Raw genomic sequence first — 57,671 nt, 5'->3', positions numbered from 1 at the left:
GGCGCCTGATCGTGTTGGACGACATTGCGCCTGTGCTTGCAAACGCGCGCAACCTGGCCGTCACTGCCGCGCTGGGGGCCTTAGTCCTGTTGCTGCTGGCAACGACGCTGGTGCAACGCCAGCGCGCGCTGCGTCACCGGCTCGACGGGCAGGCCGCCCTGCAGGCCGCGCATGACAGCCTCGAATCCAAAGTTGCGGAACGCACGGCCGAGTTGCGCAGCGCAGTGACCCAGCTCGGCGACGAGGTGGAAGTGCGCAAGGCCATCGAGGCGGATCTGCGGGTCACGCAAACCGAACTGGTTCATGCCGGCAAAATGGCGGCACTGGGACAGATGTCGGCCGGTATGGTCCACGAACTCAATCAGCCGCTGGCTGCCTTGCGGACCTTGTCCGATAACGCGTGTGTCCTTCTGGAGAAGACGCGTCTGGACGACGTGCGCAACAATCTGCAGCGCATTGCGCACCTGGTGGATCGCCTTGGCCGCCTGACCTATCAACTCAAGGCCTTTGCCCACAAAAGCAGCCCGACCCGGGTGCCCGTACCGGTCAACAAGATCATCGGCGGCGCGCAGTCCCTGGTGGCGCAACGCCTTCTGGACAATAACGTGGAGCTGGAAGTGCGAGTCCGTCCAGCTACACTGCGCGCGCTGGCCGAAGAGGCGCGGCTGGAGCAGGTGCTGGTCAATCTGCTCGGCAATGCGATCGATGCCATGGCGGCCTCGCCGCGACGGCACCTGCATGTCGAAGCGGGGGTGGCTGACGCGACGGGAACACGCTGTGTGATCGAGGTGAGTGACACCGGCCCCGGCATACGTGCCGACATTCTGCCGCGACTATTTGAGCCCTTTACGACCAGCAAGATGGCCGGCGCTGGCCTGGGCCTGGGCCTGATGATCTCGGCGCACATTGTGCGCGAGCTGGGCGGCAGCCTGCTTGGCCGGAATATCGACGGCGGGGGCGCATGTTTCACAATCGAATTGCCGCTTGCGGCAACAACGGAGACAAACGTCGATGAGTGACAAACAGGCCATTCGGGTGATCTTCGTGGAGGATGAGCCCGATGTGCGCATGGGTAGCCAGCAGGCTCTGGAGTTGGCGGGCTTCGAGGTCGATGCTTTTGCGAGTGTCGAGGAGGCCCGTTCGCACGTTCGAGCCGGCGTGCCGGCCGTTGTGCTATGTGACGTCAAGCTGCCCGGCATGCCGGGCACCGAATGGTTGAACGAGATCCGGAGCATCGACGCGGAGCTCCCGGTGATTCTTGTTTCGGGCCACGGCGACATTGCGATGGCGGTGCAGGCGATGCGGCAGGGCGCCTACGACTTCATCGAGAAGCCTTTCCCTTCGGATCACCTGGTCGCGGTCGTTCGGCGTGCCGCTGAAAAACGTCATCTGACACTGCAGGTGCAGGCGTTGCGCGATCAACTGGAGAGCTCACATGGTATCCAGGCGGTGATGCTCGGGCGTTCGGCGCAGATGCAGCACGTGCGCGCGACGGTTCTGACCTTGGCGAGTACGTCCGCCGATGTGGTCATCTACGGCGAGACGGGTACCGGCAAGGATCTGGTCGCGCGGTGCCTCCACGATCACAGTGACCGGCGCCGCGCCAACTATGTGCCGCTGAACTGTGGCGGCATGTCTGAGGCGCTGGCCGAGAGCGAGCTGTTTGGCCACGAAGTGGGCTCATTCACTGGAGCGACGCACAGCCGCATTGGTAAGTTCGAGCATGCGCAAGGCGGCACGCTCTTTCTTGACGAGGTCGAGAGCATGCCGATGGCCGTGCAGATCAAGTTCTTGCGCGCGCTGCAGGAACGCAGCATCGAACGTATCGGCTCTAACAAGTCCATTCCCGTCGATTGCCGCGTGATCGCTGCTGCGAAAGATGACCTGAGGGCTTTGAGCGATCAGCAGAAATTCCGTTCGGACCTGTACTATCGCATCGGTGTGGCGTTCATTGAATTGCCGCCTTTGCGTGAGAGACGCGAGGATATTCCGCTGCTGTTCGAGCACTTCACGTTGCTTGCGGCGAGTCGCTACGGACGCACGGCGCCGGTGGTCGGCAGTTCGCAGCTAAGCGAGCTGATGGCCTACGCCTGGCCCGGCAATGTGCGCGAACTACGAAACGTAGCCGACCGGTTCGTACTGGGCTTGCTCGGGGATCGTCTGACCTCGACAACCGACGTTCGCGAAATGCTCTGCGGCTTGCCGCAACAGGTCGAGCATTTCGAGCGCGCCATGATCACCGAGGCGTTGAGACGCAATCATGGTGACGTGACGCTTGCTTCCAAGGCGCTTGGTTTGCCCAAGCCGACCTTGTACGACAAGCTTCGCAGGCTTCGGATTCTGACGGACGAGTTCAAACAGGAGAACTGACGCTGGCTCCGCGAATGTGGATACACGAAATCCAGCTTGTGTCAGGCGCCTGTCTGTCCCCGCAGACGACGCGCCTGATGTCCAGGCGAGCGCGGTCCATCAGGTCACGATGAACGGTTCGAAAGACCATTGACGCACCTGAGTCACGCCACGTTCTCGCTTAGCCACATGGCGAACGCCGACACCAGTGGAGTATCGGACAACTCTTGCCGGGACACCAGGTAATACGCGTGTCTCGACGGCACCGTGATGCTGAACGGCCGGATCAGCGTGCCGTCCACAAGGTCGTCCCGCACCGAGAAACTGTCGCCGAGCGCCACACCCTGACCGTGAACCGCCGCTTCGATGCCGATATGCGCGTTGCCGATCTCCAGAATCCTGATGCCTTCGAGCTTGTCGGCCGACGCATGCGCGAGCCATCGCATCCATGATCCCGAGTGCTCGCAAAACAGCGCTTTTCCCGCGAGGTCCTCGACCTCGCGGATCGCGTTGGGTCCGTTCATCAAAGCGGGACTGACGACCGGAAACAGCGCGGGATGCGTAATCAGCGTGACGTGACGATCGCGCCAGCGGCCCTCTCCGTAGCGTACGCATACGTCGACATCGGGCGAATACACCTCGCGGTCGTCGTTGGAGGGGATCACTTTCAGATTGATCGCCGGGTACTGGTCGAGAAACTCGCCGATGTGCCGGGCCATCCAGCGCGACGTGAACAGCAACGGCGTGGACACGACGAGATCGCCGGCCATCTCGGGTGAGTCCAGTTTGACCACGGCGTTAGCGATCATGTCGAAGGCGCTTTTGACGGGCTGCAGCAGAGCTTCGCCTTCGCGCGTCAGCTTCACGCGCGCCTTTGATCGGACGAAAAGCGTCACGCCAAGTGCTTCTTCGAGAATGCGGATCTGATGACTGACCGCGCTGGCGGTGACGTGCAATTCCAGCGCGGCGCCGGCCACGCTCGAGCGCCGCGCGGCGGCCTCGAATGCACGGAGCGGGTTGAGTGGTGGCAGACGGTTTCGCATGCGGGAAGAGATGCTGAGAAAAATTTCATTTGAACGGAATTTAATTCTCGCTACAAGAAGAAAAACTGGATACGTACAGTGGAGCCAACTTAACTGAGGGCTGGCAGCGATGAATATTTCTGAACCGACCGAGCGGTTGTGGGGCGGGCGTTTCAAGTCGGGGCCGTCGGCGGCGCTCAAGGCGCTGTCGCGTTCGGACCCGAGCTTCTTCCGGCTCGCGCCTTACGATCTGGCCGGTTCCCGCGCGCATGCGCAGGAACTGCGCCGCGCACAGATCCTGACCGAGGAAGAACTGCAGCAACTGCTGGGCGAAATGGACCGGCTGCAAGCACAGTACCTTGCAGGCGAAATCGGACCTTCGCAGGATGACGAGGACCTGCACACGTTTCTCGAACGCGAATTGACGCAACGTTTGGGCGCCACCGGCGGCAAGCTGCGCGCGGGCCGCTCGCGCAACGACCAGGCGGCCAACGACCTGCGTCTTTTCCTGCGCGACAAGGCTCGCACCCTGGCGCACGCGGTGATCGATTTGCAGAATGCATTGATCGAACAGGCCAATGCGCACACTCGCAGCGTGACGGCGGGCTTTACCCATCTGCAGCCGGCGCAGCCGGTCGTGTTCGCGCATCACCTGCTGGCGCACGCGCAGTCGATTTACCGCGACGTCGATCGTCTGGTGGACTGGGACCGGCGCAGCGCGCGCTCGCCGCTGGGCGCGGCGGCGTTGGCGGGCTCGGCGATCTGTGTGCGCCCAGAGCTGTCGGCAGCGGAGCTGGGCTATGACGCGCCGTGCGAGAACTCGATCGACGCGGTCGCCTCGCGCGATCACGTGGCGGAGTTCGTGTTCATTGCGAGCATGCTGTCGGTGAACCTGTCGCGGCTGTCGGAGGAAGTGATCCTGTGGACGACGCGGCAGTTCGGCTGGGTCGTGCTGGACGATGGCTACGCGACGGGCAGCTCGATCATGCCGCAGAAGAAGAACTCGGATATCGCGGAGCTTACGCGCGGCAAGGCAGGGCGATTGATCGGCAATCTGGGCGGCTTGCTGGCGACGTTGAAGTCGTTGCCGCTCGCGTACAACCGTGATCTCGCGGAAGACAAGATCGCCGCGTTCGACAGCATCGACACGCTGGAACTGGTGTTGCCGGCCATGGCGGGCATGATCCGCACGATGCAGGTGAACGTGGGCGAGATGCGCCGCCAGGCGCCGCTGGGTTTTACGCTCGCCACGGAGGTGGCCGACTGGCTCGCGCTGCGCGGTATTCCGTTCAGCGAAGCGCACGAGATCACGGGCGCCCTGGTGAGGGCGTGTGAAGAGCAGGGCATCGAGCTGGGAGAGGTGTCGGTGGCGACGTTGGCGCAGGTGGATGCGCGGCTGGAGGCGTCGGTGCTCGAGCACGTGACGCTCGAAGCGGCAGTGGCCGCGCGCAGCGGCTACGGCGGCACCGCGCCGGCTCGCGTTGAAGAGCAGATTACGCGGCTGCGTGCGGCGATCGACCGGCAGAGCGCGTGGGCGGCAGACTACAGGGGGCCAACATGGTAAGCGTTTCCAACGATCAGGCGGGACTGCCCGCCGAGGCTCATAAACAGGTGGCCGCGATGAGCGACGACATCAGCGACATTTCGCATCTGGAGCATGTGCGGCGCCGCTACTGGGGCCGTTATGTGGCCTCGGCGGCGATCATCGCGCTGATTGGGTATGTGGTGCTGGCGTTCGCGCACGGCCAGATCGAATGGCGTTACGTAGCGCGGTTCCTGACGGCGCGTTCGATCCTGACGGGCCTCGTCAACACGATCGTGATGACGCTGCTGGCAATGGCGCTGGGTGTGCTGCTCGGCGTGATCACTGCGATCATGCGACTGTCGCCCAACCCGGTGCTGCAGGCGGTCGCGCAAGGCTATGTGTGGCTGTTTCGCGGCACGCCGGTGATCCTGCAACTGCTGCTGTGGTTCAACCTGGCACTGGTGTTTCCGTCGACGGGGATCCCGGGGCTGTTCGAATTCCGCACGGTCGACGTGATGACGCCTTTCCTCGCGGCGTTGTTGGGTCTGGGGATCAACCAGGGAGCATACACATCGGAAGTAGTGCGTGCGGGGCTGCTGTCGGTGGATACGGGCCAGTATGAAGCGGCCAAGTCGATCGGCATGCCGCGGCTGCAGGCGCTGCGCCGGGTGATTCTGCCGCAGGCGATGCGGGTGATCGTGCCGCCCATCGGCAACGAGCTGGTCGGGATGGTGAAGCTGACGTCGCTGGCGAGCGTGATCCAGTACGCGGAGATGCTGCACAACGCGGAGAACATCTACTACGCGAATGCACGGGTGATCGAGCTGCTGATGGTGGCCGGGGTCTGGTATCTGGTAGTGGTGACGGTGTTGTCGTTCGCGCAGTCACGGGTGGAGCGGCATTACGCCCGCGGTGCGGGACGTGCATCGGGTCGGCAATGAAGGCGCCGGTGACGACAGGACAAGGAGCCGAAATGAATTCAATCGTTCGCGCGGTCGACGTGCGCAAGTCATATGGCGAGTTCAAGGCGCTGCAGGGCATCACGCTGGATGTGGCCAAAGGCGAGGTGCTATGCGTAATCGGGCCGTCGGGCTCGGGTAAGAGCACGTTCCTGCGGTGTATCAATCAGTTGGAGAAGATCAACGACGGAGCACTGTGGGTGAACGGCGAACTGGCGGGCTACCGGCGCGTGGGCAACCGCTTGCACGAACTCTCGGAGCGGCAAGTGGCGCGTCAGCGTCTGGCAACGAGCATGGTGTTCCAGAAATTCAATCTGTTCCCGCACAAGACGGCACTGGAGAACGTGATCGAAGGCCCGGTGCAGGTTCTCAAGCGGCGGCGCGCGGAGGCGGAACAAGAGGCTCGTGCGTTGCTGAAGCGGGTAGGGCTCGGTCACAAGTGCGATGCGTTCCCGGTGGAACTGTCCGGTGGACAGCAGCAACGGGTGGCGATTGCACGTGCACTGGCGATGCATCCGCAACTGATGCTGTTCGACGAGCCGACCTCGGCGCTGGATCCTGAACTCGTGGGCGAGGTGCTGGCCGTGATGCGGGACCTGGCGCAAAGCGGCATGACGATGATCGTGGTGACGCATGAACTCGGTTTTGCACGCGAGGTGGCCAACCGGGTGGTCTTCATGGATCAGGGGCAGGTGGTGGAAACCGGCACGCCCGATCAGGTGCTCGGGCAGCCAAAGCATAAACGCACGCAGGATTTCATCTCGGCCGTGCTCTCCTGATCACAACCGCGGGTCGCTGTGCGGACCCGCTCTCCAGATTCTTCTAACAAGCGAGTTTCTATGAACGCGTCCCTTCGTGTGCGTGAGTGGTGCACCCTGGTCGTTGGCGTTGTTGCATTGCATGCGCCGCTTTCTCATGCGCAATCTGCTGCGCCGCCCATCCCGTCCATTGGCAAGAGCACGCTCGTCGCGGCGATCGTGCCGAACTATCCGCCGTTCGAATACAAGGACCCGGCCACCGACAAGCTGATGGGCTTCGACGTCGATCTCGGTGAAGCGCTCGCCGCGAAGCTCGGCGTCAAGCTTGAATGGCAGGAAACCAGCTTCGACCAGATGATGAGCGCACTGACCACGAAGCGTGTCGACGTGATCCTGTCGGGCATGACCGATCTGCCGGCACGCCGCGAGTCGGTGAACTTCCTCGATTACATCACTACCGGCCCGCAGTTCTACACGGTGAAAGCCCGCGCCGGCGAGTTCGCCTCGACGGACGCGCTGTGTGGCAAGGTGGTCGGCACGAGCCGGCGTACCTCGTTCCCGAACGACATCGCGAACTGGAGCGGTGAGCACTGCGTGAAGGCAGGCAAGCCGGCAATCAAGGTGGTGGGCACGGACGGCTCGTCCGATGCGCGGATGCAATTGCGGCAGAACCGCATCGATGCGGCAGTGCAGGGCGGAGAAACCTTGCCGTACCAGAACTCGGTGGAGCAGAACGCGTATGCGCCGATCGGCCAGCCGTTCCTGTCGCAGTACACGGCAATCGGCATGTCGAAAGACAATGCGGCGCTGACCACCGCGCTGACCGCCGCATTCAATCAGTTGGTCGCCGACGGAACGTACCAGAAGATCCTCGCGAAATGGGGTTTGCAGCAACACGCAGTACCGAAGGCGCTCGTCAACGCGGGGAAGTAAACCGCAGTCATGCAGTAACGCTATGGCGGACCAATATTGGGCTATTTCACACGTGAACTAGCGATTGATATTGTCTTTATGTGGCTGCGCGAATCGTGTGGAATTTTTCCGGTGGGCGTTCGCGCAGCAGTAACCGACTCCATTGCCGGCTGTGACGGCAAGCCTGCGGAAGTCACGCCGTACAAAGTTGGCTCGATGACCATCTACCGGCTCGATCGCGCATGGCGGGCGAACCAATGAGACCGCGGGATAGCACGCAGAGAAAAAACGCGCAACGGTGTTCAATTGTTCGTCATCGTAGTCGGGCATCATGGGATGGTCCCGCTTGTCGGGCACTCGGCGAGGCATTACGATTTCCTTCGAATTTGTCTCCGCGATTTTTCACCGGCGAGTCTGCGACGGCCCAGCGCGGTCTCGTTCTTCCGAGGCAGATTTCATCGCGTTTTGGTTTCGCGATCTGGGTTGCATGCTGTGCGTGCTACGAAGCCTATCTGCAATCGCTGATCGCGTGCGACTCGCAAACGATCGAAGCATTCCGGCTCGCACTCGACCAATTGCGCCAGACCGGATTTCTCGCGCCGCTGTCCACACTGCTGTGCCGTTTTGCCTCCGAAATCTGGTATTTTTCGCTTTCAACCCAGCTGGCTTCATGACAAAGGATCTGCACAGATGAGCTTCATTCACTTTATCGGCGGTGAGAAGGGCGGCGTCGGAAAATCGCTGGTCGCCCGCGTTTTGGCCCAGCATTTTATCGACAAGGGCATTCCGTTTGTCGGCTTTGACACCGACAAATCGCATGGTGCCTTGTTGCGCTTCTATGCCGATTTTGCAGCTCCGGCAGTACTCGATCAACACGACAGCCTCGATCCCATTATCGAACATGCAGTCGAAGATCCCCAGCGGCGTGTTCTGGTCGACCTTGCCGCCCAAACGCAGCAGACTATCGGACAATGGCTGGACGACACGGACGTCATCGGTCTTGCCGAAGAGCACGGTCTAACGCTGACCTGGTGGCACGTCATGGACGCAGGACGCGATTCGGTCGATCTTCTGCGACAGTGGCTTGACCAGTTTGGTGGACGACTCAAGCTCGTGGTCGTATTGAACGAAATTCGCGGTGACCGGTTCGAGATTCTGGACGCATCCGGTGAACGCGCGCGTGCTGAAGCGCTCGGCGCGAGCGTGATCACCCTGCGCCGGCTGCCCGACACGACGATGCAGAAGGTCGATCGACAAAGCGCAAGCTTCTGGGCAGCGATCAATCATCACGACCGCGCCGCCGTTGGCTTGGGCCTGCTGGAGCGGCAACGCGTCAAGGTGTGGCTACATCGCACTTATGGTGAATTGGCTAAGGTCGCCTTGTAGCGCCGCACCCCGGTCGGTTTCAGAAATGCGCAATGCTTTGGCGCATGTCGGCTGGGGTGAACTGATGTTGAGTTGGGTTCAGAGAGGCGCGGGCAGTTGGCGATGAGCGTTTCGCACTTGCCGGGTTTTGAGGCGACCCGCTTCGCGACTCACGCCGCAGTCAGGATGTCCGGTAACTGATGCATCCGCGGCTCGATCAACTGGAAGTCCGGCTGGTTGCGAGTACGGCCGCTCCGTCGCCGGAATCGCTCCACACGAGCAGGAAGCGCGTGCATTGATCATTGTCACGCACCTGCAATTGCCGCCGCGGGGGTGAACCGAAAGCGCGGGTGTCTTCCATATGACATTCCTGACGGATGGGATGTTCCCTTCATGTTTTTACGCCAAAACGCGGCGGCGACGACAGGTATGCGTCGCCGCCGCGCGCGATCAGACCGTAGCAGCCAGATGACTTGGCAGCAGCGTGGTGACGTCTTCCGGCGCCTTGCAGTCTGACACCCATGCTTTCATCGCTGCGATATCGTCAGCGAAAAAGCGGTCCTTTTCATAAAAGGCCACGCTCTCGCGAATGTTCCCGATCACACGTTCGAGCGCCGCACTCGAACGCAGGGGGCGATGAAACTCGATGCCTTGCGCCGCGGCCATCGCTTCGATGCCGACCACAACGGCGGTGTTTTCCGCCATGTCTCCGAGGCGCCGCGCGGCGAACGTCGCCATCGACACGTGATCTTCCTGATTGGCGGAGGTTGGCAGGCTGTCGACGCTGGCAGGATGGGCGAGTGATTTGTTTTCCGATGCAAGCGCCGCGGCCGTGACCTGCGCAATCATGAACCCCGAGTGAAGGCCCCCGTCACTGACCAGGAACGGCGGCAAGCCCGATAGATTTGAATCGAGCAGCAAGGCGAGGCGTCGTTCGGACAGCGCGCCGATTTCGGCGATTGCAATCGCGATGTCGTCTGCTGCGATCGCGACCGGCTCGGCGTGGAAATTTCCACCCGACAGCACGTCGCCTTCGTCTGCAAAGACCAGGGGATTGTCCGAGGCCGCATTCGCTTCGATGCGCAAGACTTCGGCGGCGTGGCGTAACTGATCCAGACATGCGCCCATGACCTGGGGCTGGCAGCGAATCGAATAGGGATCCTGCACGCGCCCGCAGTCGCGATGTGACGACACGATCGGGCTGTCCTGAAGAACCGCCCGGTAAGCCGCTGCCACGTCGATCTGGCCAGGTTGTCCGCGCGCCGCGTGAATGCGGCTATCGAACGGCACGAGTGAGCCCTTGATCGCTTCAAGAGACATCGCCCCGGCCAGTACGGCGGACGCGAACACGTCTTCCGCGGCGAACAGGCCCACTAGTGCCAGCGCGGTTGAGACCTGTGTGCCATTGAGAAAGGCCAGCCCTTCCTTCGGGCCGAGTTGCAGCGGTTCCAATCCGGCGTGGCGCAAGCCTTCGAGCGCGCTGACGCGTTCGCCACCGACGCGTGCGTCGCCGACGCCGATCAACATCGAAGTCATATGCGCGAGCGGCGCCAGATCGCCCGACGCGCCGACCGACCCCTTCGCCGGAATGCAGGGATAGACACCGGCGTTGATCAGTCGCACGAGCGCGCGAATCGCTTCCGGGCGCACGCCGGAATGACCGCGAGCCAGACTGATCGCCTTCAATGTCATCACGAGGCGCACCGTGCTGTCGGCGAGGAGGGCGCCGGTGCCGACGCTATGCGACAGCACAAGATTCCTTTGCAACTCGGCGAGTTTGTCCGGTGGGATCACGGTTTGCGCCATCTTGCCGAAGCCGGTGTTGATTCCATAGACCACCTGGCCGCGGGCGATCACATCATCGACCACTGCGTGGCTGCGTTCGACTGATGGAAACGCACTAGCGTCGATTTCAATTGGTGTGGTGTCGCGCAGCACGCTGCGCAACTGATCGAGCCGGACCTTGCCAGGCACGAGGGTAATAAGGTTGTCGATCTGTTTCATGACTGTCCGATATGAGCAAGTGAAGAAAACACGGCAGCGCTAGCCTTGTCGCTGGGCGAGATCGGGCGTAAAGCGGCAACCAAGCCGATAGCGCGACCCCGGATGGACGAAGCGGGCGAAAGTGACCGCGACACCTCCTGTCCACGTACGCCGCACCAGCGTGAGGCAGGGTTCCCCATTGGAAATTTCCAGCAGTTGCGCCTCAGTTGCGGTCACAAGACCCGCATCGACGACGTGTTCGATTTCATCCAGCGGCACGGTGCTGTACAGATACGCGGACGGGCGTGCGTTGTTGAAGTCCTGGTCGAGAAACGCCGGCGCCACCGCAGGATTGACATATCGATCTTCCAACTGGACCGGCAGACCATTTTCCCGGTGCACGCAGATCACGTGGAACACCGAGGCGCCCGGTTCAAGTCCCAGCGCATTCGACACGACGGCCGACGCGGTTTCCCGTCTTTGCAACAATGTCCTGAAGCTGTATTCATGACCACGCGAGCGGATTTCGTCGCCAATATGGGCGATCATCAGCAGGGTGGATTGCGGTTTGCTCTCAGCGACGAACGTGCCGACACCCGATAACCGGGTGAGCAGGCCTTCGTCGCTCAACTCACGCAAGGCACGATTCACGGTCATGCGCGACACGCCGAGTGTTTCAACCAGACTTAACTCGGATGGAATGCGATCGCCCGATCGCCATGTGCCCGCGTCGATGGTGGTCCGGATATAGGTCTTGACGCGCTCATAACGGGCGATGGCCGGCCCTTCGGCCGTGACCGCAGGTGCGGTGACGCGCTGGACCGCGCGTCTGCCTCCGTGTTGGCCCCCGCGTTTGTCCCCGCGTTGGCCCCCGGCACCGGCCTGGTTTGCTACGTCATTCATGGAGGAGCGTGGGTTACGTTCAGTGGATTTCAATTTGTGTTCCTCTGCTCTCTACTGCGCCCAGACGGGTAAGCGCCCCGATAAACAGATCGTTGTCGTCGCGGCTGCCGATCGAAACGCGCAGGCAGTTCGCGTAGCCTTTTTCTCGCCAGGGTTTGACGATCACACCTTCATGTAATAGTCGCTGCGACAGCGCGACCGCGTCCTCATAGGCGTCGAAAAACAGAAAATTCGCACGGGACCGCGCCGGGCTATAGCCGAGCGCGAGCAAGGATGCGCGCATCCCCTCGCGTTCACACGTCACGTGCGCAACGCTGGCGGCAACGTGCTCCGGGTCGGAGAGGGCTGCAACCGCGGCACACTGAGCGAGATGATTGATATTGAATGGCGTACGCACCCGGTTCATCAGATCAGCGAGCCGCGAGTCCGATGCGATGCCATACCCGATCCGTAATCCGGCAAGCCCATACGCTTTGGAAAACGTCCGCAGCACGAGCCACGGCAACCCGGATTCCGCCAGCAACGCCAGGCAGTCCGCATAACCCGGCGTGGCGACGGCATACTCGTAATACGCTTCGTCCCAGACGACCAGCGTGCCGGGCGACACACAGGACAGCAGGCGCCTGATCTGCGCGCCGTCCATCGCGCAGCCGACAGGATTGGACGGGTTGCTCACCAGCAGCATCCGGGTGCGGGGCGTGAGCGCAGCGCAGAGTGCGTCGACGTCAAATTCGAGGCCACGCATCGGAACGGTCGTCACGGTAGCGCCAACGCTTTGCGGGCAGATGACGTGCAGTCCGAACGACGGCACGACGGTGACCACCTCGTCGCCGGGTGCGAGAAACGTGTGCGCCGCCACGGACAGGAGTTCCTCGGAGCCGTTGCCGAACACCAGTTGTCCGGCATCGACGGGAAGACGGGCCGCCAGTGCGGCCCGCAACCCACCACAGGTCGGGTCGGGATAAACAGCGACGCCGTCGGCCAGCGCCTGCGCCAGCGCATCGGCCACGCGTGCGCTGGCACCGTACGGATTTTCGTTGCTGGCGAGTTTGGCGATGCGTGTCACGCCGAACTGCTCGCGCACATGTCCCGCGGACAACCCCGCGTTATAGGTGGGCAATGCGCGCACTTCGGGACGAAGGGCGTCAATGAGCGCATCGGTAGGGGTCATGCTGGCTCCGTATCGTTGCTTCGCGTCCAGAACGCGTTGCGATCAAAGTAGTTTTGCAGGAACTGCCGCAGGCGCGGCTGGGCTGCATCATGAAAGACCTCGTGCGGTGACCCCTGGACGGCGATGCGTCCCTGGTCGATGAATACGACCTTATCGGCGACCTGGGCGGCGAAGCCCATTTCATGGGTGACCACCATCATCGTCATACCGTCGCGCGCGAGCTGTTTCATGACCTGCAACACCTCGCCGACCAGTTCGGGATCGAGCGCCGAAGTGGGCTCGTCGAAGAGCATGATGTGCGGTTCCATCGCCAGCGCGCGTGCGATGGCGACGCGTTGCTGCTGGCCACCCGAGAGTTTGGCCGGGTAAGCGTCGGCCTTGTGTGCAAGACCCACGGTCTCCAGCATCGCCATGCCGCGCCGCTTCGCTTCATCGCGCGACTGGCCGCGCACGCGCTGCAGGGCTTCGATGACGTTGCCGAGCGCGCTCATGTGCGGCCACAGGTTGAATTGCTGGAACACCATGCCGACGTTGCGCCGCACCCGGTTGATCTCGCCCTGCGAGGCCCGCGTGCGGCGACCGTTGCGTTCGACATAGCCGAGCAGTTCGCCTTCGATCAGCACCTCGCCCCGGTCATAGGTTTCGAGCGCCGCGACACAGCGCAACAGGGTGCTCTTGCCCGATCCTGACGGTCCGATGACGCAGACCACTTCGGATTTGTCGATTTCGAGGTCGACGCCGCGTAACACTTCATTTTCGCCATACTGCTTGCCGAGCTCACGCACCTGGATCAGGGGCTGGCGCGTGGTAGGCGTGGCGTTCGGGATAGGACTGGTAGGCATATCAGTAATGGCATTCATGGCTGGGAATCCCTGTCAGGCGTAAAAACGGGCAAGACGTGTCTCTGCCCATGCGCCGGCGCGTGACGTCGTTTCGACCAATACGAGGTAGCAGACGCACAGCACGAGCAGCGTTTCCATAAAGGCGAACGTCGCTGAGCCGATCCCCGTCAGTACGAAGGTGAGTTCGGGTACGGTGACGATCGAGAGGACGGCGGTTTCCTTGCTCAACACGATGGTGAGATTGGTGAGTGCGGGCACGATCAGCACGAGCATTTGCGGGAGCTGAACGCGCCATACCGTTTGCAGGCGGGACAAGCCGAGACATTGCGCCGCTTCGAGATGGCCCTTCGGGACTGAGCGGAATCCCGAGCGGAATGCCTCTGCAAAATAGGCGCTGCTATAGAGACCAAGCCCGATGACACCCGCCGTCATCGGCTCGAGCGTCAGACCGAACGATGGACCGCCGTAGTAGAGCAGAAAGAGCTGGATGAGAAACGGCGTGCCGCGGAAGAACTCGACATACGCACGCAGCAGTGCACGTAACCAGCGGTTGCCGAACAATTGCAGGACCGCAATCATGAAGCCTACAGCGATGCCGATGAGGACGCCCGCAGTCCATGTGCCGATGGTGTAGGCGAGACCCGAGAGTATCGGTTGAAGGTTGTGCGTGATGACGGTGGGATCGAACTGTTTCATCGTATGGCCTCATGCGTGTAGCCGGTGTTCGGCCAGATGAGCAAGCGCTGCAAGCGTGCCGTTGATCACGAAATAGATCAGGCCGGCAGCCAGATACGCTTCAAGTGGCCGATAGGTCCCGGCGGCGATGTTCTGCGCGGTGCGAGTGATTTCAGCAACGCCGACAACGGAGATCAGCGACGATGCCTTGATCAGCAGCACCATCTCGTTTGCGAGCGAGGGCAGCGTGAGGCGGAACGCCTGTGGCACCTGGACGCGCCGCAGCATGTCGAACGGACGGATGCCCAGCATGCGGGCGGCTTCCATCTGACCGGGCGGAATGCTCAGAAAGCCGCCACGGAGGATCTCCGCGACGTACGAGGCGGAACACAGCGAGACCGCGCTGATTGCCGCAACGAGCGGGGGCACGTTGATGCCCACAAAGGGCAGCAGGTAATACACCAGAAGCAGTTGCACGAGCAGCGGTACGCCACGGAAAAAGAACACGTAGGTTCCTCCACATGCGCGCGTGACGGGGTGGGCGGAAAGCCGTGCGGCGCATACGCCGAGCGCCAGGAAAAAGCCGATCACGAGACCGGCGAGCGAGATTCCCACGGTTGCAATGGCCGCCTTGAGCAACAGGGGGAGCGCTTGCGCAAACACAATCGGGCTGAACATGGCGGGGAGCGTCGGAAATAGGGGGCGAAAAGATCAAGCAGGCGTGTGCGGTTGGCTCTGCACCGCACACGCGTGAAGACCGGATTGGCTCGCTCAATAGTTCGGTGTGGGCAGCGAGCTCGGCGTGTCCATTGCGACGCCAAGCCACTTCTTCTGCAAGGCCGCGAGACGTCCGTCTTTGTTCATCTTGACGAGCGCGCCGTCGAACGCGTCAAGCAGCGTCTTGCTGTCCTCATCCTTGCGCATGCAGTAGGCGTAGTAGACCTTCGCGCCGAACGACGGTTGCATGACAGCGAACGTGTCCGGTCGCTGTTTGGCGACATAGGCGATATTGGTCACCGAGTTCGCCACGGCGACGATGCGTCCAGCGGCGAGATCGGAGTAAGCCTGATTAAAGTCGACGTACTCGCGGATTTCAGGCGGCTTGGGCAATGTCGCAGCCCAGACTTTCAGCTGTTCGTACTGTGCCGTGCTCTTGCCCGCACCAACCGTTTTGCCGGCGATATCCGACGATTGTTTGAGGGAGGTGTCGCCGGTGCGCTTGAGCAGCGCATCGGTCGCGTCGGCGATCGGAAGGGTATAGGCGTAGCGGTCCGCGCGCGCCTTCGTTACGGTCAATGGGCCGCCGACCATGTCGAATTTGTGCGCTTCCAGTCCGGGCAGCACGCTCGGCCACGGCAGGTCGATGAAGCGTACCTTCACGCCCAGTTCCTTGCCAATTTCGGCGAACAGATCCTTGTTGAAGCCGGCCTGCTGCCCGTTCTCCAGAAAGTCGAATGGCGCGAACTGCATCTCCGTGCCGACCACCAGTTCGCCGGCTTTGCGCACGTTGGCCAGGTCGTCCGCGTGAGCGCACAGGCTTGCCGCGCACAACGCCAACGTCACCGCACAACTCTTCCAGCCTGCCACCTTGTTCATGGGATTTCTCCTGAGGGATAGAAAAACGCTGTAGGGGTCGCACCGTCGGCGCCGGCCGGTTCGATGTGACGCAGTATATACCGCGTTTTTTTGAAAAACTCCCGGTTTTTCAACATCGTTTACCCATGGTTGCGGTTTATATTTATGCGGTATATACAGCTTGTCAAAACAACCGAAAACCCCCTCAGGAGTGTTTACATGTCCCTTTCGAGTCAACTTTCAGATGGTTTTCTTATCACCTCCCCTGGACGCGTCGCCATTGCGGCCCGGCCGGAGACGTACGCGGGAGTGGCGGTATGAACAACGCGTCCTTTGATGACACGCTCGCGGCGCTACGTGAAGTGCTTGGCGAAGATGGTGTGCGGGTGGGCGCGGCGATCGGCGAACGGTCAATGACGGATTGGACAAAGCATGCTGCGACGCGGCCCGCTGCGTTGCTTCTGCCGCGTACCGTGCAGCAGGTCGCGCGGGCGCTGGCTATCTGCAATGAAGCGCGTCGGACGGTGGTTCCGCAAGGCGGCATGACCGGACTGTCCGGGGGAGCCATTCCCCGGGCATCGGATATTGCACTGTCGCTTGACCGGATGGCCGGGATTGAAGAGATCGACACCGCCTCGGCGACGATGACCATGCTGGCCGGCACGACCTTGCAAACCGCCCAGGAGGCTGCGTTCGAAGCGGGTTTCGAACTGGCATTGGATCTGGGGGCGCGCGGTTCCTGCCAGATCGGCGGCAATCTGGCGACCAATGCCGGGGGCAACCGGGTGATCCAGTCGGGTACCGCGCGCGAGCAGGTGCTCGGACTCGAGGTCGTGCTGGCGAGCGGTGCTGTCCTCAGTTCGATGAACAAGATGGTGAAGAACAACACCGGCTACGATCTCAAGCACCTGTTCATCGGCTCAGAAGGCACGCTGGGGGTCATTACGCGCGCCGTGCTGCGGTTAAGGCCGCAACGCGCCGCACGGCACACGGTCCTCGTCGCGTTCGACGCCTACGACAAGGCGGTGGATCTGCTGCGACGGCTGTCGGCCCAGTTTGGGAGCGATATCAGCGCGTTCGAACTGATGTGGCCTGACTTCTTCCGTTTTGGGGTCTCGCTTACCGCGAGCGGACGTTCGCCGTTCGCCGAGGCCTACCCGCTCTATGCGCTGGTGGAACACGCGAGCTTTGACGCCGCCGATGACGGTGAGTCATTTTCTGCCGTGCTTGGTGAACTGCTTGAGGAGGGCGTGATTCTGGATGCGGTGATTGCGCAATCGGTTAGTGACGCAGAGGCGCTTTGGGCGATCCGCGAATGCACCGCAGAGTTTCCGGTGAAACTGGATCCGGTGAATTTCGACGTTAGCCTGCCCACAGGGGTGCTGGGTGAATTTGTCGACCGTTGCCGTGCCGCGCTCGACGAAAAATGGCCGGCCAACGAGTCCTATTTCTTCGGCCACATTGGCGATTCAAACCTGCACCTCACGGTCGACGGGCGATCGGTGCCGGATGTTTCGCATCACACGATTTACGCGTTTGTTTATGACATGCTGAAACCGTATGGAGGCTCTGTGTCCGCGGAGCACGGCATTGGTCTGCTCAAGCGAGAATTTCTGGCCGTCTCGCGCTCGCCCGAAGAGCTGGCGGCGATGACGGCAATCAAGGCGGCGCTCGACCCGAACGGCATCCTGAATCCGGGTAAGGTGATCTGACCGGTTACGGCGTGGATAGTCCGTCCGATTCCTTTTGCAGGCAGCAGCTATCCGATACGCGACGTGCGCATGAAAGCCGCGTGATCTCGCGGACGGCAGAAAATTGTCGTCCATTTCGGGTGCTCGGGATGCGCGTCGACGTTCGAGGCAAAGCTGCCTTAAGCGTACGTCGAGAGGCGGTCAAAGTTTGATGAGGTGAGAGTGGGTACTTTATATCTTTGGCAACGTGGATTTTCCGCCCCGTTTGCGTGGCTTCGGCTCGACACCCACGCGCGGGTCACGCGCGAGCACGAGCGCCGTCATTCTTTCTACAACCGTTTCAAATGCCGGATCATCTTGCGGTACATAAAGCCATTTTCCGAGCACCGGATGTGGACGCAATGCGGGCAGTTCATCGATGAGCGCGGCATGGCGATCATGCGACGTGCATACCAGCAAACCATTCCACGGTTTGTCGCGATCGGCGGCAATCAGACACAACAGGCCGTCGATATAGGCGGCATCGCTGCCGAACATTCGCTTGCGAATATAGGTTGAATCGCGCTCGAACGCATCGAAGATCCAGACGAGCGAATTGCGGATGGAAGAGGGCATTGGCGCGTAATCCCTGACGATAAGAGCGAAGATGAGCTTACACAGATTCGTCGGCTTTGGCAGCCCGTGTCAAAGCCATGCACGAAGACGTTGGGGCGTCCGCCTGCAGGTCTGGAAACATATGCCCGTGTCGGTTTGGTCTCTCGCTGATATGCTGCCATGCAGTCCGATTCGCTTCGGCATAAAGGCGCGGAATACAATCGCGTCCGGATTTGCCCGGCCGGCTTGCAACATTCGACATCGGCGCGCAGATCGCCAGGAATCGCAAACAGGCATCCAGAATGGCTGACAAGTGGAACCGCATATGAATAACGACAATCGCTGGCTGCCTGCTTTTGCCTCATTCGCGCTGTGTCTGTTGGCAGCATGCACGACGACCGGCCCGCAAAGCGAAAACGCTCCCACGCTACCATCGGCTGCCGACGTAACAAGCCGCTGTCTGGCACGCGCGGCAGGCAGCGGGGAGCCGACTCCAACGCTCGATCACTTAACCGGATTGCAATGGCACCGCTACGTGGGTTGTGCGTTGGCAAGCAATCTGTCCGTCGATTTACGCAGCGTCCCCGACAACCCGGAGGCGATTGTTTCTATCCGGCTCAACGCTGACGGGTCGGTCGATTCGGTCGCGCCGCTGCACTCCAGCGGCAATCAGGCGTGGGACACTGCGGTGCAACGTGCGATAGCGGCTGCCTCGCCGTTACCCGCAGCACCGGCGAAGCACGATTTTTCGAGAGTCGACCTCCATTTCAGGCCTCAACGTCGTCCGGTCGGCATTGGCGGCAGCACGGGACTCACGGATGAAAGCCATTGGTCGGTGGTTCATTGCACGACGGTGCAACACGCCACCGCGTGCTAATAGTCGGTACCCTGGAATATGCGGCTGACAACCCGGATGCGCGTTCCAGAAACGCGTTTGTGCGTCTCTAGTCGCCCTCGGATCAGGACTACCTGTCCGAGTCAGGAAGCAGCCGACGTACCAATTCAGGAAACTGCGACGCGTCGAGGTCCTCAACGAAGCTCGCTCTCAGAGCGTCTGCCGCCGGGCTGAGCGAGCGTCCCGCAAGTTCGACAAAACCCACTGTGCGTTCGATTCGCGGTGCATCGAGCGGAATGAATCGCAGCGTGTCGCGGTAACGCTGCTTCGCGAGATAGGGCAATACCGTGAGCCCGACTCCGCCCTCGACCGCGGCCAGCAGCGTGGTGGTGTTGGCGATGAAAATCTCGTCCTGCTCGGCCGCGGCTTCGCGCACCGCGGCAGGCAGGGCGCGCATCGTGCCGTTGCCGATCATCCGGTACCCGGACAGGTCGCTCCATTCGATGCGGCGTTGTTTGAACAGCGCGTGTCTGGCATTCACGACCACGCACATCACGTCTGCAATCAGTGGCGTGAAGCTCAGTTCGGCTTCGAGTTCCGGCTCGCCGGCGATGCCGAAATCGATCGCGCCGGAGCGTACCCGATCGTGGATGTACGCGGCAGTGCCGTCTTCCACGTGAAGCTGGATGCCGGGATATCGCGCGGTGAAGCGGCTGATCGCGCGCGGCAGTAATTCGTGGGCGATCGACGGCACAGCGGCAACCCGCACGCGGCCGCCACGCACCCGCGCGACGTCAATGGCCGCGGCGATCGTGCGTTCGTAATGCTCGACGAGCTTCCTCGCTTCGCCATAGAACACGGAGCCGAACGGTGTTGGCGTCGCATGGCTGCCCTTTTCAAAGAGCGGCGCGCCGAGCGCGGCTTCCAGTTCCTTTATGGATAGCGACAGCGCGGGCTGGCTGCGGAACACGGCCTTCGCTGCGGCCTTGAAGCCGCCATGCTCGATGACGGAAACGAAATGCCGCAACTGCGCGATCTTCACATCCGGGAAACGGTCCATGGGCTAGATAAGTTTTGCAAATATTTCTATCAAAACAATTGGTTTTGATTATTTTACGCTTGTTTCTAGAATCGGTCTCATGTCAAACGCATAGAGATCGATGATGAATCCGCAGACCTTTTTGAACTGGATCGACGGCCGCTGGGTCGCTGGCGAAACGCTTGTTGAAAACCGCAGTCCGTCCGACACGAACGACCTGATCGGTTGCTACACCCAGGCGACCAGCGCGCAAGTGCATGCCGCCATTGCGGCCGCAGCCCTGGCGCAACCCGTTTGGGCCGCCACCGGGCTCGAAAAGCGGCACGACGTGCTGCGGGCCATCGGTGACGAGCTGATCGCCCGGAGTCAGGAACTCGGACGGCAACTGGCGCGGGAAGAGGGCAAGACGCTCGCGGAAGGCGTCGGCGAAGTCTATCGCTCAGGACAGTTCTTCCATTACTTCGCCGCCGAGGTGCTCCGCCAGTTAGGCGGTAAGGCCGATTCGGTTCGCCCGGGCATCGAGATCGATATCCAGCGCGAGGCGCTCGGTGTCGTCGGCGTAATCACGCCCTGGAATTTCCCGATGGCAACCGCGAGCTGGAAAATCGCACCCGCGCTCGCGTTCGGTAACGCCGTGCTGTTCAAGCCGGCCAATCTGACGCCCGCCAGCGCATGGGCGCTCACGGAAATCATCAGCCGCCAGGCGTTGCCTGCCGGCACCTTCAATCTGCTAATGGGTGCGGGCGCATCGGTTGGCAACGAGCTGGCTGCTTCCCAATCGGTCAACGGCATTTCCTTTACCGGCTCGGTGGATACCGGCCGGCGCATCGCGGGCGTCGCCGCGCCGAACCTCATCAAGCTGCAAATGGAGATGGGCAGCAAGAACGCGCTCGTGGTGCTCGAAGATGCGGACCTCGACCTCGCCGTCGAATGCGCTTTCCAGGGCGCGTATTCAGGTACGGGGCAAAAGTGCACGGCCTCGTCGCGGCTGGTGGTGACACACGCGGTGCATCGGCCGTTTGTCGAGCGGCTCACCGCAAAACTGCGCAGCGTGAAGGTCGGGCGTGCGCTCGATGACGGCGTGCAGATGGGCCCGGTCGTCGATGGGCGCCAACTCGAACAGAACCTCCGGTACATCGAGATCGGCAAGCGCGAAGGCGCACGGCTCGTGCATGGCGGCGAACATCTCGCGCAGCCCGAACGCGCGTATTGCATGTCGCCGGCCTTGTTCGACGATGGCCGCAACGACATGCAACTCAATCGCGACGAAGTGTTCGGCCCGATTGCCTGCGTGATCCCTGTGCGCGACTACGACGAGGCGCTGGCGGTTTCGAACGATACGCCATTCGGTCTGACGGCCGGCATCGTTACGCAATCGCTCAAGCACGCCACGCATTTCCGGCGCCACGCTCAGGCTGGCTGTGTGATGGTGAATTTGCCGACCGCGGGAACCGACTATCACGTGCCATTCGGCGGCCGCAAATCATCGAGTTACGGCCCGCGCGAGCAGGGTCCCAATGCAGCCGAGTTCTATACGACGCTGAAGACTTCCTACACGCGCGCCTGAACGGACGGGAATACGCCATGAGCATTCATAACGCCTTGCTTGTCGTCGACGGTACACAGTACTCGAACTGGAACCGCCAGATTTTTGAAGAGATGCGCGCCGGCGGAGTGGCCGCGGTCAATGCGACGATCGTCTACTGGGAGAATGCGCGCGAAACGCTGTCGCGCATCGCCGAATGGAACTCACTTTATGAGCGCCACAGCGACCTCGTGATGCCGGCGCGCACGATGGACGACATTGCACGGGCAAAGGCCGCCGGCAAGATCGCGATTCTCTACGGATTGCAAAACTGTTCGCCGATTGAGGACGATATCGGCCTCGTCGAAGTATTCCGCGATCTCGGCGTGCGCACCATGCAACTGACGTACAACAACCAGAGCCTGCTGGCGACTGGCTGCTACGAGTCGTCCGACAGCGGTGTCACGCGGTTTGGCCGTGTGGTGATCAAGGAAATGAACCGCGTCGGCATGATTGTCGATATGTCGCACAGCGCTGAGCGCTCGACGTTGGAGGCGATCGAGATTTCCGGTCAGCCGATCGTGATCAGTCATGCGAATCCAAGCTTCTTTCACGAAGCCAAACGCAACAAATCGGACCACGTATTGCGTGCTCTGGCCGCGCGCGGTGGGTTAGTCGGATTCAGCCTCTATCCGTTCCATCTGAAGAACGGCAGCCGCTGCACGCAGGGCGAATTCACCGACATGGTGGCGCGAACTGTCGATCTGGTCGGTATCGACCACGTGGGCATCGGCAGCGATCTATGCCAGGGGCAGCCCTATAGCGTGCTCGAGTGGATGCGCAATGGCCGCTGGAGCAAGGAGACGGATTTTGGCGAAGGCAGCGCGAACCATGCCGCGTGGCCCGAACCGGTCAGCTGGTTCCGTTCGAGCGCGGATTTTCCAAACCTGACGGCCGCGCTGGAGCACGCAGGCTTTGCCGAAGCCGATATCGCGAAGATCATGGGTGGCAACTGGATCCGGATTCTACGTGACGCGGAAAGCAGCCGTTACGCGGCCGCACCCGAGACATGTGAGGCGCAACGCAGCGCAGCAGCTATGTCCTAGCCGCCGTGCCGCTTCATCCCAACAATTCAAACGGCACCGCCTTGCTACAACAACGTACGGCGCTATAACGATTTATCCTCCTGGAGGAGACATGGAAATTCCAACTACGGCGAGCATTGCAGCCAAAGGTCATGCAGTGGCCCATCGCAAAGGAAGCATCGACTGGCCCATTTTCTGGATCAGCGGCGGCTTCTTCCTGCTGTTCCTGATTGCAGCGCTGGTCAATCTGCCCTGGTTATCCACGGCGGTGGACACGGTTTTCACCTGGGCCACAAGAGGGTTCGGGCTCTACTGGCAAGTGCTGATGGTCGCCACCTTCGCGGTCAGTCTCGGCATTGCGTTCTCGAAACTCGGGCGCGTGAAGCTTGGCGGCGTCGCGCAGACCCCATCCAACTCGACGTTCAACTGGGTGGTGATCATCATGTGCGCGTTGCTGGCGGGCGGCGGCGCTTTCTGGGCAGCCGCCGAGCCGTTGATGCATTTCGTCAACCCACCGCCTTTCTACGGCGTGGCAGGCAGGACCTATGAAGGCGGTGTCGCGGCACTCGCGCAATCGTTCCTGCACTGGGGCTTTCTTGCGTGGGCCGTGCTGGGCAGTCTGCTGAGCATCGTGTTGATGCATTTGCACTATGACAAGGGCTTGCCGCTTGCGCCGCGTACCTTGCTGTATCCGTTGTTCGGCGCACGCGCTCTCAAAGGGCCGATTGCCGCGATAGCCGATGCAACGTCGATCATTGCGGTTGCCGCGGGGACAATTGGACCAATCGGCTTTCTCGGACTGCAGATTGCCTACGTCCTGCATTCCGTCTGGAACGTACCCGACACGATCACCACGCAGGCACTCGTCATTCTTGCGGTCACTGCGATTTTTACGGCGGCTTGCATCGCCGGTCTCGAAGGATTGCGCTTTGTCTGCAAGATACATGTGTGGTTGATGCTCGGACTCTCCGCATTCCTCTACGTGTTCGGGCCGACCGAGTTTTTGACCACGGTCTTTTTCAAGGCGTTCGCCACGCACATCGTCGATTTCGCGCAGACCGCCATGTATCGCGGCGACGGCAAGTGGCTCAATTCATGGACGCTTTTCTACTGGGGCTGGTTCATCGGCTATGCACCGATCATGGCGATCTACGTCGCGAAGGTGTCGCGAGGCCGCACGATCCGCGAAGTCGTGGTGCTGCTGTCAGTTGCCGCGCCACTGATCACGATGCTGTGGTTCACGCTGGTCGGCGGAACGGGAATCGGCATCGAACTGAAGTCGCCCGGTGCGGTGATCGGTCATGGGACGCAACCCGAGGCGCTGCTGCTAGGTGTTGCTCAGGCGATGCCGTTGCGCAATCTGATTTCCGCGCTGTTCCTGTTTCTCAGCTTCTTCTCGGTGGTTACGAACGGCGGCTCAATGGCCTACACCATCGCGATGGCGGTGACCGGCGATCGTGGTGAGCCTGGGAACTGGCTGAAGATTTTCTGGGCTGTCGGCATGGGTCTGGTGGGTGCGGTGTTGATTACGATGGGCGCAGGCGGCGTGAGTGCGTTGCAGTCGTTTATTGTGATTACGGCCGTGCCTGTGTCGATCATCATTCTGCCTTCGCTGTGGGACGCGGTTCGCATTGCCCGCACGATGGCTGCCGAGCAAGGAGTGAAATGATGGCGCACGACGCGATCATGGAAGAAAAACGCGAGCGCCTGGCGGGATTGGGCGAGCCGGCGCGCACCACTGTGCTTCCCAGTGCACCGTTACGTAGTCCCGACATCACGAACCGTACCGAGCGTCTCGGCGCGATGCACGGTACCCGCCTGAGCTTCGTGCGTTCGCTCGTGCGACGCATGGCACGCGACAACTGGCGGGTCCGCATCACGCACATGGATCTCGACGATAACGGCTACGGCGTCTGCATCTACACCATCGAGGCCTACGGCGAGCGCTACAGTCAGGTGATTTTCTCGCAACATCTCGACGATGCCGAGCGGACCGACCGGGTCATCGCGCAGAAGTGGGACGTCACGTCGGCGCTGATCAGCGGTGTCCCGAGTGCCGCAGACATCGAGTATCTGCGCGGCAACGTGCCGTTGCAGGAAGCCGGCCGTCTGCGTGCAAACGATCTCGTCTTGTGCCGCGCGAACAAGAGCGTGCGTAACTTCGGTTATGTAGTGGAGTGCCTCGCCGCGGGCCGGCAACCCGATCCCACCGTTTTTGAACGGGTCGGCTATCTGATCCGAACGACGGCGGTATACGGCAACGGCAAATTCGGCATTGCGGATTATCCGCGGCTTGTCGACAGCCAGGCATTCAACCGCGGCTTTTCAGCCCAGATGTGCGCCGTATTCCTGTTGCGCGACTTCAGCGTGCAACTGGTCGAACACGTCGCGGCACGGCGCAATCCACGTGCCGCGGTCAGGCTCGCGCATAGTTTCCGGCGCTATCTCGGCGTCGGCAACGCAACCGGTCTAGGCATGGCGCCCTTCCTCGTGCGCCATCCCGTGCAGGTCGACCAGTGGATACGCGCCCGCGAAACCGCGTTGGCGCGCGTGCTGGCAGTTGAATCGATCGATCGCGATGCGTTCGCACGTTGTATGGGATTGCTCGCACGGGCGGCGCGCCACGTTGCGCAGGTTCACACTGATCACCCAGCGGAAGCGGCCCGCAATGCGCTGATCCTCACGGAATTGCCGCGCCTCGAGCATGAACTTCAAATCGGCTACGAGCGAAAAGGGGCATTCTGCTGGAGCGAGTTGTTTGCATGGGCGGCTCAACAGCTTTCCTGTGCGACGCAGGAAATCCTCGTTACGGTATTACTCGAGCTCTATCCAGACCTCGTGGATTCGATCGAATGCGCGGCGCCGGTCGCTGATGCGCTGATCCTGAATCCGGACATGTGCGTCGGCGAGTTGCTGCAGATCATCGAGCGCGACTATCGCTGGGCCTTGACACAACCCGCCGCGCAACGCGACGACGACCATTTCTTCTGGTACAGGTCGGCGGAGAAGGAGGAACCGAGGCTTGGCGTGCGTGCCGAGGAGGCTGGGGCGGAGCGGGAGTTACCGCTGGATATAGCGCGTCAGGTATTGCGCCTGCATGCGCAACTGAAGGCCGGAACAGACGCCACACGCAATGTCGCGGAGTTCGTCGGCGAGTTTGGCTACTATCGCGCCATCGTGCGGCGAATCCAGACGCTTGCCTCGCACGCTTATGGCGAAATCCGTCACAACCTGCTCGCGCGTGACACGCTGCCCATCGACCTGATGCGAGCCAAGCTATCGATGTTCGGTGCGAGCAAGTTCGATCCGAAGTCGAATCTGTGGGTTCGGGTCACGCTGTTTCAGGGGGCGCCGACGCTCGACGATCTGGCGCCGGACATGGTCGACGATTGGGCGTTTCCGTGCGTGCCAGGCGGAAGTGAGAAACGGAGCGCATAAACATGAAGATGGCGATCAACGAATTGAACTCGCTGTGCCGCAGCGCGCTGGAAGGTAGCGGCTGGGCACAAGGCGATTATGAGGACGCCGCAGACGCCGCCGTGTGGCTGCAGGCGATGGGTTTTGGCGGTATGGACGCCATCGGCGGGCTGCTTGGTGTCGCGCGTGACGAGAACTACAGCGTCGAGCCGGCGCTTCCGGGCGCGCGCGGCGCGCGCCCGGAGCGGGCCACATCCTCGGCCGGACTCGCAGGCTGCCTGTTGTCATTCGAACTGGCGTGGGCGAGGGCGACGCAGGCGGGTGCGGCAACGGTGCGGATATCGAATGCATTGTCGCCGCGTCTGGCGCTCTACGGTCTGAAGGCGATGAGCACGCGCGGCCGCCGTTTCGATCTCTCGTGGACAGACCCCGCGGGGCGTCACTTCGCCACCACGTCGGGGCACAGTGAATATCCGGATTACCTGGGCTTCAGCAAGCACACAGGGGCGAGCGCGCGGGAAATCGTCGTCTGCTGCATGGCGCACGGCGATGCATTCGGAGCGCAACCGGCCGCGGGCCAACATCTCGCGGGCGCGATCGATTCGACGGAGCTGGATGGGCGTTATCGCGATGCACTGTGGCGTGGCATCGACGTGGACGCTGCGCAGGTCGGCCGCCTGATCGAGTGGAAGAACAAGGTGCTGGTCCCGGCAACGCAGGCGTCGCGAGAGCACGGCGCGGGAGGCGCAGATGACGGATTCTGACCTGCGCAACGCGGTAGCCGGTAACGTCGAGGCTATCAATACGGGTCTGCCGCAAGGCCCAAAACAGCTCTTCGAGTGGGCGGTTCTCGGCAACGGTACGCTTTATACGGCGCAAATACCGGTGGGTCCCAATGGTGCAGTCGTAGCGGGCGGTATTGAAAAGCAGGCGCAGCAGGTGTTCGGGAACTTGCTGCAGACACTCGCTGCGGCGGGAGCGTCACATCGCGATGTCGCGCAGATTCTGATCTACGTGACAGATCGGGCCTGGTTGCCAGCGGTCAACGCGGTCTATCAGCAGTGTTTCTCGGCGCCCTTCCCAAACCGGGCGTCGTTCGTCGTGGCTGGGCTTGCTCGTGAGGAAATGTTGGTGGAGATCGTGGCTTATGCCTGTGTGTGTTAGCGTGGGCGATCTGGATTGAACTCGGGTTCAGGTGACGTGACAGTTGGCTCGTACTGAGGCCACACCGCTTCGGCATCGACGACGGCTTCATGAAGTGCACATGCGCGGGGCGGCAGGGGGCCGCCTTGTGCTTCGAGCATCTCGCCAACCGGGTCGTCATGCGATCGGATAGAACTTCGTCACGATGGAGCGGGACCAGAAGCGGCCTTCAGCATTCGTGCAATCAGTTGACGAACCGCCTGCCGGCCGATCAACCGGGGGTTCCACGGGGGGGCACGCGGCCTCCAGCCTGGCTCCCGCATCAACTTGTCCGCTGCGACGTCAATCCCTGACATAGACATCCCAAACTCCGGGATCACCGCAGCAGAATAACGGGCTCGACCTGATTAAAATCAAATATCCCATTCGCATACTATGACGGAAAGGCCGTGCAAGTTTGCACTGTTCATGCAAAGACACCGGTACTATATGGTTCAGCGGGAATCGGCCCGGGAGCCAGCGTGAGAGAAGCCGGCGTGTAGGCCGGTGCGAGGCGCGCTACATATTCCACGTAAAAACATGAACAATTTTATTCGACCCCCTGTGTTCTATCCGGCATCTGTCGTTTTCGTGGACGACAGCGACAGATACCTTGATGCATTGCGCCGATTCTTTCCGGATATTTCAACCAATCTGTTTTTCACGCGCCCTCAAACCGCACTCGCTTTCATCCGCAAACATGCCCGCGAGAATTCGCTGGCGTTTGCGCCGGCGTCGGCCGGTCTGAGTGAGACCGGCCTGGAGCGGTTTGTCGAAAGCTCGGCCGAGCGAGACGTACTGACCCGGGACTCGCGATTTGCGGAGGTGGCCGCGGTTGTCGTCGATTACGACATGCCCGGACTGAGCGGTGTCGAATTCCTTTCGTCCATCTCCAATTTGCGCTGCGCGAAGGTGCTCCTGACCGGCGTCGCGGATGAGACCGTCGCGGTAAAGGCCTTCAATGCCGGCATCGTGGATCTCTATCTGCGAAAGACGGATGCCGATTCAGCCAACCGATTGGTCCATTTTCTGAAAGACGCCAGAAACAGGCATTGTTCAGAGGCCGGCTGGTTGGGCTTAGGCGAAAACGGCATGACCTATTGCGATCCGCGAACGAGAAAGGTGATCGACACGGTGGTTGCCGCTGAAGGCATCGTCGAGTACTACTGGCGTCCGGAGCAGAATGCGATCCTGATGTTCGACCGTGCGGGCAACCCGAGCGTTTTCCTTGCGTGGGCTGAGAATGACTGGATCTCGCAGGCGGAGATCGTGGCGGATGAGAGTGGGCCGGCGGATCTGTTGAGGCGCATGGCGGTACGCGAGTCGATGCCCGTTTTCTGGCCGCACCTGGCGTTTCGTCCCGGCGCGGACTTCAGGACGGTAACGCCGCAAACAATCCCGGGCTGGGATGACGCCTTCTATTGCTGGACCCGAATTGATTCGACCGACGTGGGTTTGAGCACGCTGACATTTTCGCAATGGCGGCGTGACCGGAATCAGCAAGCCCACACATGAGGGATTGGCCCGTTCGCATACTCCGCGATAAAAATGCCGGAATAGACCAACGTTTTCAGACGCATTGAGCCACATGTACGCCATTCCGACCGCCTTTGTGTCTGCGCTGTTCGTGGTGTTCGGCCTTTACGTGCTCATCACACAAGGCGTGACGCGTCTGTCCGCGCCATTCCTTTTGATGTGCACGGCGACCTTTGCATGGCAGGGCACATGGACCTTGCTGTTCCAGACGGAAGATCCCCACATTGCGAGCGTGCTGGTTCGGGTCGGTTATCTCTTCATTCTCTTCCTGCCTACCACGTTCTATCACTTCGTCACGGAGGTGGCGGCAAGGCGCCGTGAGCAGCCGGTATTGCTCGCGTCATACGGTATGTGTCTTGTCCTGGCCGTGCTGCTGCCCGGCAACGAAGTTGTCGCCGGCTACCGGCACTACTTCTTCGGTTACTATCCGAGCGCCGGGCCGCTACATCCTTTGCACGTACTGCAGACCGTGTTGCTTGCCGCCCGCAGCGGACAGCTTCTGCTCGCCGCCCGCAAGCAGGCCGGTAGGGAAGCGCGCAGGCGCCTCGATCTCTGCTTTGCAAGTCTTTGCCTGTATTCGCTTGCGGCAGTCGACTATGCGGTCAACTACGGTTACGCGTTCTATCCGCCGGGTGTGCTGTTCATTGCCCTCAGCCTGGGGCTTCTCGCGATCACGATTGTCCGTTATCACCTGATTCACCCCTATGCGATCGCCGCGACCATCGCGCACGAAATCGCGACGCCGCTCGCGACGATCGCCATGCACGCCGACGAGATCGCCAGCGTGTGGGGTCATGTGTTCAAAGGTTACCGGCTGGCCGTCACACATGGGCTTTACGACGAGCAGGAGGTGCATTCCGGGCAGTCCGAACGCATCAGCGAGCTCGCCACGGCGATCAGACGAGAGGTATCGGGCACCAGCGCGATGGTCGAAATGGCGCTCGCCTCGTTCACCCTGGATCGGCTGGACCGCACCCGCTTTAGCCCTCATTCCATCCAGCAATGCGTGGCGTCGGCGCTGGAGCGCTATCCGTTCCGTGGCGACGAACGGGCACGCGTCACCGTGGCGCCGATCGACGCCACGCTATGCTTTTCGGGCTCGGACACACTGGCGGTTTTTGTCCTGTTCAACCTGCTGAAAAACGCGTTGCACGCAATTCACGTGAGCGGCGAGGGCGAGATCGCAATCAGTGCGGTTCAGGAGCAGGGCTTTTGCGTACTGCGATTCCGCGACACGGGGCCGGGCATCGCGCCCGATGTGCTGCCGCATATTTTCGACGCTTTCTTCTCGACCAAGCGGCACGGAAGCGGCGCGGGAATGGGGCTCGCATTTTGCCGCCGCGCTGCGGAGCTTCTGGGCGGCAGTATCGAATGCAGTTCGATGCGCGGTGCGCATACCACTTTCACCGTGCGCTTGCCGGTACCGGGCTCGCCGGCGGACCGCGCACTGAGCAAACCGCCGGCGCGTTCCTCGCGCCGGCGGCAAAAAGTGAAAGTTAAGGTTGAAAGTTAAGCGTGGAAGTTAAGGGTGAACCTTAACGATGGAACTCAGCGGAAAAACTGAACGGCGAAAGTCAGCCGCTGAGCTCAGGCGGCTAGCGCCGTCGACAGCAGTTCATACTCCTTGACCCGCTCGACGATCCCTTCCGGGAAGCGCCTGATCTTCCGGTCCCGTCCGGCATACAGGATCTGCTGGTAGCCCTGTGAAACCTGGCGCCCATCCACACAAAAGCGAAACAGCAGGTAGGCCGAGCACTGCTTGACCTGCACCGTGTTCAGATAGCAATCCACGCGCTGGAAAGGGAAGGTTTCGTGGACGTATTCCTGGTGCGCGCGTTTGGTCACGAACATGCCGTCCGATCCCAGCAAGTCGTTGTGTATGCACTCATGAAACCACCGCTCGCGGCAAACACCTTGCCACTCGAAGTAACGTGAGAAATACGTATTCATGAACGCGTTCGAGTCTTTCAGATAAATGTCGAACGTATGGTGGAAGGTCTTTAGCGAGGCCGTGCCAATCGGGTCTTCCGAAAGAAGGGCGGATCCTCGGGTCAGGGCGGTAGGGATTGCGTCACGCATCAACATACGATTTTCCTTTTGCAGGAACGGCTGCTTGCGGCAACCACGCATGCCTCCCTCTGCGGCAGGCACATCCCATTCTGTTGGGGATGTGGGCTATATGGCTATTGGCTGACAAACATGCGATGCAGAAAAATAACGCCCCGGTGTCATACCGAAGGTTCGACGAAACAGCGCAATGAAAGCACTGACGTTGTCGTAGCCCAGATCCAGGGCGACGGCCGTAACCGGTTGCCCGGCCGCCAGTAGCTCGAGCGCACGCATGAGTCGAGCTCGTTGGCGCCACGTTGTAAAGGTAAATCCGGTTTCCGCGACAAAGCGCCGGCTCAGGCTGCGGGGCGCAACATTCACCAATTGCGCCCACTCGGTGAGCGTACGAGATATCGCAGGGTCGTCGACCAACTCGACGGCGATACGGCTCAGGCGTGCGTCTCGCGGCATGGGCAGGCCGAACTCGTCCGGCGGAGCGCCAGCGATCTCGTCGAGAATGACGTTGACGACGTGTGTCTGCCTACGATCCAACGGTCCCAACTCCCACTGCGCCGCGCTCAAAACGGCCTCGCGCAGCAGTCCCGAAACCTCAATGGTGCGCGCCTCGCCTGGCAATTCAGCACAGTAAGCCGGCGCTATGTACACGGCCCAGCCAGAAAACGGTCCGTGCGACCGCGCTGCGTGGACATGCGACGGCGGGATCCACACGGCACGCGTTGTTGGCACTACCCATGCACCCAGCCTGGTTCTCACCGTCAGCAGGCCGGAGAATAGACCCAGCAACTGACCGGACGGATGGCTATGAGGATCGGATACCCTGGGCTCGCTTTGCCGCCCCGCCACGGCAATGAGCGGCGGATCGCTGTCCGTCATCGAGTGGACGCGATTTATTTTTTCTTGCAGAAGCTGTGACGCGAGCATGGCATCTTTGAGCTATTGGATGGCAGCTATAGCTTACCAGCGCCACACTAGCCGGCGCTATCCTCTGCTTCATGTCAATTTTCCAGGGGAAATGCCATGTCTGAGGCCGCCGTCGACTTGAGCCAACTCTATGCTCCGCCATCGGAAATGATCGTCAAAGGCGTGATGGATCATCTGCTGCCTTTTCATGTTGCCTACCTGAGGGTCGCGACGTTTTTCTGTCTGGCGACGGGCAATGCAGATGGGTTGGACGCATCCCCGCGTGGAGGCGCACCGGGCTTCGTGCATGTTCTGGACGACAGGACCGTGGCGTTCGCCGATTGGCCGGGAAACAACCGCATCGCATCCTTGCAGAACCTGGTCGACGACAATCGCGTGGCCATGCTGTTTATCTTCCCCGGGCTTGAGGTTTTCTTGCGCATTAACGGGCGCGGTGCGCTCTCCGTGAGCCCGGATCTGCTAGCGCGCCTTGCCGAGGCAGGGCGCATGCCCAAGACCGCGATCGTGGTCTCAATCGACGAAGTGCTGTTCCATTGCGGAAAGGCGATCAACCGGGCGAATCTCTGGAGTGCGGACGCATACATTGACGGGAAGAGCGTGCCGTCGCTGGGCGACATGAAAGCGGTATTGACGGGGCAGAGCAAAGCTGCGGCCAACGAGATGGATGACGCATACTACCGCTCCGTGCGCAACGATTTGTACTGACTTTTATGCCTCGTGAATGGTGGTCGCGCGGAACAACCGACGCGCGCCGTTGTCGGAAGCGCTGATCGCGGCTTTCGCCCACTCGCGCATCGCAATTTCGTATCTGGAGACGGCCTGACGCAGGTCCGGCCCGCTCGCCGCCGCGCCGGCGAGCGTCGCTGCGTCCCGCAGTGCCCATGCCGGCCGAGCGTCGGCTACTCGCGATAGCGAACCTTCTGATCGGGCATCTGGAAGTCGAGAGAACGCTTGCCGAGCCCGCTTTGTGGGCGGGCCTTTCGGCGCGAACCGCGCGCAGGCACTTCGTTGCGCAGACTGGCATGAGTTTCGTGCAATGGCGCCAACAGGCTCGTCTCGCGTCGGCGCTCTCACGTCGGACGTTGACCGGCTATCGAACCACCATGCGACAGATCACAGGATGAGCATCTCGCCGGCAACGTCCTAACGTAGGGTCAGTTAGCAGGGCAAAGTGATTTCAAGTGGGCGAACCCGGCCGCCTCCGCGAAGTCTGGGAGGCGCCAGATTGCGCCGTTTACTCCCCATGAGCCCTCCGCGACATCATGCACGATCACTGACGTAGCCAGCCGACGTTGGTCTGCAGGGGGCGACGCCTGCCTGAAGGCATCGTGGACCAGGCCGACGTATCGGGCACGGGCGGCCCCGTCCAGCACCCCAGCGGGCAGGTAAATCATCGCAACGCACGGCAAAAGCTGTGCTGTCACGTCTATTGCTCCGCACGTCCAGAATCCCGGCGCGACTTCGTCGACCACGACCCAGCATAGGGTGCGCTTCTTCGGGTCGTCGGGAATCTGTTCTGCACTTGCAGCCGCATCATTAAGCAGACGTACTAGCGTCTCGCGATGCTGGTTGGGAAAAGAATCCTTGGGAAGTTTGACGAGAATGTTTGGCAACTGAATCCCTTTATTTGTGGACAGGAGCTTGCATTAGAGCGCGGGGATGCGCAGAATCCGAGTGTCTGTCAGGACATCTTTCATGCGTATCCAGCCATTCTGTGATTTCACGATTCTCGTTCTTGGCGGCGCTTATCCCTCGAGCGTCGCGCTAACACTCGACATACTGTCGGCTGCAGCTTCGGTGGCAGCACGCGTCGGCGTCGCTGCCCCTCGATGGCGTATCTACTCGACTGCCGGCAACAGGGTGCAACTCGGGCACGGCCTTGCAATCGATGCGAAGCCTTTGCCGAAGGCCACGCGCGCCGATGGTTCGATCTGGATCGTGCCGGGACTGGGGCTGGAAAGCCCGCTCGATATTCCGGGCCGTTTGGAACAAGACGACGCGCTCACGGCAATAAAGGCTTTACGGGCTCACGCGAAGCGTGGCGGCACCGTCGCGGCGTCCTGTTCTGCTGTTTTCCTGCTACAGGCGGCCGGTCTGCTAGCCGGTCGCCGGGTGACAACGTCGTGGTGGCTAGCCTCGTTACTTCAACGTGTGGATAAACGCTGCACTGTCGATGCAAACCGGATGGTGATTGAAGACGGCCAGGTCGTGACAGCGGGCGCAGCACTCGCTCAAACCGATTTGCTGTTGTATTTGCTCCGTGACAGGTTCGGTCCGGCGTTAGCAGATACGTTATCTCGTGTGCTTCTTATCGACGCGCGGCAGGCGCAGGCACCGTTCATCTCTGCGTCTCTGTTCGCCAGTGGGAGCGAGCTCATCAGCAAGATCGTCGCGTATGTAGAGGCCTCGCTGCCTGAACTGCCTGGTTTGGCGGAGCTGGCGGCGCAGTTTTGCATGTCGGAACGAACGTTCACGCGTCACGTTCGGGCCGCCACGGGTCGCAGCGCGCAGGATTTGTTGCAAAGCATTCGGCTTGGCAGGGCGCGCATGCTGCTTGCCACGAGTCGGATGACTGTCGAGCAGATCGCCGGGCAAGTGGGCTACAGCGACGCAACGGCGCTCAGAAGAATGATGCGTAAGCTTGTCGGCGCAACCCCGAGGCAGTTCAGGCCGAGCGCGTACGAAGCGTGACGTTGATCTGGCATGGACAGGTTTGACTGTCCGCTTCGCTCTTTCGCGAACGGCAGCAAGCGGGCCGGTCCGATCGCTGCTTTCGATTTATGCGCGGAGCCGCGCATCGGTTCTCCTCATCCGGCTCCCGTCAGCATCAAAATGTAGGTGATCGTCGACACGACGATGACACACACGCCGGTAATGACCTTCGTCGAGTTGAACTCGACGAGGCCAAATACGCAAATAGCGATACCGAAAACTGCCATCAAAGTGCCGATAGTCGCAAGCAGGACCCGCACCTTGTTCCCGGTCGTTTCCTCCGGATTTTCAGTCGCTTCCATCTGATCAGGTTTCATGAGGAATCCCCACGCGACACGAGCGCGCGGCCTCCAGCCATCGATGACCGGCTGGGGAGATTCTTCAGACAATCTGGCGCCCCTACGTACCGGTACATTCATTGTAGAAAGTCTGGCTTACACATCAACACGCGCCTGGTTGCTACCTTGGCCACTTCCGTCGCGGCCACGGAGCTTTCGCTGCGCTGACGGGCTGGAATCCGATCGGGAAAATCCGTCGTCCGGCGGCGAGGCGCGGGACACGGTTCACACCCGGGCGGCACGGTCGCCGGGCAGCGTCTTTACCAACTCGTGCGGCAATCCTGCGATGTTGCGGATCACACATTCTCGATCGAGTTTCTGGGGCCGGGCGTGCAAGCGTATGCATTTACATTCGGCTAAGCTGAGGTGGAAGGCATGTCGCACGTAAAGGTCTCGAAATGGATCGTCAGCAAAAGCTTGCCATCGTCCGCCGAGCGTATGCCAGGCGGCTCATGGCTTCGGAAGGCATTACAAATCCGGGCATTGAGGCGGCATTCGCTGCGGTCGAACGAGAACGCTATCTGGGTCCCGGGCCGTGGCCAATCTTGCACTCCGTCGGTTACATCCCGACGCCTGACGCCGATCCCGTCCATCTTTATGCCGATGTTCTGATTGGCATCATTCCGGAACGCGGCCTTAACAACGGCATGCCGTCCTACCATGTGTCGCTTCTCGCAAGCGCCGACATTCGAGCCGGTGACCACGTGGTTCATATTGGAGCGGGTGTCGGCTACTACACGGCCATCATGGCCTGTCTCGTTGGCCCTTCTGGCAGGATCACCGCCATCGAGTTCGATGCCGGCTTAGCCAGGCGCGCGGCCACGAATTTCTCGAATGCGACGAACGTTCAGGTGCTCCAGGGCGACGGCTTCTCGATGTCCTTTGATCGGGCTGACGTGATCTATGTCAACGCGGGCGTAACCCATCCCGCCGACGTCTGGCTCGATCGCTTAAACGACGGCGGCCGGCTGATTCTCCCCCTGACGCCGAATTACCAACACGGTGCGGTATTTCGAATTGAACGCAATGGCGATGAATATTTCGCCGCCTGGATCTCCGCGGTCGGCCTCTACCCGTGCGAAGGAGGGCGCGATGACGCGTCGGAAGCCGCGCTTGACGCCGCCTTTCAAAAGGGCGGCTGGCGCGCCGTAACACGCCTGTACCGCACCGGTGATCTGCCAGATGAGCGATGCTGGTTGCGTGGAGCTCAGTGGGCCCTGGCCTACGACTGATGCCACGTCATAGTCGTCACCTATCAACGGCATTGCAAGAATCGCATTCTATTGACGGCCACTCGCACCTATATTTTGAGTTGCAGTAGCTTGCCGACGCGAGCCGATCTCGCCCAACGCACGCCACGACACCCGTCATCGGACGAAAAGCATGCGCGTCGGGTAATCGACAGTGGTACACCCAAGTGCCCATGATGATTTCCGGACAACCCTGCCTGCACGGATCGGCGATGCATCATAGAATCCAGACGCCGTAGCAGAAAAAGTAGTGGGTATGTCCTCACAAGGAGATAACGCATGTCAAGCGAAGCAAAGTGCCCGTTCAACCATGCCGCCGGCGGCGGCACGACGAATCGTGACTGGTGGCCGAAGCAACTACGGCTGGACCTGCTCAGCCAGCACTCCAGTAAGTCCAACCCGTTGGACAACAGCTTTAACTACGCCGAGGCTTTCAAGACCCTTGACCTGGCCGCGGTGAAGAAGGACCTCGCGGCGCTGATGACCGATTCGCAGGATTGGTGGCCGGCAGACTTCGGCCACTACGGTCCGCTATTTATCCGCATGGCGTGGCACAGCGCCGGCACGTACCGTATCGGCGATGGCCGCGGCGGTGCCGGGCGAGGCCAGCAGCGTTTTGCGCCGCTCAACAGCTGGCCGGACAACGTCAGCCTCGACAAGGCTCGCCGCCTGCTCTGGCCGATCAAACAGAAGTACGGCCAAAAGATTTCCTGGGCCGATTTGCTGATCCTCACCGGCAACGTCGCGCTCGAGACCATGGGCTTCAAGACTTTCGGCTTCGGCGGCGGTCGCGAGGACACCTGGGAGCCGGACCTCGACGTCTATTGGGGTAACGAAAAGACCTGGCTGGGCGGCGACGTCCGTTATGGCAAGGGTGCAGCAGGCAGTAGCGACGACGAAGGCGTGATCGTGGCCGATGCGGAACTGCACGGCAGCGAAGTCAGCCGCGACGACAACGGACGTAACCTGGAAAACCCGCTGGGCGCCGTGCAGATGGGCCTGATTTATGTGAACCCGGAAGGTCCCGACGGCAATCCTGACCCGCTCGCCGCGGCACATGACATCCGTGAAACCTTCGCACGCATGGCCATGAACGACGAGGAGACGGTCGCGCTGATCGCCGGTGGACACACCTTTGGCAAGACGCACGGCGCCGGTCCCGCCGACAACGTGGGTCCGGAACCCGAGTCCGCCGGCCTCGAGAACCAGGGGCTGGGCTGGAAGAACAGCTTCGGCACGGGGAAGGGCGCCGACGCGATCACCAGCGGCCTGGAAGTCACCTGGACCACCACGCCGACGAAGTGGGGCAACGGCTTCTTCGAGAACCTGTTCAAGTACGAATGGGAACTGACGAAGAGCCCCGCCGGTGCCAACCAATGGGTCGCGAAGGGCACTGACGAAACGATCCCGGACGCTCACGATCCATCGAAGAAGCGGCGGCCGACGATGCTCACCACCGACCTCTCGTTGCGCCTCGACGCTGCCTACGAGAAGATCTCGCGGCGTTTTCTGGCGAATCCCGACCAGCTCGCCGATGCCTTCGCCCGAGCATGGTTCAAGCTGACCCACCGCGACATGGGGCCGCGCGTCCGCTACCTTGGCCCGGAAGTGCCGGCCGAAGAGCTGCTCTGGCAGGACCCGATCCCGGCGGTCGACCACCCGCTGGTCGATGCTCAGGACATCGCATCACTCAAGCAGAAGATCCTGGCGTCAGGGCTATCCGTTTCGCAGTTGGTTTCGACTGCCTGGGCATCGGCATCCACCTTCCGCGGTTCCGACAAGCGCGGCGGCGCCAATGGCGCACGTATTCGCCTCGCTCCGCAGAAAGACTGGGCGGTCAACCAGCCCGAGCAACTGGCAAAGGTGTTGAAGGCCCTCGAAGGCATCCAGAGCGAGTTCAACGGTGCACAGTCCGGCGGCAAGAAGGTCTCGCTGGCCGACCTGATTGTGCTGGCCGGCAGCGCCGGTATCGAGAAGGCGGCGCAGAGCGCCGGCCGCCAGGTCAGCGTGCCTTTCACGCCAGGTCGCATGGACGCTTCGCAGGAACAGACCGACGTCGAATCCGTCTCGGCACTTGAGCCGGTTGCCGACGGCTTCCGAAACTATCTCAAAGGCAAATACAAAGTCCCGGCCGAGGCTTTATTGATCGACAAGGCGCAATTGCTGACTCTGACCGCTCCCGAGCTGACCGCGCTCATCGGCGGCTTGCGCGTGCTGAACGTGGGGGCCGGGCAGAATCCGCAAGGCACCTTCACTCAAAAGCCGGAAACGCTGACCAACGACTTCTTCCGCAACCTGCTCGACATGGGTACGGAATGGAAACCAGCGTCGGCGGCTGCAGACGTGTTCGAGGGGCGTGACCGCAAGAGCGGCGAGTTGAAGTGGACTGGCAGCCGCGTCGATCTGGTCTTCGGTTCGAATGCTCAGTTGCGCGCCCTAGGCGAAGTCTATGCAAGCGAGGACGGGCAGGAGAAATTTGTCGGCGACTTCGTCGCAGCCTGGGTCAAGGTGATGAACCTTGACCGGTTCGAACTCGCCTAAGCGGGCGCGGGAACCCGCCGGGGTTGTCACCCTGGCGGGACTTCGCCCAGCCATGCGAGGGATAACCTTTCAGGTCGCCGCGCGGATCAGCCTGGTTGCATCTGCGCGCGATAGTCGCGCGGCGACATGCCATACGCCGTTTTGAATGCCTTGCTGAAATGTGCGGAGTCGAAGAACGCCCACGAGTACCCGATATCCGTGACGGTCCGGTGTGCCAAGCGTGGATCGGCAAGCTCACTCGCGCAGCGCGCAAGCCGTTGTTCGAGCACGTATCGTCGATACGATACGCCGTACTCTGCCAGGAGTTCCGGCACGTGCCGCGTGGAGACACTCAACGCTGCCGCGACGCCGGCAAGCGTTAGCGATGGATCTGCCAGATGTTCATCGATAAACGACTTTGCTCGCTGGAACTGCGCTGTGCGATGTACGCTGGTGTGGAGACGCACCTGCTGCGTCCGTTCCCAAAGCACCATGGTCAAAAGATCCAGCGCTACTGAATTGGCGTGAACGCTGGCGTCTCCCGTGATGTCGTCCCAGACTTTCGACAAACTCAGTACATAGTTCATTGAAAGCCGGGCGTAAGGAGTCTCGTTGCCGAGGGCAGTGGCCGTGACCGCTTCGAGTCGTCCAATCTGTGCTGCGAACGACGCGCGCGGCACATGCAGCCAGATGAAGGTGAGGTCTTCGGTGATCGATTCCTGATACGGCTTTGCCGGGTCGACAACGTAGAACTGCCCGGCGCGCACCTGCGCTTCATTGCCTTCCTGGCTGACCGAGATCGCGCCCGATAAGGGCAGCACTACCTTGATTGCGTCGTTTTCGGAGCGGGCGATATGCTGACGTGTCCGGCTGACATCCAGCGGCGTCATCAACGACGTACCGGCCCATGTATCGCCCACGAAGCGACCGTCCCACTCAAAGCGGAACGTCTCCGGCGAGCTGCACGCGAGGCTAACCGGGACATAGAGGTCCTCGGCCATGTCCCGCCAGTAACTGAAGCGCCGATTGACGGGAATCTCGTCGAGATTCATGCTTGCGGCCATCACTTCTCCTCATGTGGCTCCGCCGCCTTGGCCGTCATGGTTGGCGATCCGGCGTTTGATTTGTCGATCGGTACGCGATGGGCACCGCTCCGTAGGCCGCGGCAAATGCCGAGCAGAACTGCTCAGCGCACAAGACGCATACATACGTGCAATCTCCGTTGTACTGTAGTCGTTGTAGCGCGCATCGGCCAGCGTCTGTGCGCAACGGCGCAACCGAATATGTTGCAGGAACTGTGCAAAATCCATTTTATGCCGGCTCAGGAAGTTCTCTATTTCTGAGAACCTCATTCCCAGTGAGGCGCCGGTCACGCTGCTCGAAAGCGGCCTGTCAGCGAGATGTACTCTCATCGTCGGGGTTGTCTACGGCGGAGCCGTCGTCCTCTGGCGCGCACGCGTTCGCGACGAGGTCAAGCCGGTCCGGCCGTGCGGACATGGCCGCACGGCCGACGGGTCTGCAACTACGCTGCCTCATTCCGCGCGCACAATGCATGTTGACTGCGCCGACCATTCTGCCCCCACCGGGAAAAACAGGATGGACGCGACTGTGCAAACAGTTAGACGCTTCGCTTTACGGATCAATGTACGACGAAATGCCCGATGCGGTCTTCTTCGCCCCACAAACGCCATTGTCAAAGGTGATCCTACGTGAGCTCGATCCTGAGTCTCGACGACATGCCGGTCACAAAGCGGTTCAGCTATTTCCGTGACGTGGTGGAGTCGTTTTATATTCCGATTGGCCTTCAGTGCGATACGCCTGAACGATTCAATGCATGGGTCAAGGGCAACTCGCTCGGGCCGGTCGATGTTGGCACCTGTTTCCTCGCCGAGCAACGAGTAAGCAGAAAGGTGGAGCACATCGCGCGCTCGCAAGAAGATCGCATCAAACTGATCATGCCGATCTCCGGTGCCATTGCGGTGTGTCAGGACAACAATCATGCGGTGGTCCGCCCCGGCCAGTTCTATATCACCGACCCGACGCGGGTGTACGAGGAACGCATTCTCGAGGACCTGACCTTCACATACATGCTCATCCCACGCGAGGCTATCGCAGCCAGGATCGGCGACACCGGGAAGATAACGGCGACTCCTCTGGATTACGACCAGCCATACGCTCGACTCGCAGCGGACATGGTGCGCAGTCTGGTATCGGTCAGTAGTTCGATGGAAGGATTTGAAGCACAACAGGCGGGAGCCATTGCAGCAGATCTGGTGACGATGGCGCTATGGGAACGCATGGACAAGGTGCCCACCCACAGAACGGCACACCGCACAGCGCAATTCCAGCAGGCGAAAGCAATGATCGAGCAGAATCTGACGAATGGTGGACTGAGCCTTGAAGGGATTGCGACACGAATGGGCTTATCGACCCGGTATCTGAACGGACTTCTTTCGGAAGGCAATTTGCACTATCGGCACTATGTGCTGGCGCAACGACTCGCTCGCTGCAAGCGACATTTGACCGATCCCCGGCTGGCCCAGCTTGCCGTAGCCGAAATTGCTGCGCGGTGCGGCTTTGTCGATAGCGCGCACTTTAGCCGCGCGTTCAAAGCAATATATGGCGTGCCACCGCGGGAATATCGTTCAGCGGCACTAGCCGGAGTCGTCCGGTCAGACGGACCATCCGCACGCCCGAGCAGCGATGAGCTAGCTTAGCCGACAGTATCGGGGCGCCGGTCCAGCACTCCACCCAGGATGAGATGCGAGCCGGCGACGGTGGTATCGAACGGCTTGCCAAGCAGATTGCTCAGTTAGAAATTCCCCAACCTAACGCCGCCGGCCCTTTGCTGCGGGTGCAGGAAGACAGGCAGGTTGTGTTGTTCTTGCGACTAGCCCTGTTTCACCATGCCAAGCTCGCAGTCGACGAGCTGATTGTCATACAGGATACGCTCGTGAACCGCATGTGCCGACCGGTCGGTGATGGAGAAAACAAAAATACCGGCGAATGCAACGATCATCGAGAAGAGAGCAGGGTATTCATACGGGTAGATGGCATGTGCATGCCCAAGCACCTGGACCCAAACAGTAGGACTGAGGATGGTCAGCGCGACGGCCGTTACCAATCCTAGCGAGCCACCCAGAACCGCACCGCGCGTTGTCAACCCTCGCCAGTAGATGGAAAGCAGAAGCACGCCACGCGATATAGCCTGCGAACGACGCGTGGTAGTCGGGAAAGAGCAGGGCGCGCAGGCGCGAGCCGGTACCGTCAGCAGCGATCAGGACGTCCGCACGCTCTGTCTGTCCATCGTCGAAATGCAGGTCGACGCCGTGCTCGTCCTGGTCAAAGCCTGTAACTTCGCGCCCGTAGCGAATTCGCTCTGGCGGTAGCATGTTGCACAGGGAGCGATAGACCGCGTCCCACGACGAGAACGGCAGCATCTCGGGTTCGTCGTGGGTGACGGAACCGTCGACATCGATCCAACGCCGCCGATGCGTTGGCACACTGATCATGTCGCGGCAGTAGTGACCGTGATTCTCGAGGAAGCGCAGCATGCGCCGCAGCACCACCACACCGCCGCCCTGACCACGCAATGCATGCGCAGAGCGTTCGTAGACGAGCACGTCGTGTCCGGTGCAATTGAGCGTGAGGGCTGCGGCAAGCCCCGAAATCGATCCGCCTGCGATTGCAATCTTCATATTGGGTATCTGTTCAATGTCGACACGTTAGACCTCGATCTGCCTCCTTGTGCGATCCCTCGATACAAACGTTGACCAGAGCAACACGGACTTCGCCGCGATAGCGCCGGGCGCGGGCATCTTCGGCACCCGCTGAGGTACTCGCGCTGCGTGCACCGAGCAACGTGGCATGTATGCGCGATGTCGCGCTGAGCAATGCCAGGGAGCAGCGCGCAGCGGGTCATGTCATCACGCTGAGCTTATTCAATAGCATCTCGTCGGGCTCGATAAAAGATCTGAATCATTCTGAACGGGCACGAGCACGGCGCAGATTGGTTCACCGAGAGTCTCCAGCCCACGCACGTCCAGTCAGGGTGGATGAGCAATTGCCGTCATAAAGTCTGAAAGTGGTCGCGGAGGTGAATTCCCTCCGTCGTGCGGGCTTCCTGCCCCTTCTCGGTGGCTTCGAGCGGGTCTCCAAAAAAATCGGATCATTCGGTAAGCCATAGGACGTGCAGCGCATCCAGTTACGCCGCAAGAGATTGATACTGCATGAGTTTTCCGGCCCTAGAGAACATTTCTGTATCCACGTTATTGCGGATTTGCAGAACGCGGAGCGCAAGACGGCGCCCACGCCGGCCAATCCATTGCCCGCTTCAGGGCAATGCAACGATTAACCCGACGGATTCTTTGTGCAGCCCAGCAGGTGCATACGAATCCTGTACGACTTTGATAGGAACTGAAAATCATGCATTGGATCGTTTTCTGCACCGATAAGCCTGGTGCTTTGGCCCTTCGCGAAGCCAATACCCCGAAGCATCGCGCGTATCTGGAGAGCGGGCCGATCACGCTTGTTACATCCGGGCCGTTGGTCGATGACGCCGGCGAGAACAAGATCGGCAGTTTTTTTCTTGTGGAGGCGCAAACACGCGGCGAAGTCGAGACATTTAATCGAAATGACCCGCTCTTCGCAGCCGGACTGTGGGAAGAAGTCCAGATTCATCGTTTTCATCGCCGGGTGGGCTAAACGATTGACAACCGGCGTGCGCCGATGAGCCGCGAGAGGCGACGCCTCTTTTGACGATGCCGTCCAATCTTGTAACGGGAGCCTTGTGGCATCGAGCGCCTCCTGGATCGATTCATACCCATCTGTCGACCGAGCCGGCGCTTGATACGTCTGATCCGTATCGCAAGAGGCGGCGTGCGCCTGTATAGCGTGCCAATCGTTCAGGGCGGCCCACACCGTGTTGTGTGTGACTCGTTCAAACACGGCGGGATTAATCGGACTCAGCGGTAAATGCGCGGGCTTTCCGGCTACGGCGCTCGAACGATATGGACGTAGGCTTCAGTTTGAGACGAGTCGAACAGTCATGCCGCGCGGTAGCAAAGAGAAGACAAGGTTGAAAGTCAATATTCCGTTTCAAATGCGAGGAGACACACCAATGGCTAGAAATGCTTTCGAACGAGGCTTGGTGGGTCCGGCAGCGCGCGCAGCATTGGTCGCCGGCGCCCTGCTGTGTGCCGCGGTGATCGCACGCGCCGACGATCTGACGGCACGAGTCGTCACACTCACGACACAACGCTGCGCAGCCTGTCACGGGGTGGACGGAAACAGCACGGTCGGCACCTACCCACGCCTTGCAGGCCAGTATCCGGAGTATCTCTACAAGCAGCTCACGCAGTTCAAGGGTGGCCCGGGTGTGCCGCCGTTGCGGCACAACGAAATCATGCAGACAATGGTCAAAGACCTCTCGCCGGACGAGATGAAAGCACTCGCGACCTTCTATGCAGCGCAAAAGCCTGCGCCAGGTGCAGCTTCAAATGCAGCGCTCGTCGATGCCGGAGCGCGTGTCTATACACATGGCGGCGCGAACGGCGCGCCAGCGTGCATTTCATGTCACCGTGCAGCGGGAGGCGGTATCGAGCCTGACTTCCCGCGTATCACCGGCCAGCATGAGGAATATGTCCAAGCGCAACTCCACGCATGGAAGAGTGGAGAGCGCGGGGGTAAGGGAAAGTTGATGAGCCTGATCGTTCCGCTGCTGAGCGAAGACGAGATTGTCGCTGTGTCCGCGTATGTGGCGGCGCTGAAGCAATGAAAATCCGGACGATCTGACAAGTCGACGCTCCTTTTGATCAGGCCTCCTTCTGATGTTGGCCGTATAGTGAGTTCCAAGGTAGATGCAGGCGCCGAATGGAAAGTCGGCGAATTCAGACAGACCACTGCGGCTCCGTCCTATCTCCAACCTGACTCGCGCTGAGCTGGTTGATCCAGCGCTGCGGGACTTCCCGATGCGCTACGCGCGATGGTGACGTTCCCAACGGCGTTCAGTCGACTCGACGAAGGACTTTCGGCGGTCACCACCCGAATCATGATGATTAGTATCGCGAATCAAAATCAGTCATGGGGCTGTGAGATTGGCAGAACAATGGAGACCAGGAATGTACAGGAAAGCTATTGCCGTTTTAGCCGTTTCTCTTGTGATGGGCGAAGCTCATGCGCAATCGAGTGTCACGTTGAGCGGGATCATCGACGGTGGCATCAGTTTCACGAATGGTGTAGGCGCAAATGACAAAAATCAGTGGGCATACGGCCAGGCGAATCTGGTCGTCAGCCGGCTGATTTTCTCCGGAGTGGAGGATCTGGGCGGCGGGATGGCGACACTGTTCAAACTTGAGTCGGGTTTTCTGCCGGGTGCCGGGAAGAGTACCAATTCGGGCCAGCCGACCTCTGCGGGCAGTTTCCTGTTCGACCGTGGTGCGTGGGTGGGGTTGAGAAAGGATGACTTCGGGACGATCTCGTTTGGCCGCCACTACACCCCATTCGTCGAAGTACTTTATCGCACGGATGCCAGCGGTTTTGAGAATTTCGGCTCGGTGGCAAATACAGTCTTTCAGACCCGCACCGGCTTCAACGGCTTTCAATATACATGGGCTAACAACTCGGTCAAATATCAGACACCAACGATCTACGGTCTCAGTGCCAGCGTGTTAAACAGCTTTGGCGGGACCGCAGGCGATTTTCAGAATCAACGTGAGGTGTCGGCTGCGCTGTACTACGCGCTCGGGCCTGTATCCGCGAGCGCCGGTTATATCTCCGGCAACGATCCGACCGGGGTAACGGATCACACGGTGGCGCGGGCCTACACCGTATTCCTCGCCTATACAGGCAGCGCGTACAAAGTCAGTCTGAATTTCCAGAACTTCAAGGATCCCGCAACCGGAAGCAGCCAGGATTACTATTCCGTCGGCGCCCGGTACGATATTACCCCGGCGTTCAGGCTTGTTTCGGACTATACGTATCTGGCCGACAGGGTGAACACCGAACGCAACGGTGCGTTCTTCAAACTGGGCGTTCACTACCTGCTGTCGAAGTCGACAGATCTGTACACGGAGGCCGGCCTTTCCAGAAACAATGCTCAAGGGACGCTCGGTATCTCAAGCACTTCGCCAGCTAGCGCGGGTATCAATCAGCGCTCGGTCGTTACGGGCATGATTCACTTCTTTTGACCGCAAGACGAAACGCCGCCGCAGATGGCATCAACGTAGCAACAGAGCGGAAGAAGGATGTTTCTGCCGCGTGCTCCTTGGGGGGGCGCTTAATCCGGCGGCCGCACTGCAAGCGGATAACAATGTGAAGATGTCAGGAGGCTGATAGAACATGGGGAGACCAATGAAAAGGTCACGTTTTTAATAAGATTTAAGTGGTGTACGTGCCGAATTTTTACCATCATTTCATACGCAGTCTGTGCCATTTTTTTGCGCAGTTTTTCTGCAGACCGCTGTTTAGTCATCAACGCCTTCGGGGAAATATGATGCGACTTTCCACCTTTACCGTAACGTGCGGGCTCGTAGCGTTACTCAGCGCGGATCTGGCTTTCGCTCAGTCCGCCAGCGATGCCAACACAGCGCAACCGATCGGCAGCCCCAGCAAATCTGCGATCCGCGCACAGAACCGGCAACTGTCGAAAGCTGTCCGCCATGCGCTTTATGCGACAAAGGGTTTGACTTCCAGCAATATCGCCGTACTGGTTAAAGGCGGTGCGGTTTCGTTGGTAGGAACGGTGCCGGATAGCTCACAGATCCAGCTTGCGGGTGATGCTGCCAAACGGGTCCCCCAGGTGCAGTCGGTCGATAACCGAATCGTGCTGGAAGAAGAGGGCGCCCAGTAATCAAAGGCGCGTCGCGGACCTGGCGCGCGCCAGATCCGCGACGATCGCGGGGCAAGTTCTGGATGTGGCGGACCTCCTGATTGCGAACCGCCTACAGGGTCTTGCCCTGCAACACAGGGTTCAGTGCATACAGCGCAGCTAGCCAGTCGATGAAGATCTTGAGCTTTTTCGGCGGATGCCGGTTCGAAAGAAGCGCGGGAATCACGATCCACTTGGCCATGGCCGTCGGCAAATTGACTTTCAGACGTCCTTTCGGTGCAATCCTGGCACTTGAAAGGGATGCTTCCATGTCGTCAATTTCGTTGAGTACAGCAACGCAACGTTGATAGTAGGCGTGCCCGTCTTCGGTCAGCGAAACCTTGCGCGTGGTCCGGTGCAACAGCTTGCATCCCAGATGATGCTCGAGTGTTTGCAACATCTTTGAGACCTTCGGCGGAGTCAGACCATACGAGTCCGCTGCCCGTGTGAAACTGCCGGCTTCGACGATGCGTACGAAGACTTTCATTGCGTTAAGCGTGTCCATATTTCCCGATCCTATTTGTCAAGGCATAGAAGTGCGGGAGCCTTATGACAACCGGTACCCGAGGACAGGCAGTGCAAACACGGTGTATGTCTGGAGCATGATGGCCCTCATGCTAGCGCCGGCGTCAACGGGTGTACTTAAGCGCTTCTAAAATTTCCTTAAGTTGCAAATTGGCCGTGTTGATACCACGCGTGATTTGCAGCAACAAGCCCGCCGATTGCGAGGTAGCGAACCAAGGCGAGAACTGGAACAGCCCACGCTCTGTTCCGTCTGAGGCAACTTTCCGTGGGACTCAGTACAAGTCAACGTGAATTCAGATCGTTAAGATGCACTGGATCGGTGCGGCACAACCGGTTTGCATTCCAGCCATTGAGACGATGAAGACCAGGAGTTCCGCGTAACTTCACTTATGCCGGGTTGGATGACCGGCGAATCAATTAGCGTGTTGTCTGCTACGTCTCATTGGCCACCGCGTATGCATACGTCTGAAAGACAGGAGGTTGCCGTGTTACGCATTGGTGATCTGGAGATTGACTTTGCACTGCGCGAGGTACGTCGCGACGGCGCTCCACTTCGAGTGGGCTCGCGCGCTTTCGATATCCTGGAACTTCTGAACAACGCCAATGGCGAGTTGGTGTCGAAAGATGAAATCCTGCGCGTCGTCTGGCCGAGAACCGTGGTGGAAGAGAACAATCTGCAGGTGCAAATTTCCGCATTGAGAAAGGTTTTCGGCACCAGCAGCCAATTGATCAGAACGGTTTCCGGTCGTGGCTATAAATTATTGCGTTGCACCAACGTGGTCCGCGCGGAGCACGTGTGCGATACGCAGTCCGATGCTGCTCTGGTCACGTCCATTGACGATTCGCAGGGCACACCAAACGGTAGCATCGTGGACCTCTTCGGGCGCGATCTGACGTTGGCAGAAGTGCTCACTGTGTTGAAACGTCGTGAAATGGTCACGCTAGTCGGCACCGGGGGGATCGGCAAGACACGCCTCGCGATCGAAGCCGCCAGAAAAGCAGCCCCCGCGTTTCCCGATGGTGTGGCGGTGATATCGTTTTCATCGGTGACGGATGAACGATTTGCGCTCGACGCAGCGGCCGCCGGGCTGGGCATGAAAACCTCGAGTGCACCGCTTTCAATCAACACGATCGTCGATGCGGTGCGCGGTAAGCGACTGCTCATCGTGTTGGATAACTGCGAACACGTTGTCGGCAGCGCGGCGAACATTGCGTTGGCGTTGCGAAATTCCGGCCACGTCATCCTGGCGACTAGCCGCGAGCCTTTGCGAATTCCCGATGAGACGCGGTATCCCGTGCCACCGCTCGTCGTACCTGAGGCGGTGAGCACAGAAGGCGCCGTGCTGCTAACCGGTGCGGCACAGCTCTTCCTTGCTCGGGTGAGGGAAGTCGCGCCCGAATTCGCGGTGGACGAGAAAACCGTTCTATTGATAGGCGCCGTGTGCCGCGCGCTCGACGGCATCCCGCTGGCGATCGAACTAGCTGCTGCGAGAGCCGCCTTACTTGGCATTGAAGTGCTTGGCAATCGTCTCAACGACCGTCTGCGGATTCTTACGGGCGGATGCCGGACTGCACCGCCTCGACATCAGACGATGAGGGCGACGCTGGATTGGAGTTACCGGCTGTTGAGCGATATCGAACGGTCCGTGTTCCGCCGCCTGGGCGTATTCGTTGGCGGCTTTACGTTCGACGCTGTTTGCTTCCTCACGGTGGACCGCGACGTGTCCACTTGGGAGACGCTCGACGCGTTCTGCGGTTTGGTGAGTAAATCGATGGTCGCGGCTCAATTCGATGGCAATGGCCGCCGCTACCGCCTTCTCGAAACGACTCGCGACTACGCTTTGCAGCAGCTTGACGACAATGGCGAGCGAAATACGGCTTCGGCTATGCACGCACGGTATTTGCTGACACTGTTCGGCGAGGCCCCGGCAAACGGGACCGAACGAACGGATGAAAAAAGGCTGGCGGAATTTTCCTCTGAGCTCGACAACGTTCGCGCAGCGCTTGAGTGGTCGTTTTCGCCGGCGGGCGATCCGTCGATGGGTGTTGCGCTCGCGTCGGCGACTGTCCCCTACCTCTTCGACCTGTCACTTTTGAGTGAATGTTGCAGCCGTGCCAGACAGGCACTGGCAGTTTATAACTCGACAATGGATAGTGAAATCCCGTCAGAGGCCGTACTGAAATTACGCGCAGCCTTGGCTGCGGGACTTGTTTATACGAACGGTCCTGGCCCGGAAGCCCGGCATGAATGGATGAACCTGTATGCCGATGCGGTGTTACAGAAGAACACTGAATATGAGGCACGCGCGTTGTGGGGCCTTTGGAATGCGCATCAGTATGGCGGTGAGCCCAAGGCCGCATTGCTCATGGCTCAACGCTTCTGCGACCTGGCGCGTGGGCAGTCAGATGTGACGCGATCCCTGCTTGGCGTGGGCATTGAAGGAATCACGCTGCATTACCTCGGAGATCAACTACAGGCTCGCGCCAGACTCGAGGAGATGCTGGCCGCCTACGATCAATCAGCGCATCGCTGGAGCTCGACCGGGTTCCGTATCGAACACGGAATCGTCGCACGCGCAACGCTCTCCCGTGTACTGTGGGTTCAAGGCTCGGTGCAACGCGCCCTGAAATTGGCTCAGTCGACCCTCCGGGCCGCGATCGACTACGACAATGACATGGTCACGTGCTACGTCCTGGTCGAAGCGGCTATTCCGTTGGCAATCCTGTCGGACGATCTGGTGCGAGCGCGCGAAGCGATCGCCGGTCTGCGCGAGAGGGCCTCCCGCATGTCCTTCCCTATATGGATTGCGGCTTGCGCATGTTATGAACAATGCGTGGCCGCCGCGGGATCGCCGAACCCTGATCAACTGCGGGTTTTTTCGATCGCCATTGAGCGCTTGACGCAAACGGGTTTCCGTGCGCCGCTGACCTTCCTGTTGTGCCGGTACGGCCAGGCGCTGGCGAAGTGTGGCGACGCGACGAACGCACTGAAAGCTGTCGATCAGGCAATTGAACATGGGGACGTGACCGGCGAGCGTTGGCTCCACGCCGGATTGTGCCGCGTAAAGAAAAAAATCCTTTCGTCGCGTGAGAATGGAACGTTGTATTGGGGATTGAAACACATCGCCCCACCATGGACAGATACATTACAGCACGGAGATTCAGTACATGCGCTCGACATTTGACCTTGACGATCTGCCGCTCTCCGAGCGTTACGAGTACTGGCGAGATGTATCGGAATCCTTGCATGTGCCGGTGTCCGTTAGCTGCGAAGAAACAGAGACCTTCACAGCGAAGTGGGACGGGCGTCCACTGGGAAAGCTCTTCGTTGGCTCGGCGTTTCTGAGTGAAGCGCAGCGTGTGTCCCGTACTTCGTATCACATCGACCGTTCCGCAGTGGATCCCGTCGGCATCTGGATGCCATTAACCGGCGGAATCCATCTAAGACAGGATGGCAAGGAGGCGCTAATTGGGCCTGGGCAGCTCGCCATCGTAGATCCTGCACGTCCTTATGAAGAGTTGACACTCAGGAACTGCAATTTCCTGTGGATGCTTGTGCCCCGGAAGGACGTCGTTGCGCGAATCGGCTCGACCCAGAAAGTTACAGGCCTCGCTCACTCCGTCGATCAGCCGCATGCGCGGCTCGCGATCGAGTTCGTGCGCAGCCTGTCGACCGTATGGGATGAGTTTTCCGGTCCACAGTCCGAACAGATGGCGGCGCATGTGTTGACTCTTTTAACACTCGCGTTTAACGCGTATAGCGACGCGCCGCCTCTAACGAGCGACACGGATTCATCGGAGCTGTTACTGTGGATCAGGCTCTTTATCGACGAACGTGTGGCGGATCGCAGTTTGTCCGCAGAGACAGTCGCGGCGGCACTCGGCGTTTCGACACAGGAAGTGCGGCGGCTGACGGCACAGGCCGGTCCTGGATTTCACGATTACGTGCAGGCGCGCAGGCTGGCGCGATGTTTTCGCATACTGTCGAATCCACGCTTCGCCGCTTACAGCGTACATGACATCAGCAATCTGGGTGGTTGGCCACATATCGACTGCTTTCGCAAGGCATTTGCAGCGGCGTACGGCATATCTCCCGACGACTACCGGCTGCCAAAGGGCTCAACCAACGCCTAAACTGTGCATGCATGCGTCAAGGAGTGCGGGGCGCTACGTGCGCCGCCGCTCCGCGCCTGCGCCCGCACAGCGGGGCTTACCAAGGTCGTTCAGAACGACAAGCAGAGAGCTACGCTTGAACGGGTTGAAACTGACACGCAGGCAGAACTAGCGAGATTGATTTGACGCACGGTAGTCGCGAGGCGACATTCCGTAGAACGCCTTGAATGACCGACTGAAGTGCGCACTGTCGAAAAACCCCCATCTATATGCTATTTCGGTAATGGAGCTATCCAGGTTGCCGGCGACTGTCAGATCCTTCGCGCATCGTGCCAGTCTTTGCTCGAGCACATAGCGCCGGTATTTCAGGCCTCCCTCCGAAAGCAGTCCGTGCAGATAACGAGTCGAGAGCTGCATTGCGACTGCGACTTGCTCCAGATTGAGATTCGGGTCTTTGAGATGCTGGTCGATAAACGCCTTGGCACGACGAAACTGCGCGGATCGATGCACCGTACTGTGAGTTTGCACCTCGTCCAAGCGTTCCCACAATGCCATCGTGAACAAATCGGCAGCTATTGCACCGGCTTGACTTGCCGAGGTTGGCTCAAATTCGTCAAGGACGTTGGAGAGACTTTTGGCGTAATCGACCGCAAGTCGCGCGTAGGGGCGCTTGCGATCAAAACCGGTCGCCGTGACGTTTTCTATTCGGCTGAGTTTCGACGTCAACAGGTTGCGCGGAAAAAGGAAGTAAAGGAACGTCAAGTCTCCAACGATACTTTCCTGGTAAGGCCTGGTGGGATCAGTGACGTAAAATTCACCCGGACGGATGAGTGTATTTCTGGAATCCTGATTGACGAAAATTGAACCGGACAGCGGTACGATGAGTTTTACCCGATCATCCTCAGAGCGCGCGATATGCTCAGTCCGTCTATCAACGTCCTGCTCGCCAAGAAGGGATGTGCCGGCCGTGACTGCCCCAAGGTTAGTACCATTGATCCAGGCATTAAACCGCTCCGGGCGATGGCATTCCACGCTGACCGGAACATAGTACGTTTCCACCAGATCGCGGTAACGCGCAAATCGTTCTTTGACGGGTACAGAGTCAAGGCTGTAGACCGAGGGCATCGCGATCTCCCGGAGCGAGGAATGCCATTTGACGGACTGACGCCTGCCATGATGCTTAAGAATAATTAATCCGTCCATCAGGACTTTTATCGTCATTCAAGCATAATCTGCAATTTTTGTGGGCACAAAGCGGAGTTCTGCGTCGAGGACGGTCGGATGTGTACCGATACAAAGCACGCTGGCTGCTCTGTTCTGCAATGCCCACTTAGACTGTTGAGATACGGCCGTCCGATGATTTGACAGGGAAGTAAAACTCCTCCAGGCGATGATGCGGTCGCACATTTTCAACTGTTTTCCAACGCTGCCGGCGCCACGTTAAGTAAAAGCACCGGCAGTCACCTTGCATATACAGGAGCGCACGCCATGAACTTTGTTAGCACCAAGGACGGCACGCAGATTTTCTACAAGGATTGGGGCTCAGGTCAGCCGGTCGTGTTCTCGCATGGCTGGCCGCTTGACGCGGATGCGTGGGACCCGCAGATGCTGTTTCTGGTACAGAAAGGTTACCGCGTCATTGCTCATGATCGCCGGGGCCACGGGCGGTCGGGACAACCCAGCCATGGCAACGATATGGACACTTACGCGGATGACCTTGCCGCTGTCATTGAAGCGCTCGATCTGAAGGGCGCCACCCTTGTCGGTCACTCCACGGGGGGCGGCGAAATCGCGCACTACGTTGGCCGGCACGGAACGAAGCGCGTTGCGAAAATGGTGCTGATCGGTGCCGTGCCCCCGCTCATGTTGAAGACGGAGGCCAATCCGACGGGCCTGCCAATGTCGGTATTCGACGGCATTCGCAGCAGCACGGCGAGCAATCGGTCACAGTTTTTCAAAGAGCTTGCTGTGCCGTTCTATGGCTATAACCGACCTAATGCGAAGGTCGAGCAAGGCGTGATCGACGAATTCTGGCGGGAGGGGATGCTGGGATCGGTCCTCGGGCAATACGAGTGCATCAAGCAGTTTTCCGAGGTCGACTACACATCGGATCTCGAGAAAATTGACGTTCCAACCTTGATCCTGCACGGCGATGCCGATCAGATCGTCCCAATTGACGACGCCGGGCGTAAGTCCGCGAAAATCGTGAAGAACGCCACGCTAAAGGTCTACCCAGGTGCCCCCCACGGCATGTGCACAACCGAAGCGGATCGCGTGAATGCCGATCTTCTTGAGTTTCTTCAGTCGTAGTCGTAAGGCGATACGTATCGTTAAGTCGGGGCAGGTTTCATCTCAGGGGAAATTTCACAAATGAAGCTATTTACCGCAAAAAATGTCATCCTCGGGCTTGCGATCGCGGCCACGGTTGCTGGGTCGTTCGTACCAGCCATGGCTCAAGACGCAAGCGGAAATGCCGCGGCCAATGGGGCCGCGGTCGTTAAACCCGACACTGCGTCGAGCGCAACGCCGTCGAAAGCCGAGCGTAAAGCAGCGCGAAAAAAAGCACGTGCAAAGAAGAATGCGGAATTGAAGAAACTTGAAGATGCCGGCTATCAACCGAGTAGGAACGACCCTAACTATCCGACCGATTTGCAGAACGCCGAGAAAAAGGCCGGCGTTGGTCAAGGCGCCAGCCAATAGTCATCTTTCGAATTCCGCTTCGCTTGACGCACTTGCCCAGTACACGACGACTGCTGGTGCGCCTCTGGCGAAGCGCGACTGATCGATCTGACTGTTGCGACATAAACGCAACGGCATGAAACCGGGCCCCTTGCGGGCCCGGTTTCATGAATCGACCGATTGTGATCGATTGTTTAAGCGATGCGAGCCGCGTGCGGGCGCCCGATCGCCAGATAGTGAATCAGCGCAATGAGTGGGAACGCGGTGGCGACCCCGGCGACCAGCGGCCAGCCACCACGGTCATAGAGCGTGCTTGCGAGCGCAGAGCCGAAGGCGCCGCCTACAAAGATGCTGGTCATGTACAGCGCGTTCAGACGGTTTCTGCTCGCGGCATGCAACGCATAGATTTCCCGTTGCCCCAGCACCATGTTCATCTGTACGGCGAAATCAAGGATGACGCCGGTCGCGACGAGCCCCGCTACGCCCCACGCCGGATGTATCAATGCCGGCATGTAGGCGAGCGCACCCACGACGAGGGCAATCAAGGTTGCGCGCACTGTATGACCGGCGTCGGCCAGACGCCCCGCAACCGGTGCCGAGGTCGCGCCGATCGCACCGACCAGCGCGAAGATGGCGATGGCGGTTTGCGAGAGCCCATAGTGCCGGGTCAACTCGATGGGGATCGCGGTCCAGAAGAGACTGAACGAAGCGAACATCAGCGCCTGATACAACGACCGATGGCGCAGAACCGGCATTGTGCGGACCAGGTGGCCGAGCGACCCGATCAATTCGAAGTAGGTGGCCTTGTGATCCGGCTGCCGGCGCGGAATGGTCAGCGCGAGCACGGTGGTGACGATTGTCATCACGACGGCGGCGGAACCGAACACCGCGCGCCAGCCGAAATGTCCGGCGATCATGCTGGAGATCGGCCGTGACAGCAGAATGCCGAGCAGCAGTCCGCTCATGATGGTGCCGACCACCTTGCCGCGCGTTTCGTCCGGTGCGAGATGCGCGGCGAGCGGGATCAGGATTTGCACGGCCACGGAGCTGAATCCGACCAGCAGCGAGATCATGAGGAACCAGCCCGGCTGGTGAGCGAACGCCGCCGCGGTGAGGCTCACGATCGACACCAGCGCGGTGGTGATCATCAGCTTGCGGTTCTCCAGCAGGTCACCCAGCGGTACGAGAAAGAACAGGCCGAATGCGTAGCCGATCTGCGTCAACGAAACAATCAGGCTCGCCGTGCCGCCGGACATGTGGATGGCCGGCGCGATCAGTTCGGTGATCGGTTGCGCATAGTAGAGATTCGCGACGATCGCGCCGCAACAGAAAGCGAACAGCGCGATCAGGCCGCTTGTCATCTTTGCCGGACTTGCACTGCCGGCAGTAGTGGGTGTCTGGGTTGACATGGAAACTCCCTGAAATCAGAAAATGGATAAACGTGGGCTCGAACCTAAGCTCGGCGAGCCGCCGGTCACGACGGCATCCGGTTTCTCGAGTGATCTCACGCTGCGCTTCGTTGCGCGGCCGAACGTAATGCATGGGCAAACACAGCGGGCGGCTGCGCACCGCTAATGAACTCGCCCGCTACCACGATGGTAGGAACCGATTGAACGCCGAGCGTGTCCGCCTGGTTGCGCGCCGCGTCGATTTCCTGAGTGCCCGCAGCGCTCAGCAGATACGCACGCACCTGATCTGCGTCGAAGGCGTGTTCGGCAGCGATGGCGACCAGCGTATCGAGCGAACCGATGTCGCGGCCCTCCGAGAAATAAGCGGCGTAGATGGCTTGATAAAGCGCTGCAGTCTTCCGCGGTTCATGACGATCTTGAGCGAACTGCATCAGACGATGCGCGAGACGCGTGTTCGGCGTGCGCAGCACCTTGCCGTAGTTGAACTGTGCGCCGGCGGTCAGCCCGGCGGCCGCGACTTGCGCGTCCATGCTTTGCGAGCGGGCCCAGCTTCCGAATTTACGGGTCCGATAGCTGCGCCGATCCGCGCCTTCGACCGGCATCGACGGATTCAGCTCGAACGGTACGTAACGGATCGAAACGGCCGCGTCGACACCGGAATCAGCGAGCGCCGCGGCGAGATTCCGTTGGCCGATCCAGCACCACGGACATATGAAGTCGTAATTGACCTCGACCTGAATGGCTTGCATGTTGCATCCCTCACTAGGTAACGCACACAGCATATCCGTTGCGAGAAACTTGCTGAATGGGTCTAGAATGCAATCCCGCGTTGCGTCTGGCGCAACCAAGCCGTCATTGAGGCCGTACATTGGACAAGCTCCTCGCCCTGAATACGTTGCTGGAAGTGGCCGACGCCGGCGGCTTTTCGAAAGCCGCCCAGCGTCTGGGTGTGGCCACCTCGTCGGTCACGCGTCTAATGGATTCGCTGGAAACCTCGTTGGGTACCGCGCTTCTGACTCGAACACCAAGAAAAGTCAGTCTCACCGACGCCGGCATTGCGTACGTCGAACAGGTCAGCAAGGTCCTCGACGATCTCGCCGAAGCGGACGAGAGCGTATTCGATAGCGGTGCGTCGCCGGTCGGCGCGCTGCGCATCGCGGTGCCCTCCACCTACAGCCGACTACGGCTCGCTCCGCATCTCGCGGCGTTCCTGTCAGACAATCCACGCGTGTTTCTCGATGTTGTCGTCGCTGATCACTTTGCCGATCTCGCGCTCGACAGAATCGACGTTGCAATACGGATCGGCCTGCCCAACCGCGACGCCAATCTGATCGTCAGAAAGCTGGCGGACAATCCGCGCTATGTCGTTGCCAGTCACGACTACCTTGAACGCAGCGGCACACCGCAAACGCCGCAAGCACTCAATGCGCACGAGTGCTTGCGCGTGGCGTACGGCGGCGGCTATCGGACACGCCAGATCTGGACATTCCGCCGTGAGGCCGCGGAGGAACAGGCTGAAGCCCGCGTTGAGGTGCGTGGCCACCTGTTGTCGAACAGTCTCGACATCCTGCTTGAAGCCGTGCTGGCGGGACGCGGCGTCGCATTGCTGCCCGAGTGGCTGGTCGCTGCCGAAATTCGCGCGGGACGCCTGATGCGTCTATTCGAGAACTTCGATGCGAGTCCCCATAGCGGCGATGCAACCGTCTACGCGGCGTATCTGCCTAATCGCCGCCACTCCAGCAAAGTGCGAGCCCTCATTCAGTTTCTCGAAGCGCGGCTTCACACTTCGCAGGAAGGCTGAGCCGCGGCACACCCGCGCTTCGCAAGCACCGCCTCCCGCCAGATACAACGCAAGCTCATGAATCCGCCAAGATGAAGTGTAGGAATGCGGCAGACATAAAGTCCTGCAAAAAGATATGAAATGTTCTGAGCAGGCAATCACGTTGGACTGGGTCAGGATCAGTCGCGACGCGCCGAACGAGTGCTTCTTTTAAGAACGATTAAGGGCTTTGCCAAGGACTCGGTGAAAAGCCTTCGCTAGACTGAATCTGAGTTTTTCTCGCCAGGCAGGCGAGCTCGGCGTGTCTTCCCATGTTCACCAAACCTTTAGGATCTACAAAGCCATGGCAAATCCAAAACTTGAAGTCCTGACGCCTGCAAACTCGCAGATCATCTTCATCGACCAACAGCCGCAAATGGCTTTTGGGGTCCAGTCCATCGACCGTCAGGTACTTAAGAACAACGTAGTAGGCCTCGCGAAGGCCGCGCGAGTGTTCAACATTCCTACCACTATTACGACAGTGGAATCCGAAAGCTTCTCGGGA

At 60.2% G+C, this 57,671-nt stretch carries 52 protein-coding genes and 4 pseudogenes (1 of these 56 running past the window's edge); 35 read left to right on the top strand and 21 right to left on the bottom strand.

Annotated features, from left to right (window positions below):
- Both HHL24_RS04215 and HHL24_RS04210 read left to right on the top strand, forming a co-directional pair.
- Positions 1–1,019, top strand: the 3' portion of a protein-coding gene (locus HHL24_RS04215) for a sensor histidine kinase (protein ID WP_169484163.1). It extends 856 nt beyond the left edge of the window; only the last 1,019 of its 1,875 coding nucleotides appear in the window; its start codon lies beyond the left edge, outside the window; it ends in the stop codon at positions 1,017–1,019.
- Positions 1,012–2,370: a sigma-54-dependent transcriptional regulator gene (locus tag HHL24_RS04210; RefSeq protein ID WP_169484162.1), complete on the top strand. Its 1,359-nt coding sequence runs from the start codon at positions 1,012–1,014 to the stop codon at positions 2,368–2,370. The genes HHL24_RS04215 and HHL24_RS04210 overlap by 8 nt, the downstream gene beginning before the upstream one ends.
- A gap of 143 nt (positions 2,371–2,513) precedes the next feature.
- Here the strand turns inward: HHL24_RS04210 and HHL24_RS04205 are convergent, their stop codons facing one another.
- On the bottom strand, positions 2,514–3,392 hold the full coding sequence (locus tag HHL24_RS04205) for a LysR substrate-binding domain-containing protein (RefSeq protein WP_169484161.1): 879 nt from the start codon (positions 3,390–3,392) through the stop codon (positions 2,514–2,516).
- A gap of 109 nt (positions 3,393–3,501) precedes the next feature.
- On the opposite strand from HHL24_RS04205, the gene argH reads away from it, so the two are divergent.
- From argH to HHL24_RS04170, 7 genes are all read left to right on the top strand, one after another.
- On the top strand, positions 3,502–4,935 hold the full coding sequence (gene argH / locus HHL24_RS04200; protein ID WP_206002712.1) for an argininosuccinate lyase: 1,434 nt from the start codon (positions 3,502–3,504) through the stop codon (positions 4,933–4,935).
- A 56-nt stretch (positions 4,936–4,991) separates the two neighbouring features.
- Positions 4,992–5,837, top strand: coding sequence for an amino acid ABC transporter permease (locus HHL24_RS04195; RefSeq protein ID WP_169484420.1), 846 nt, complete (start codon positions 4,992–4,994; stop codon positions 5,835–5,837).
- 32 nt (positions 5,838–5,869) lie between these two features.
- Entirely contained in the window at positions 5,870–6,634 is a 765-nt protein-coding gene (locus HHL24_RS04190; RefSeq protein WP_169484160.1) for an amino acid ABC transporter ATP-binding protein, read from the top strand.
- A 60-nt stretch (positions 6,635–6,694) separates the two neighbouring features.
- Positions 6,695–7,546: an ABC transporter substrate-binding protein gene (locus HHL24_RS04185; RefSeq protein ID WP_169484158.1), complete on the top strand. Its 852-nt coding sequence runs from the start codon at positions 6,695–6,697 to the stop codon at positions 7,544–7,546.
- A gap of 36 nt (positions 7,547–7,582) precedes the next feature.
- Entirely contained in the window at positions 7,583–7,786 is a 204-nt protein-coding gene (locus HHL24_RS04180) for a hypothetical protein (protein WP_169484156.1), read from the top strand.
- Positions 7,787–7,911: 125 nt separating this feature from the next.
- Entirely contained in the window at positions 7,912–8,199 is a 288-nt protein-coding gene (locus tag HHL24_RS04175; protein ID WP_169484154.1) for a hypothetical protein, read from the top strand.
- 16 nt (positions 8,200–8,215) lie between these two features.
- Positions 8,216–8,911: a P-loop NTPase family protein gene (locus tag HHL24_RS04170; protein WP_169484153.1), complete on the top strand. Its 696-nt coding sequence runs from the start codon at positions 8,216–8,218 to the stop codon at positions 8,909–8,911.
- A 429-nt stretch (positions 8,912–9,340) separates the two neighbouring features.
- Here the strand turns inward: HHL24_RS04170 and hutH are convergent, their stop codons facing one another.
- The 7 genes from hutH to HHL24_RS04135 all read right to left on the bottom strand — a co-directional run bounded on the left by hutH (position 9,341) and on the right by HHL24_RS04135 (position 16,060).
- Positions 9,341–10,894: a histidine ammonia-lyase gene (gene hutH, locus HHL24_RS04165; RefSeq protein WP_169484151.1), complete on the bottom strand. Its 1,554-nt coding sequence runs from the start codon at positions 10,892–10,894 to the stop codon at positions 9,341–9,343.
- Between the two features lie 39 nt (positions 10,895–10,933).
- Positions 10,934–11,776 carry a histidine utilization repressor gene (gene hutC / locus HHL24_RS04160; RefSeq protein ID WP_169484150.1) on the bottom strand — a complete coding sequence of 281 codons (843 nt, stop codon included), beginning with the start codon at positions 11,774–11,776 and terminating at the stop codon, positions 10,934–10,936.
- A 19-nt stretch (positions 11,777–11,795) separates the two neighbouring features.
- Positions 11,796–12,947 (bottom strand): histidinol-phosphate transaminase, encoded by a 1,152-nt coding sequence (gene hisC / locus HHL24_RS04155; protein ID WP_169484148.1) that lies wholly within the window; start codon positions 12,945–12,947, stop codon positions 11,796–11,798.
- A complete protein-coding gene (locus HHL24_RS04150; RefSeq protein WP_169484147.1) occupies positions 12,944–13,807 on the bottom strand; it encodes an amino acid ABC transporter ATP-binding protein in 864 nt (287 codons plus the stop codon). The genes hisC and HHL24_RS04150 overlap by 4 nt, the downstream gene beginning before the upstream one ends.
- A 15-nt stretch (positions 13,808–13,822) precedes the next feature.
- Complete coding sequence (locus HHL24_RS04145) at positions 13,823–14,485, bottom strand: amino acid ABC transporter permease (protein ID WP_169484145.1); 663 nt, start codon at positions 14,483–14,485, stop codon at positions 13,823–13,825.
- 9 nt (positions 14,486–14,494) lie between these two features.
- Complete coding sequence (locus HHL24_RS04140; RefSeq protein ID WP_169484143.1) at positions 14,495–15,142, bottom strand: amino acid ABC transporter permease; 648 nt, start codon at positions 15,140–15,142, stop codon at positions 14,495–14,497.
- A 93-nt stretch (positions 15,143–15,235) separates the two neighbouring features.
- On the bottom strand, positions 15,236–16,060 hold the full coding sequence (locus tag HHL24_RS04135) for a transporter substrate-binding domain-containing protein (RefSeq protein WP_169484141.1): 825 nt from the start codon (positions 16,058–16,060) through the stop codon (positions 15,236–15,238).
- Positions 16,061–16,356: 296 nt separating this feature from the next.
- Here HHL24_RS04135 and HHL24_RS04130 point away from each other — a divergent pair, with 296 nt between their 5' ends.
- Complete coding sequence (locus HHL24_RS04130; protein ID WP_169484418.1) at positions 16,357–17,751, top strand: FAD-binding oxidoreductase; 1,395 nt, start codon at positions 16,357–16,359, stop codon at positions 17,749–17,751.
- Between the two features lie 210 nt (positions 17,752–17,961).
- Here HHL24_RS04130 and HHL24_RS04125 read toward each other — a convergent pair whose 3' ends face one another.
- Complete coding sequence (locus HHL24_RS04125) at positions 17,962–18,345, bottom strand: hypothetical protein (protein ID WP_169484140.1); 384 nt, start codon at positions 18,343–18,345, stop codon at positions 17,962–17,964.
- Positions 18,346–18,649: 304 nt separating this feature from the next.
- Here HHL24_RS04125 and HHL24_RS04120 point away from each other — a divergent pair, with 304 nt between their 5' ends.
- Positions 18,650–19,201, top strand: a complete 552-nt coding sequence (locus HHL24_RS04120) for a TonB family protein (RefSeq protein ID WP_169484138.1) — start codon at positions 18,650–18,652, stop codon at positions 19,199–19,201.
- Positions 19,202–19,289: 88 nt separating this feature from the next.
- Here HHL24_RS04120 and HHL24_RS04115 read toward each other — a convergent pair whose 3' ends face one another.
- Positions 19,290–20,219, bottom strand: coding sequence for a LysR family transcriptional regulator (locus HHL24_RS04115; RefSeq protein WP_169484136.1), 930 nt, complete (start codon positions 20,217–20,219; stop codon positions 19,290–19,292).
- Positions 20,220–20,322: 103 nt separating this feature from the next.
- Here HHL24_RS04115 and HHL24_RS04110 point away from each other — a divergent pair, with 103 nt between their 5' ends.
- The 8 genes from HHL24_RS04110 (at position 20,323) to HHL24_RS04075 (ending at position 30,456) form a co-directional block, all read left to right on the top strand.
- Positions 20,323–21,765 carry an aldehyde dehydrogenase family protein gene (locus HHL24_RS04110; protein ID WP_169484416.1) on the top strand — a complete coding sequence of 481 codons (1,443 nt, stop codon included), beginning with the start codon at positions 20,323–20,325 and terminating at the stop codon, positions 21,763–21,765.
- Between the two features lie 17 nt (positions 21,766–21,782).
- Complete coding sequence (locus HHL24_RS04105; protein ID WP_206002711.1) at positions 21,783–22,829, top strand: dipeptidase; 1,047 nt, start codon at positions 21,783–21,785, stop codon at positions 22,827–22,829.
- 91 nt (positions 22,830–22,920) lie between these two features.
- Positions 22,921–24,477 carry a BCCT family transporter gene (locus HHL24_RS04100; RefSeq protein ID WP_169484134.1) on the top strand — a complete coding sequence of 519 codons (1,557 nt, stop codon included), beginning with the start codon at positions 22,921–22,923 and terminating at the stop codon, positions 24,475–24,477.
- A complete protein-coding gene (locus tag HHL24_RS04095) occupies positions 24,474–26,246 on the top strand; it encodes a hypothetical protein (protein WP_206002710.1) in 1,773 nt (590 codons plus the stop codon). The genes HHL24_RS04100 and HHL24_RS04095 overlap by 4 nt, the downstream gene beginning before the upstream one ends.
- Before the next feature lie 2 nt (positions 26,247–26,248).
- Positions 26,249–26,989 carry a DUF3726 domain-containing protein gene (locus HHL24_RS04090; protein WP_169484132.1) on the top strand — a complete coding sequence of 247 codons (741 nt, stop codon included), beginning with the start codon at positions 26,249–26,251 and terminating at the stop codon, positions 26,987–26,989.
- Positions 26,976–27,389 carry a RidA family protein gene (locus HHL24_RS04085; protein WP_169484131.1) on the top strand — a complete coding sequence of 138 codons (414 nt, stop codon included), beginning with the start codon at positions 26,976–26,978 and terminating at the stop codon, positions 27,387–27,389. The genes HHL24_RS04090 and HHL24_RS04085 overlap by 14 nt, the downstream gene beginning before the upstream one ends.
- A gap of 558 nt (positions 27,390–27,947) precedes the next feature.
- Positions 27,948–28,922 (top strand): response regulator, encoded by a 975-nt coding sequence (locus HHL24_RS04080; protein WP_169484413.1) that lies wholly within the window; start codon positions 27,948–27,950, stop codon positions 28,920–28,922.
- Positions 28,923–28,995: 73 nt separating this feature from the next.
- Positions 28,996–30,456, top strand: a complete 1,461-nt coding sequence (locus HHL24_RS04075; protein ID WP_169484129.1) for a sensor histidine kinase — start codon at positions 28,996–28,998, stop codon at positions 30,454–30,456.
- A gap of 74 nt (positions 30,457–30,530) precedes the next feature.
- Here the strand turns inward: HHL24_RS04075 and HHL24_RS04070 are convergent, their stop codons facing one another.
- On the bottom strand, positions 30,531–31,028 hold the full coding sequence (locus tag HHL24_RS04070; protein WP_169484411.1) for an acyl-CoA thioesterase: 498 nt from the start codon (positions 31,026–31,028) through the stop codon (positions 30,531–30,533).
- Positions 31,029–31,118: 90 nt separating this feature from the next.
- Complete coding sequence (locus HHL24_RS04065) at positions 31,119–31,934, bottom strand: AraC family transcriptional regulator (protein ID WP_230417326.1); 816 nt, start codon at positions 31,932–31,934, stop codon at positions 31,119–31,121.
- A 147-nt stretch (positions 31,935–32,081) separates the two neighbouring features.
- Between HHL24_RS04065 and HHL24_RS04060 the strand changes: the two genes are divergently transcribed.
- A complete protein-coding gene (locus tag HHL24_RS04060) occupies positions 32,082–32,639 on the top strand; it encodes an MSMEG_1061 family FMN-dependent PPOX-type flavoprotein (RefSeq protein WP_230417325.1) in 558 nt (185 codons plus the stop codon).
- A gap of 449 nt (positions 32,640–33,088) precedes the next feature.
- Here HHL24_RS04060 and HHL24_RS04055 read toward each other — a convergent pair whose 3' ends face one another.
- The gene (locus HHL24_RS04055) at positions 33,089–33,547 is read right to left on the bottom strand and encodes a tautomerase (protein ID WP_169484126.1); all 459 of its coding nucleotides are present in this window, start codon (positions 33,545–33,547) and stop codon (positions 33,089–33,091) included.
- Between the two features lie 82 nt (positions 33,548–33,629).
- Between HHL24_RS04055 and HHL24_RS04050 the strand changes: the two genes are divergently transcribed.
- Positions 33,630–34,625, top strand: a complete 996-nt coding sequence (locus HHL24_RS04050) for a GlxA family transcriptional regulator (RefSeq protein WP_169484125.1) — start codon at positions 33,630–33,632, stop codon at positions 34,623–34,625.
- A gap of 116 nt (positions 34,626–34,741) precedes the next feature.
- Here HHL24_RS04050 and HHL24_RS04045 read toward each other — a convergent pair whose 3' ends face one another.
- Positions 34,742–34,963: a DUF2964 family protein gene (locus HHL24_RS04045; RefSeq protein ID WP_169484123.1), complete on the bottom strand. Its 222-nt coding sequence runs from the start codon at positions 34,961–34,963 to the stop codon at positions 34,742–34,744.
- Between the two features lie 198 nt (positions 34,964–35,161).
- Here HHL24_RS04045 and HHL24_RS04040 point away from each other — a divergent pair, with 198 nt between their 5' ends.
- The 3 genes from HHL24_RS04040 to katG all read left to right on the top strand — a co-directional run bounded on the left by HHL24_RS04040 (position 35,162) and on the right by katG (position 38,775).
- Positions 35,162–35,344, top strand: a complete 183-nt coding sequence (locus HHL24_RS04040; RefSeq protein ID WP_407947473.1) for a hypothetical protein — start codon at positions 35,162–35,164, stop codon at positions 35,342–35,344.
- Positions 35,345–35,382: 38 nt separating this feature from the next.
- Positions 35,383–36,216: a protein-L-isoaspartate O-methyltransferase family protein gene (locus HHL24_RS04035; RefSeq protein WP_169484122.1), complete on the top strand. Its 834-nt coding sequence runs from the start codon at positions 35,383–35,385 to the stop codon at positions 36,214–36,216.
- Between the two features lie 297 nt (positions 36,217–36,513).
- Entirely contained in the window at positions 36,514–38,775 is a 2,262-nt protein-coding gene (gene katG, locus HHL24_RS04030; RefSeq protein WP_169484121.1) for a catalase/peroxidase HPI, read from the top strand.
- An 86-nt stretch (positions 38,776–38,861) separates the two neighbouring features.
- Here katG and HHL24_RS04025 read toward each other — a convergent pair whose 3' ends face one another.
- Positions 38,862–39,818, bottom strand: a complete 957-nt coding sequence (locus HHL24_RS04025; RefSeq protein WP_169484119.1) for an AraC-like ligand-binding domain-containing protein — start codon at positions 39,816–39,818, stop codon at positions 38,862–38,864.
- 645 nt (positions 39,819–40,463) lie between these two features.
- Between HHL24_RS04025 and HHL24_RS04020 the strand changes: the two genes are divergently transcribed.
- Complete coding sequence (locus tag HHL24_RS04020; RefSeq protein ID WP_169484118.1) at positions 40,464–41,471, top strand: AraC-like ligand-binding domain-containing protein; 1,008 nt, start codon at positions 40,464–40,466, stop codon at positions 41,469–41,471.
- A 173-nt stretch (positions 41,472–41,644) separates the two neighbouring features.
- Here the strand turns inward: HHL24_RS04020 and actP are convergent.
- Both actP and HHL24_RS04010 read right to left on the bottom strand, forming a co-directional pair.
- Positions 41,645–41,947, bottom strand: a pseudogene (gene actP / locus HHL24_RS43815) (cation acetate symporter); the annotation flags it as partial.
- A gap of 55 nt (positions 41,948–42,002) precedes the next feature.
- Positions 42,003–42,452: pseudogene (locus HHL24_RS04010) on the bottom strand (FAD-dependent oxidoreductase); the annotation flags it as partial.
- A 727-nt stretch (positions 42,453–43,179) separates the two neighbouring features.
- Between HHL24_RS04010 and HHL24_RS04005 the strand changes: the two are divergent.
- From HHL24_RS04005 to HHL24_RS03990, 4 genes are all read left to right on the top strand, one after another.
- Positions 43,180–43,458, top strand: a complete 279-nt coding sequence (locus tag HHL24_RS04005) for a YciI family protein (protein WP_169484117.1) — start codon at positions 43,180–43,182, stop codon at positions 43,456–43,458.
- 415 nt (positions 43,459–43,873) lie between these two features.
- A complete protein-coding gene (locus HHL24_RS04000) occupies positions 43,874–44,530 on the top strand; it encodes a c-type cytochrome (RefSeq protein WP_169484116.1) in 657 nt (218 codons plus the stop codon).
- A 343-nt stretch (positions 44,531–44,873) separates the two neighbouring features.
- Complete coding sequence (locus tag HHL24_RS03995; RefSeq protein WP_169484115.1) at positions 44,874–45,941, top strand: porin; 1,068 nt, start codon at positions 44,874–44,876, stop codon at positions 45,939–45,941.
- A 203-nt stretch (positions 45,942–46,144) separates the two neighbouring features.
- The gene (locus HHL24_RS03990) at positions 46,145–46,603 is read left to right on the top strand and encodes a BON domain-containing protein (RefSeq protein WP_169484114.1); all 459 of its coding nucleotides are present in this window, start codon (positions 46,145–46,147) and stop codon (positions 46,601–46,603) included.
- Positions 46,604–46,793: 190 nt separating this feature from the next.
- Here the strand turns inward: HHL24_RS03990 and HHL24_RS03985 are convergent.
- Positions 46,794–47,126: pseudogene (locus HHL24_RS03985) on the bottom strand (LysR family transcriptional regulator); the annotation flags it as partial.
- Positions 47,127–47,631: 505 nt separating this feature from the next.
- Between HHL24_RS03985 and HHL24_RS03980 the strand changes: the two are divergent.
- Both HHL24_RS03980 and HHL24_RS03975 read left to right on the top strand, forming a co-directional pair.
- Positions 47,632–50,331 carry a winged helix-turn-helix domain-containing protein gene (locus HHL24_RS03980; protein ID WP_169484112.1) on the top strand — a complete coding sequence of 900 codons (2,700 nt, stop codon included), beginning with the start codon at positions 47,632–47,634 and terminating at the stop codon, positions 50,329–50,331.
- A complete protein-coding gene (locus tag HHL24_RS03975; protein WP_169484111.1) occupies positions 50,315–51,280 on the top strand; it encodes an AraC family transcriptional regulator in 966 nt (321 codons plus the stop codon). The genes HHL24_RS03980 and HHL24_RS03975 overlap by 17 nt, the downstream gene beginning before the upstream one ends.
- Positions 51,281–51,427: 147 nt before the next feature.
- On the opposite strand, the gene HHL24_RS03970 is transcribed toward HHL24_RS03975, so the two are convergent.
- On the bottom strand, positions 51,428–52,480 hold the full coding sequence (locus HHL24_RS03970; protein WP_169484110.1) for an AraC-like ligand-binding domain-containing protein: 1,053 nt from the start codon (positions 52,478–52,480) through the stop codon (positions 51,428–51,430).
- Between the two features lie 267 nt (positions 52,481–52,747).
- Between HHL24_RS03970 and HHL24_RS03965 the strand changes: the two genes are divergently transcribed.
- Entirely contained in the window at positions 52,748–53,569 is an 822-nt protein-coding gene (locus HHL24_RS03965) for an alpha/beta fold hydrolase (protein ID WP_169484109.1), read from the top strand.
- Between the two features lie 60 nt (positions 53,570–53,629).
- Positions 53,630–53,959, top strand: a complete 330-nt coding sequence (locus tag HHL24_RS03960; RefSeq protein WP_169484107.1) for a DUF4148 domain-containing protein — start codon at positions 53,630–53,632, stop codon at positions 53,957–53,959.
- Positions 53,960–54,132: 173 nt separating this feature from the next.
- Here the strand turns inward: HHL24_RS03960 and HHL24_RS03955 are convergent, their stop codons facing one another.
- Both HHL24_RS03955 and HHL24_RS03950 read right to left on the bottom strand, forming a co-directional pair.
- Positions 54,133–55,347, bottom strand: coding sequence for an MFS transporter (locus HHL24_RS03955; RefSeq protein ID WP_169484106.1), 1,215 nt, complete (start codon positions 55,345–55,347; stop codon positions 54,133–54,135).
- Positions 55,348–55,442: 95 nt separating this feature from the next.
- Complete coding sequence (locus HHL24_RS03950; RefSeq protein ID WP_169484105.1) at positions 55,443–56,096, bottom strand: DsbA family oxidoreductase; 654 nt, start codon at positions 56,094–56,096, stop codon at positions 55,443–55,445.
- A 119-nt stretch (positions 56,097–56,215) separates the two neighbouring features.
- On the opposite strand from HHL24_RS03950, the gene HHL24_RS03945 reads away from it, so the two are divergent.
- Together HHL24_RS03945 and HHL24_RS03940 are read left to right on the top strand one after the other, a co-directional pair.
- Entirely contained in the window at positions 56,216–57,148 is a 933-nt protein-coding gene (locus tag HHL24_RS03945; RefSeq protein WP_169484104.1) for a LysR family transcriptional regulator, read from the top strand.
- A gap of 322 nt (positions 57,149–57,470) precedes the next feature.
- A pseudogene (locus HHL24_RS03940) lies at positions 57,471–57,671 on the top strand (hydrolase); the annotation flags it as partial.

This window comes from Paraburkholderia polaris (genome assembly GCF_012927345.1).
Taxonomy (GTDB): Bacteria; Pseudomonadota; Gammaproteobacteria; order Burkholderiales; family Burkholderiaceae; genus Paraburkholderia; species Paraburkholderia polaris.
This window is presented reverse-complemented; position numbering and strand designations above follow the sequence as displayed.

Bases quoted from the DNA above. Each gene is read 5' to 3' on its own strand.
- HHL24_RS04135 (WP_169484141.1), bottom strand. From the start codon at position 16,060: ATGAACAAGGTGGCAGGCTGGAAGAGTTGTGCGGTGACGTTGGCGTTG.
- HHL24_RS04045 (WP_169484123.1), bottom strand. From the start codon at position 34,963: ATGAAACCTGATCAGATGGAAGCGACTGAAAATCCGGAGGAAACGACC.
- hisC (WP_169484148.1), bottom strand. From the start codon at position 12,947: ATGACCCCTACCGATGCGCTCATTGACGCCCTTCGTCCCGAAGTGCGC.
- HHL24_RS04000 (WP_169484116.1), top strand. From the start codon at position 43,874: ATGGCTAGAAATGCTTTCGAACGAGGCTTGGTGGGTCCGGCAGCGCGC.
- hutH (WP_169484151.1), bottom strand. From the start codon at position 10,894: ATGAAACAGATCGACAACCTTATTACCCTCGTGCCTGGCAAGGTCCGG.
- HHL24_RS04050 (WP_169484125.1), top strand. From the start codon at position 33,630: ATGCGTATCCAGCCATTCTGTGATTTCACGATTCTCGTTCTTGGCGGC.
- HHL24_RS03950 (WP_169484105.1), bottom strand. From the start codon at position 56,096: ATGCAAGCCATTCAGGTCGAGGTCAATTACGACTTCATATGTCCGTGG.
- katG (WP_169484121.1), top strand. From the start codon at position 36,514: ATGTCAAGCGAAGCAAAGTGCCCGTTCAACCATGCCGCCGGCGGCGGC.
- HHL24_RS04035 (WP_169484122.1), top strand. From the start codon at position 35,383: ATGGATCGTCAGCAAAAGCTTGCCATCGTCCGCCGAGCGTATGCCAGG.
- HHL24_RS04150 (WP_169484147.1), bottom strand. From the start codon at position 13,807: ATGAATGCCATTACTGATATGCCTACCAGTCCTATCCCGAACGCCACG.
- HHL24_RS03970 (WP_169484110.1), bottom strand. From the start codon at position 52,480: ATGACGATAAAAGTCCTGATGGACGGATTAATTATTCTTAAGCATCAT.
- HHL24_RS04190 (WP_169484160.1), top strand. From the start codon at position 5,870: ATGAATTCAATCGTTCGCGCGGTCGACGTGCGCAAGTCATATGGCGAG.
- HHL24_RS04195 (WP_169484420.1), top strand. From the start codon at position 4,992: ATGAGCGACGACATCAGCGACATTTCGCATCTGGAGCATGTGCGGCGC.
- argH (WP_206002712.1), top strand. From the start codon at position 3,502: ATGAATATTTCTGAACCGACCGAGCGGTTGTGGGGCGGGCGTTTCAAG.
- HHL24_RS03960 (WP_169484107.1), top strand. From the start codon at position 53,630: ATGAAGCTATTTACCGCAAAAAATGTCATCCTCGGGCTTGCGATCGCG.
- HHL24_RS04095 (WP_206002710.1), top strand. From the start codon at position 24,474: ATGATGGCGCACGACGCGATCATGGAAGAAAAACGCGAGCGCCTGGCG.
- HHL24_RS04170 (WP_169484153.1), top strand. From the start codon at position 8,216: ATGAGCTTCATTCACTTTATCGGCGGTGAGAAGGGCGGCGTCGGAAAA.
- HHL24_RS04075 (WP_169484129.1), top strand. From the start codon at position 28,996: ATGTACGCCATTCCGACCGCCTTTGTGTCTGCGCTGTTCGTGGTGTTC.
- HHL24_RS04120 (WP_169484138.1), top strand. From the start codon at position 18,650: ATGAATAACGACAATCGCTGGCTGCCTGCTTTTGCCTCATTCGCGCTG.
- HHL24_RS04070 (WP_169484411.1), bottom strand. From the start codon at position 31,028: ATGTTGATGCGTGACGCAATCCCTACCGCCCTGACCCGAGGATCCGCC.
- HHL24_RS04110 (WP_169484416.1), top strand. From the start codon at position 20,323: ATGAATCCGCAGACCTTTTTGAACTGGATCGACGGCCGCTGGGTCGCT.
- HHL24_RS04025 (WP_169484119.1), bottom strand. From the start codon at position 39,818: ATGGCCGCAAGCATGAATCTCGACGAGATTCCCGTCAATCGGCGCTTC.
- HHL24_RS04130 (WP_169484418.1), top strand. From the start codon at position 16,357: ATGAACAACGCGTCCTTTGATGACACGCTCGCGGCGCTACGTGAAGTG.
- HHL24_RS03965 (WP_169484109.1), top strand. From the start codon at position 52,748: ATGAACTTTGTTAGCACCAAGGACGGCACGCAGATTTTCTACAAGGAT.
- HHL24_RS04090 (WP_169484132.1), top strand. From the start codon at position 26,249: ATGAAGATGGCGATCAACGAATTGAACTCGCTGTGCCGCAGCGCGCTG.
- HHL24_RS04005 (WP_169484117.1), top strand. From the start codon at position 43,180: ATGCATTGGATCGTTTTCTGCACCGATAAGCCTGGTGCTTTGGCCCTT.
- HHL24_RS03995 (WP_169484115.1), top strand. From the start codon at position 44,874: ATGTACAGGAAAGCTATTGCCGTTTTAGCCGTTTCTCTTGTGATGGGC.
- HHL24_RS04105 (WP_206002711.1), top strand. From the start codon at position 21,783: ATGAGCATTCATAACGCCTTGCTTGTCGTCGACGGTACACAGTACTCG.
- HHL24_RS04205 (WP_169484161.1), bottom strand. From the start codon at position 3,392: ATGCGAAACCGTCTGCCACCACTCAACCCGCTCCGTGCATTCGAGGCC.
- HHL24_RS04125 (WP_169484140.1), bottom strand. From the start codon at position 18,345: ATGCCCTCTTCCATCCGCAATTCGCTCGTCTGGATCTTCGATGCGTTC.
- HHL24_RS04185 (WP_169484158.1), top strand. From the start codon at position 6,695: ATGAACGCGTCCCTTCGTGTGCGTGAGTGGTGCACCCTGGTCGTTGGC.
- HHL24_RS04060 (WP_230417325.1), top strand. From the start codon at position 32,082: ATGATCGTCAAAGGCGTGATGGATCATCTGCTGCCTTTTCATGTTGCC.
- HHL24_RS04140 (WP_169484143.1), bottom strand. From the start codon at position 15,142: ATGTTCAGCCCGATTGTGTTTGCGCAAGCGCTCCCCCTGTTGCTCAAG.
- HHL24_RS03975 (WP_169484111.1), top strand. From the start codon at position 50,315: ATGCGCTCGACATTTGACCTTGACGATCTGCCGCTCTCCGAGCGTTAC.
- HHL24_RS04145 (WP_169484145.1), bottom strand. From the start codon at position 14,485: ATGAAACAGTTCGATCCCACCGTCATCACGCACAACCTTCAACCGATA.
- HHL24_RS04100 (WP_169484134.1), top strand. From the start codon at position 22,921: ATGGAAATTCCAACTACGGCGAGCATTGCAGCCAAAGGTCATGCAGTG.
- HHL24_RS04080 (WP_169484413.1), top strand. From the start codon at position 27,948: ATGAACAATTTTATTCGACCCCCTGTGTTCTATCCGGCATCTGTCGTT.
- HHL24_RS04210 (WP_169484162.1), top strand. From the start codon at position 1,012: ATGAGTGACAAACAGGCCATTCGGGTGATCTTCGTGGAGGATGAGCCC.
- HHL24_RS04115 (WP_169484136.1), bottom strand. From the start codon at position 20,219: ATGGACCGTTTCCCGGATGTGAAGATCGCGCAGTTGCGGCATTTCGTT.
- HHL24_RS04065 (WP_230417326.1), bottom strand. From the start codon at position 31,934: ATGCTCGCGTCACAGCTTCTGCAAGAAAAAATAAATCGCGTCCACTCG.
- hutC (WP_169484150.1), bottom strand. From the start codon at position 11,776: ATGAATGACGTAGCAAACCAGGCCGGTGCCGGGGGCCAACGCGGGGAC.
- HHL24_RS03955 (WP_169484106.1), bottom strand. From the start codon at position 55,347: ATGTCAACCCAGACACCCACTACTGCCGGCAGTGCAAGTCCGGCAAAG.
- HHL24_RS04085 (WP_169484131.1), top strand. From the start codon at position 26,976: ATGACGGATTCTGACCTGCGCAACGCGGTAGCCGGTAACGTCGAGGCT.